The sequence below is a fragment of the Chitinophaga sp. genome (genome assembly GCF_019236475.1).
Classification (GTDB): Bacteria; Bacteroidota; Bacteroidia; order Chitinophagales; family Chitinophagaceae; genus Chitinophaga.
This window is the reverse complement of record NZ_JAFAIX010000003.1, coordinates 230,685-288,355: the sequence shown is the minus strand read 5'-3', so window position 1 is coordinate 288,355 and position 57,671 is coordinate 230,685. Positions and strand designations below refer to the sequence as shown.

Annotated in this window: 50 protein-coding genes and 1 riboswitch (2 of these 51 cut by a window edge); of the genes, 32 read left to right on the top strand and 18 right to left on the bottom strand. The window is 45.0% G+C overall.

The window, feature by feature from the left end:
• Nucleotides 1–465 carry the 5' portion of a DUF4199 domain-containing protein gene (locus JO154_RS03375; protein WP_291941824.1) on the bottom strand. Its footprint begins 27 nt before the window's first position, so only the first 465 of its 492 coding nucleotides appear in the window; it begins with the start codon at nt 463–465; its stop codon lies beyond the left edge, outside the window.
• Between the two features lie 43 nt (nt 466–508).
• Entirely contained in the window at nt 509–1,762 is a 1,254-nt protein-coding gene (locus JO154_RS03370) for a dihydroorotase (RefSeq protein ID WP_291941822.1), read from the bottom strand.
• A gap of 122 nt (nt 1,763–1,884) precedes the next feature.
• Here JO154_RS03370 and JO154_RS03365 point away from each other — a divergent pair, with 122 nt between their 5' ends.
• The gene (locus JO154_RS03365) at nt 1,885–2,880 is read left to right on the top strand and encodes a hypothetical protein (protein WP_291941821.1); all 996 of its coding nucleotides are present in this window, start codon (nt 1,885–1,887) and stop codon (nt 2,878–2,880) included.
• 57 nt (nt 2,881–2,937) lie between these two features.
• Entirely contained in the window at nt 2,938–5,100 is a 2,163-nt protein-coding gene (locus JO154_RS03360) for a DPP IV N-terminal domain-containing protein (RefSeq protein ID WP_291941820.1), read from the top strand.
• A gap of 155 nt (nt 5,101–5,255) precedes the next feature.
• On the opposite strand, the gene JO154_RS03355 is transcribed toward JO154_RS03360, so the two are convergent.
• The 3 genes from JO154_RS03355 to JO154_RS03345 all read right to left on the bottom strand — a co-directional run bounded on the left by JO154_RS03355 (nt 5,256) and on the right by JO154_RS03345 (nt 8,529).
• The gene (locus JO154_RS03355) at nt 5,256–5,927 is read right to left on the bottom strand and encodes a DUF1349 domain-containing protein (RefSeq protein WP_291941819.1); all 672 of its coding nucleotides are present in this window, start codon (nt 5,925–5,927) and stop codon (nt 5,256–5,258) included.
• 32 nt (nt 5,928–5,959) lie between these two features.
• The gene (locus tag JO154_RS03350) at nt 5,960–7,075 is read right to left on the bottom strand and encodes an SGNH/GDSL hydrolase family protein (protein WP_291941818.1); all 1,116 of its coding nucleotides are present in this window, start codon (nt 7,073–7,075) and stop codon (nt 5,960–5,962) included.
• Between the two features lie 431 nt (nt 7,076–7,506).
• The gene (locus JO154_RS03345; protein WP_291941817.1) at nt 7,507–8,529 is read right to left on the bottom strand and encodes a LacI family DNA-binding transcriptional regulator; all 1,023 of its coding nucleotides are present in this window, start codon (nt 8,527–8,529) and stop codon (nt 7,507–7,509) included.
• Between the two features lie 393 nt (nt 8,530–8,922).
• On the opposite strand from JO154_RS03345, the gene JO154_RS03340 reads away from it, so the two are divergent.
• Nucleotides 8,923–9,786: an OmpA family protein gene (locus JO154_RS03340; protein ID WP_291941816.1), complete on the top strand. Its 864-nt coding sequence runs from the start codon at nt 8,923–8,925 to the stop codon at nt 9,784–9,786.
• A gap of 37 nt (nt 9,787–9,823) precedes the next feature.
• Here JO154_RS03340 and JO154_RS03335 read toward each other — a convergent pair whose 3' ends face one another.
• A complete protein-coding gene (locus JO154_RS03335; protein WP_291941815.1) occupies nt 9,824–10,318 on the bottom strand; it encodes a DUF2867 domain-containing protein in 495 nt (164 codons plus the stop codon).
• A gap of 79 nt (nt 10,319–10,397) precedes the next feature.
• Here JO154_RS03335 and JO154_RS03330 point away from each other — a divergent pair, with 79 nt between their 5' ends.
• Both JO154_RS03330 and JO154_RS03325 read left to right on the top strand, forming a co-directional pair.
• Nucleotides 10,398–10,874, top strand: coding sequence for a DinB family protein (locus tag JO154_RS03330; protein ID WP_291941814.1), 477 nt, complete (start codon nt 10,398–10,400; stop codon nt 10,872–10,874).
• A gap of 27 nt (nt 10,875–10,901) precedes the next feature.
• Complete coding sequence (locus tag JO154_RS03325) at nt 10,902–11,420, top strand: hypothetical protein (RefSeq protein WP_291941812.1); 519 nt, start codon at nt 10,902–10,904, stop codon at nt 11,418–11,420.
• Here the strand turns inward: JO154_RS03325 and JO154_RS03320 are convergent.
• From JO154_RS03320 to JO154_RS03300, 5 genes are read right to left on the bottom strand one after another with little or no spacing between them, the layout of a single operon-like run.
• Entirely contained in the window at nt 11,415–12,413 is a 999-nt protein-coding gene (locus tag JO154_RS03320) for an L-histidine N(alpha)-methyltransferase (protein WP_291941810.1), read from the bottom strand. The two genes, JO154_RS03325 and JO154_RS03320, sit on opposite strands and share 6 nt — an antisense overlap.
• A gap of 28 nt (nt 12,414–12,441) precedes the next feature.
• Complete coding sequence (gene egtB, locus JO154_RS03315) at nt 12,442–13,593, bottom strand: ergothioneine biosynthesis protein EgtB (protein WP_291941809.1); 1,152 nt, start codon at nt 13,591–13,593, stop codon at nt 12,442–12,444.
• 8 nt (nt 13,594–13,601) lie between these two features.
• Entirely contained in the window at nt 13,602–15,167 is a 1,566-nt protein-coding gene (locus tag JO154_RS03310; RefSeq protein WP_291941808.1) for an ABC transporter permease/substrate-binding protein, read from the bottom strand.
• 3 nt (nt 15,168–15,170) lie between these two features.
• Nucleotides 15,171–16,115, bottom strand: a complete 945-nt coding sequence (locus JO154_RS03305; RefSeq protein WP_291941807.1) for an ATP-binding cassette domain-containing protein — start codon at nt 16,113–16,115, stop codon at nt 15,171–15,173.
• Nucleotides 16,116–16,158: 43 nt separating this feature from the next.
• Nucleotides 16,159–17,544 (bottom strand): mercuric reductase, encoded by a 1,386-nt coding sequence (locus JO154_RS03300; RefSeq protein WP_291941806.1) that lies wholly within the window; start codon nt 17,542–17,544, stop codon nt 16,159–16,161.
• 159 nt (nt 17,545–17,703) lie between these two features.
• Here JO154_RS03300 and dusB point away from each other — a divergent pair, with 159 nt between their 5' ends.
• The 4 genes from dusB (at nt 17,704) to JO154_RS03280 (ending at nt 22,720) form a co-directional block, all read left to right on the top strand.
• Nucleotides 17,704–18,741, top strand: a complete 1,038-nt coding sequence (gene dusB, locus JO154_RS03295) for a tRNA dihydrouridine synthase DusB (protein WP_291941804.1) — start codon at nt 17,704–17,706, stop codon at nt 18,739–18,741.
• Nucleotides 18,742–18,866: 125 nt separating this feature from the next.
• Complete coding sequence (locus JO154_RS03290) at nt 18,867–19,448, top strand: nuclear transport factor 2 family protein (protein WP_291941802.1); 582 nt, start codon at nt 18,867–18,869, stop codon at nt 19,446–19,448.
• A 113-nt stretch (nt 19,449–19,561) separates the two neighbouring features.
• Complete coding sequence (locus tag JO154_RS03285) at nt 19,562–20,395, top strand: aldo/keto reductase (RefSeq protein ID WP_291941801.1); 834 nt, start codon at nt 19,562–19,564, stop codon at nt 20,393–20,395.
• A 168-nt stretch (nt 20,396–20,563) separates the two neighbouring features.
• Complete coding sequence (locus tag JO154_RS03280) at nt 20,564–22,720, top strand: glycoside hydrolase family 3 N-terminal domain-containing protein (RefSeq protein WP_291941800.1); 2,157 nt, start codon at nt 20,564–20,566, stop codon at nt 22,718–22,720.
• Nucleotides 22,721–22,874: 154 nt separating this feature from the next.
• Here the strand turns inward: JO154_RS03280 and JO154_RS03275 are convergent, their stop codons facing one another.
• Nucleotides 22,875–24,716 (bottom strand): LuxR C-terminal-related transcriptional regulator, encoded by a 1,842-nt coding sequence (locus JO154_RS03275; protein ID WP_291941799.1) that lies wholly within the window; start codon nt 24,714–24,716, stop codon nt 22,875–22,877.
• Nucleotides 24,717–24,950: 234 nt separating this feature from the next.
• Here JO154_RS03275 and JO154_RS03270 point away from each other — a divergent pair, with 234 nt between their 5' ends.
• Nucleotides 24,951–25,274 (top strand): DUF4870 domain-containing protein, encoded by a 324-nt coding sequence (locus JO154_RS03270; RefSeq protein WP_291941798.1) that lies wholly within the window; start codon nt 24,951–24,953, stop codon nt 25,272–25,274.
• A 132-nt stretch (nt 25,275–25,406) separates the two neighbouring features.
• Here the strand turns inward: JO154_RS03270 and JO154_RS03265 are convergent, their stop codons facing one another.
• Both JO154_RS03265 and JO154_RS03260 read right to left on the bottom strand, forming a co-directional pair.
• Complete coding sequence (locus tag JO154_RS03265) at nt 25,407–27,773, bottom strand: ABC transporter permease (RefSeq protein ID WP_291941797.1); 2,367 nt, start codon at nt 27,771–27,773, stop codon at nt 25,407–25,409.
• A 138-nt stretch (nt 27,774–27,911) separates the two neighbouring features.
• A complete protein-coding gene (locus JO154_RS03260; RefSeq protein ID WP_366935558.1) occupies nt 27,912–29,150 on the bottom strand; it encodes a multidrug effflux MFS transporter in 1,239 nt (412 codons plus the stop codon).
• 297 nt (nt 29,151–29,447) lie between these two features.
• Between JO154_RS03260 and JO154_RS03255 the strand changes: the two genes are divergently transcribed.
• A complete protein-coding gene (locus JO154_RS03255) occupies nt 29,448–29,903 on the top strand; it encodes a GNAT family N-acetyltransferase (protein ID WP_291941795.1) in 456 nt (151 codons plus the stop codon).
• 145 nt (nt 29,904–30,048) lie between these two features.
• On the opposite strand, the gene JO154_RS03250 is transcribed toward JO154_RS03255, so the two are convergent.
• Nucleotides 30,049–31,557 (bottom strand): succinate CoA transferase, encoded by a 1,509-nt coding sequence (locus JO154_RS03250; RefSeq protein ID WP_291941793.1) that lies wholly within the window; start codon nt 31,555–31,557, stop codon nt 30,049–30,051.
• Nucleotides 31,558–31,735: 178 nt separating this feature from the next.
• On the opposite strand from JO154_RS03250, the gene JO154_RS03245 reads away from it, so the two are divergent.
• The 6 genes from JO154_RS03245 to JO154_RS03220 all read left to right on the top strand — a co-directional run bounded on the left by JO154_RS03245 (nt 31,736) and on the right by JO154_RS03220 (nt 37,849).
• Complete coding sequence (locus JO154_RS03245; protein WP_291941792.1) at nt 31,736–32,149, top strand: hypothetical protein; 414 nt, start codon at nt 31,736–31,738, stop codon at nt 32,147–32,149.
• A 108-nt stretch (nt 32,150–32,257) separates the two neighbouring features.
• The gene (locus JO154_RS03240) at nt 32,258–33,682 is read left to right on the top strand and encodes a DNA/RNA non-specific endonuclease (RefSeq protein ID WP_291941790.1); all 1,425 of its coding nucleotides are present in this window, start codon (nt 32,258–32,260) and stop codon (nt 33,680–33,682) included.
• A gap of 50 nt (nt 33,683–33,732) precedes the next feature.
• The gene (locus JO154_RS03235; protein WP_291941788.1) at nt 33,733–34,920 is read left to right on the top strand and encodes a M20 family metallopeptidase; all 1,188 of its coding nucleotides are present in this window, start codon (nt 33,733–33,735) and stop codon (nt 34,918–34,920) included.
• Between the two features lie 53 nt (nt 34,921–34,973).
• A complete protein-coding gene (locus JO154_RS03230; RefSeq protein WP_291941786.1) occupies nt 34,974–35,681 on the top strand; it encodes a hypothetical protein in 708 nt (235 codons plus the stop codon).
• A gap of 173 nt (nt 35,682–35,854) precedes the next feature.
• Nucleotides 35,855–36,391: a TetR/AcrR family transcriptional regulator gene (locus JO154_RS03225; RefSeq protein ID WP_291941784.1), complete on the top strand. Its 537-nt coding sequence runs from the start codon at nt 35,855–35,857 to the stop codon at nt 36,389–36,391.
• Nucleotides 36,392–36,589: 198 nt separating this feature from the next.
• Entirely contained in the window at nt 36,590–37,849 is a 1,260-nt protein-coding gene (locus JO154_RS03220) for an MFS transporter (RefSeq protein WP_291941783.1), read from the top strand.
• Here JO154_RS03220 and JO154_RS03215 read toward each other — a convergent pair.
• Entirely contained in the window at nt 37,830–38,765 is a 936-nt protein-coding gene (locus tag JO154_RS03215; RefSeq protein ID WP_291941781.1) for an alpha/beta hydrolase, read from the bottom strand. The two genes, JO154_RS03220 and JO154_RS03215, sit on opposite strands and share 20 nt — an antisense overlap.
• Before the next feature lie 71 nt (nt 38,766–38,836).
• On the opposite strand from JO154_RS03215, the gene JO154_RS03210 reads away from it, so the two are divergent.
• The 10 genes from JO154_RS03210 to JO154_RS03165 all read left to right on the top strand — a co-directional run bounded on the left by JO154_RS03210 (nt 38,837) and on the right by JO154_RS03165 (nt 52,664).
• Complete coding sequence (locus tag JO154_RS03210) at nt 38,837–39,433, top strand: RNA polymerase sigma factor (protein WP_291941779.1); 597 nt, start codon at nt 38,837–38,839, stop codon at nt 39,431–39,433.
• Nucleotides 39,434–39,543: 110 nt separating this feature from the next.
• Nucleotides 39,544–40,680 carry a FecR family protein gene (locus JO154_RS03205; protein WP_291941778.1) on the top strand — a complete coding sequence of 379 codons (1,137 nt, stop codon included), beginning with the start codon at nt 39,544–39,546 and terminating at the stop codon, nt 40,678–40,680.
• A gap of 186 nt (nt 40,681–40,866) precedes the next feature.
• Nucleotides 40,867–44,217, top strand: coding sequence for a SusC/RagA family TonB-linked outer membrane protein (locus JO154_RS03200; protein ID WP_291941777.1), 3,351 nt, complete (start codon nt 40,867–40,869; stop codon nt 44,215–44,217).
• A gap of 11 nt (nt 44,218–44,228) precedes the next feature.
• The gene (locus JO154_RS03195) at nt 44,229–45,584 is read left to right on the top strand and encodes a RagB/SusD family nutrient uptake outer membrane protein (RefSeq protein WP_291941776.1); all 1,356 of its coding nucleotides are present in this window, start codon (nt 44,229–44,231) and stop codon (nt 45,582–45,584) included.
• Between the two features lie 13 nt (nt 45,585–45,597).
• Entirely contained in the window at nt 45,598–46,473 is an 876-nt protein-coding gene (locus JO154_RS03190; protein WP_291941775.1) for a DUF4843 domain-containing protein, read from the top strand.
• A gap of 22 nt (nt 46,474–46,495) precedes the next feature.
• Nucleotides 46,496–48,085, top strand: a complete 1,590-nt coding sequence (locus JO154_RS03185) for a PKD-like family lipoprotein (protein ID WP_291941773.1) — start codon at nt 46,496–46,498, stop codon at nt 48,083–48,085.
• Nucleotides 48,086–48,299: 214 nt separating this feature from the next.
• A riboswitch (cobalamin riboswitch) is annotated at nt 48,300–48,492 on the top strand.
• 158 nt (nt 48,493–48,650) lie between these two features.
• The gene (gene metE / locus JO154_RS03180; protein WP_291941772.1) at nt 48,651–50,969 is read left to right on the top strand and encodes a 5-methyltetrahydropteroyltriglutamate--homocysteine S-methyltransferase; all 2,319 of its coding nucleotides are present in this window, start codon (nt 48,651–48,653) and stop codon (nt 50,967–50,969) included.
• A gap of 207 nt (nt 50,970–51,176) precedes the next feature.
• A complete protein-coding gene (locus JO154_RS03175) occupies nt 51,177–51,563 on the top strand; it encodes an acyl-CoA thioesterase (RefSeq protein ID WP_291941770.1) in 387 nt (128 codons plus the stop codon).
• 114 nt (nt 51,564–51,677) lie between these two features.
• A complete protein-coding gene (locus tag JO154_RS03170; RefSeq protein WP_291941769.1) occupies nt 51,678–51,977 on the top strand; it encodes a GNAT family N-acetyltransferase in 300 nt (99 codons plus the stop codon).
• Nucleotides 51,978–52,082: 105 nt separating this feature from the next.
• The gene (locus JO154_RS03165) at nt 52,083–52,664 is read left to right on the top strand and encodes an alkylphosphonate utilization protein (protein ID WP_291941768.1); all 582 of its coding nucleotides are present in this window, start codon (nt 52,083–52,085) and stop codon (nt 52,662–52,664) included.
• Between the two features lie 39 nt (nt 52,665–52,703).
• On the opposite strand, the gene JO154_RS03160 is transcribed toward JO154_RS03165, so the two are convergent.
• Entirely contained in the window at nt 52,704–54,095 is a 1,392-nt protein-coding gene (locus JO154_RS03160; protein WP_291941767.1) for an MFS transporter, read from the bottom strand.
• Nucleotides 54,096–54,188: 93 nt separating this feature from the next.
• On the opposite strand from JO154_RS03160, the gene JO154_RS03155 reads away from it, so the two are divergent.
• Both JO154_RS03155 and JO154_RS03150 read left to right on the top strand, forming a co-directional pair.
• A complete protein-coding gene (locus JO154_RS03155) occupies nt 54,189–54,557 on the top strand; it encodes a helix-turn-helix domain-containing protein (RefSeq protein WP_291941766.1) in 369 nt (122 codons plus the stop codon).
• Between the two features lie 52 nt (nt 54,558–54,609).
• The gene (locus tag JO154_RS03150; RefSeq protein ID WP_291941765.1) at nt 54,610–55,272 is read left to right on the top strand and encodes an NAD-dependent epimerase/dehydratase family protein; all 663 of its coding nucleotides are present in this window, start codon (nt 54,610–54,612) and stop codon (nt 55,270–55,272) included.
• Between the two features lie 94 nt (nt 55,273–55,366).
• Here the strand turns inward: JO154_RS03150 and budA are convergent, their stop codons facing one another.
• Nucleotides 55,367–56,149 carry an acetolactate decarboxylase gene (gene budA / locus JO154_RS03145; RefSeq protein WP_291941764.1) on the bottom strand — a complete coding sequence of 261 codons (783 nt, stop codon included), beginning with the start codon at nt 56,147–56,149 and terminating at the stop codon, nt 55,367–55,369.
• Between the two features lie 102 nt (nt 56,150–56,251).
• Here budA and JO154_RS03140 point away from each other — a divergent pair, with 102 nt between their 5' ends.
• From JO154_RS03140 to JO154_RS03130, 3 genes are all read left to right on the top strand, one after another.
• Nucleotides 56,252–56,743 (top strand): GNAT family N-acetyltransferase, encoded by a 492-nt coding sequence (locus JO154_RS03140; RefSeq protein ID WP_291941763.1) that lies wholly within the window; start codon nt 56,252–56,254, stop codon nt 56,741–56,743.
• 10 nt (nt 56,744–56,753) lie between these two features.
• Nucleotides 56,754–57,224 (top strand): MarR family transcriptional regulator, encoded by a 471-nt coding sequence (locus tag JO154_RS03135; protein ID WP_291941761.1) that lies wholly within the window; start codon nt 56,754–56,756, stop codon nt 57,222–57,224.
• Between the two features lie 226 nt (nt 57,225–57,450).
• A protein-coding gene (locus JO154_RS03130) for a hypothetical protein (protein ID WP_291941759.1) crosses the window boundary here: on the top strand, nt 57,451–57,671 show its 5' portion. 178 nt of this gene lie beyond the right edge of the window; only the first 221 of its 399 coding nucleotides appear in the window; its start codon is at nt 57,451–57,453; its stop codon lies off the right edge, out of view.

Sequence of the window (57,671 nt, the reverse complement as noted above, 5' to 3'; positions counted from 1 at the left end):
CGCTACCGCTGCTCCGATCAGGGAAGCGATTACACCTAGGATCATGTAGGTGAACAGTATTCCACCAATGGCAAACACAAAATACATTCTACTTGTCAGCTCCAGTGCTTTCTGAATGGCATCTTCTGGTGTCTTGTTTAATTCCATTTGCTTACGAGCTGCTTCCAATGTTTGCTCTTTCATGTCAGGGAAGATGATCAGCATGACAACTGTCAGCAGGATGGAAAGCACGGTGATCACAGCCGTTGTTTTAAAACCATTAGCGAAAATGGTTCCGAAAGTTTGTCCTGCATTTTTCTTTCCGAAATCAAGACAAGCAAGAATAACGCCTACGGCTAGCAGCAGCATGCCTACCCATCCGGTCCATCTCTCCATGTTCAATTTCATGAAGTACATGACGAGGTTATAAACAAAAAGGACGAGGGCAGTAACTATTCCGTAAGGAATGTGGTTTTTGTTTGACATAGCAACAAATTGTTTTATGGATGTAGGAATATAAGAACCAGGTTTATTTTGTTACTTGCCCATTATTCACTACAGCTACGGCTCTACCTTTTAGGGCTGCCCCAATATACGCTGAATTTCTGGACCTGGAAGCAATATCTGCCTCCGTGAAAATCCATTCTTCATCAGGGTTGAACACCGTAAGGTTGGCTACAGCACCTTCCTGGAGGGTAGGTTGTTGCAGACCGAATATTTTACGGGGTTTGTCTGTCAGCATGGAAATCAAATGTTCCAGTGGTACTTCCGGTAGGTGTTTGCGGATGACACCGAAGCTACTTTCCAAGCCGATCATACCATTTTTTGCATATTCGAACTCGACTACTTTAGCATCCCAGTCTTGTGGCAGATGATGGGTAGCAAAGCAATCGATAATACCGTTTTTCACTGCATCCTGTAAAGCTTTCACATCATCGGCGCCTCTGAGGGGAGGGTTTACTTTCAGGTTGGTATCGTAGTTCACCAGGCTGGCATCTGTCAGCGACAGGTGGTAAGGTGTTACAGAACAGGTTACCTTGATACCCTGCGCTTTGGCCGCAGCGATCATTTCCACTGATTTGCGAGTGGTGATACCGGTGATATGCAGGTGTGAGTCTGTATATTTTGCTAGTTCTATATCACGTTGAACGATCAGTTCTTCTGCCAGGGCAGGTTTGCCAGGCATACCCAGTTGTGTAGAGTAGATACCCTCATTCATGAGGCCGTGTGCAGAAACGCTATGGTCGTCTGGGAGCTGGATCAGGGTGCCGTCGAAAGCCTTGATGTATTGGAGGGCTTTCAGGAGCAGGCCGGGTGATTGCAATGGTTTCCAGCCATCGGAGAACGCTACGGCGCCGGCTTCTCTCATTTCATACATTTCAGCTAGTCCGGTACCTTCCAGATTTTTGGTGGCGGCGCCAATTGGCAGCACATTCACAGCGCTGTGGCGTGTTTTGCTGATGACATATTCTATCTGCGCTTTGGTATGAAGGGCGGGTTGGGTATTGGGAACTACCATTACGGTTGTATAACCACCTCTTGCCGCTGCCTTGACACCAGTGTAAAGGTCTTCCTTATATTCCTGGCCTGGGTCTGAAAAATGAGAGAAAATATCCATCCAACCTGCTGAAACATGCAGGTTTTCACCTGAAATGACAGTAGCGTGGTTATCCTCCAGGTGGTCTGCCACTTGGTGGATAATACCGTTCTGAATGGAAATGTCTTTTTGCTGCCCATGGAAAGGAGAGGAAGGCGCTAAAATTCTGACGTTTTTGAGTAACATGTGCATCTGTAAGTCTGTTCTAAAATATCGAAACCGATCCAAAAATACCGCAGCAAATGTAGTACAAAACTGTTAATGAAAGAGGGGAATCCCTACATTTAAGCAGCTTTATTCAGGTTGGTATGGTTCTTGGAAATGCAGGGGTAGCAGATCAAATAACAACAGCGATGGATTATATTCAAACCCTCATCAGCCGGATATGCGACCGATCAGATCAGCTCCAGGAAACTCAGACAATTAGCTGGCAGGCGCTCCGGGAGGCCGAACAACTAGCCAATCATGCCTACATTCCCGTTCTGTATCAATACATTGAACATGAAGAGAACAAGGAAAGGAGGAGAGCAGCTTTGTATATCATAGCGCAACTGTCTCGCAATACAAATGACCCTGAAGTAATTCGTTTTTTAATCGACCGACTCAAAATAGAACAGGATGCCGATATGATTACCGGCATTCAACAAGACTTGGAACGAGGCCTGCCCATTCCTTCTTATATCAATGTACAGCCCTTGCTGAATAATGCGTTGTCTACCAATACCAACGTACGTAGATCCGCCCTGCTGGCCCTGAAAGGGACTAAAAACCCAGCGGTGGAAGAGTGGGTATTGCAAATATTACAACGTACTGTTAATGAATATGATATATATTATATAGCAGTATTGTTGAATAGAATTGCTACCCGCAAAAGCTTGGGTGCATTGAAACGGTTATTGGAGCATCACCGTTCTGATGTTAGGAGTCTTGCTTTTGCCACCATAGCCGACATAGAGCGGGAGAAAGAAGTCTTGTTCTATGCTCGTTGCCTGATGCGTGGACAGTTGAAATTTGAGGCCATGCAGGCGATTTATAAATATGCCGACGAAAATGCCATACAGGCGGTGATTAATCGTATCACAGAGTTACTGTCACGTAAAAGAACTGGTGAAACCCATCATCTCAATGGCGATTCCCACAAAAACGGCTTCACAGACCTGATGCTGGGCATGGAATTTCTTTGGAAGTTCCGGGCAGCAAAAGCGGAAGTGAAGAAAACCTTTTCCTGGATTACAGAAAAACGCGCCGATTACTTGTTGCCGGAAGAAAGGGAATGGATACAGCGTAATGGTGCTGTAGGCTGATTTCCCGCGGTAAACAGGCTTCTTTTGGTTACATTCGCATCCTAAAAAGTTAAAAGGATGAAAAAAGCGTTCCTAGTGCTTTTGACTGGATCTGTGATGAGTGCCTGGCAATATACCTATGCCCAGCAGCGGATGTACACTATGTCGGAAGCTACCAACAGGCTTCGCATGGAGCTGGCCCCCGAAAAGCTGAAAATGTTTGAATGGATTCCCGGTGAAAACGCCTACACAAGAGCAATTACAGCCAATGGTTCCACGGCCTGGGTGAAATACAGCGTTCCTTCCATGAAAGCTGATACCCTGTTGACTACCGCCAACCTGAATGAACAACTTTTCTCTGGAAGCCCGCTTCGTGGCCTCCCTCCGCTCAAATGGATCAATGCTACCAATGCCTGGTTTACCATGGCAAACAAGGTATATACCGTGACCCTGAAAGATGGTAAATGGCAAGGCAATACCTTGTGTACCCTTCCCGAAGGAGCGGAAAATGTCTCCCTAAATCCTAAAAGCAACCAGATCGCCTGGACTGTCAACAACAACCTTTTCCTCCGCACGGCCGATGGTCGTACCCTTTCCGTTACCAATGATGCCGACGCAAACATTGTGAACGGAAAAAGCGTACACCGAGATGAATTTGGTATCAACGGCGGTATATTTTTCTCTCCAAATGGCGACCAACTGGCTTTCTACCGTATGGACCAGCGTATGGTAAAGGATTATCCGGTGGTAGACTGGTCTGTGGTACCAGCGAAAGCCAACCTGATAAAGTATCCTATGGCTGGCGGTACTTCTCACGAAGTAACCCTTGGCATTTACCAACCGAGCACACAAAAAACGATATTTCTGAAAACTGGTTTGCCTGCAGATCATTACCTCACAGGGGTAACCTGGGCGCCGGATCAGCAATCTGTCTATATTGCTATTCTCAATCGTGAGCAAAACCATTTGTGGTTGAACCAGTACAGCACTGCTACTGGCGACTTAGTAAAAACGCTCTTTGAAGAAACGGATAGCAAATATGTACATCCAGAACATGGGCTGACCTTCGTTCCTGGCAAGAATGACCAGTTCATTTGGTATTCCGATCGGGATGGTTATCGTCATCTCTATCTTTACAATACCAATGGGCAGTTGATTCGTCAGTTGACAAAAGGTAACTGGGTGGTGAATGAGATCCTGGGCTTTAATGCTGGAACCGGCGAAGTAGTGATCAATACTGCGAAAGAAAGTCCAATGGAGAAGCATCCGTATGCCGTATTGCTGAAAACTGCTGCTATGCGCCGCCTGGATAATGCAGCCGGATGGCATGAAGCACAGTTAAGTCAGGATGGTAATTACTTGTTGGATGTTTACAGTGCAGCGAATGTTCCTGCTGTATCGCAGGTTTTGGCCGTAAAAGGTAAATGGGTGCAAACCCTGATTGACAGTAAAGATCCGCTGAAGGAATTCAAGCGTCCTGAAATCAAAAACATTACCCTGAAAGCAGATGATGGCACCCCATTGTATGGTAAAATCATTCTGCCGGTGGATTTCGATTCTACCCGTAAGTATCCGGTGATTGTATACCTGTACAATGGCCCGAATGTACAACTGATCAAGAACACCTGGCCGGCCAGTGGCAATCTTTGGTATGAGTATATGGCCCAACATGGATATATTGTGTTTACCATGGATGGTCGTGGTAGTCTTAACCGAGGAATGGCCTTTGAACAGGCTACTTTCCGTCAGTTAGGTACTGTGGAGATGAATGACCAACTGCAAGGCGTTGCTTACTTGAAATCACTGCCTTATGTGAATGCCGACAAAATGGGCGTACACGGCTGGAGTTTTGGTGGATTTATGACTACTTCGTTGATGTTGCGTCATCCGGAAGTGTTCAAAGCCGCAGTAGCTGGTGGTCCGGTGATTGACTGGTCTATGTATGAAGTGATGTATACCGAACGTTATATGGATACCCCGCAGGAAAATCCGCAAGGCTATGCGGATAATAATCTGCTGACCAAAACAAAAAATCTGAAAGGTCATTTAATGCTGATTCATGGTACCAATGATGATGTGGTGGTATGGGAGCATTCTATCAAGTTCCTGAAATCCTGTGTGGATACGGGTACGCAGGTGGATTATTTTGTTTACCCTGGTCATTTGCATAATGTGTTGGGGAAAGATAGGGTTCATTTGATGCAGAAGATTACAGATTACTTTGATCTGTATCTCAAATAGATCAATACTTTATAAGTGTTTTGTTTTCATTCTTCGGTCGGAAAACAAAACTACTCTTGTAGTTCCGCGCTCAGCGCGGAACTACAAGAGATAAAGCGAAAATGGGCGACATCTTCGATGTCGCCCGTTTTCGCTTTGCGGATATCCGAAAGAAATTACTCGCCAGTGTTACCGTTGGTAAACCCTTTAGGCACATATTGAATATCAGAGAAAATACTTTCGCAGCTTGCTCCCAGCGGTGACTGAGAAGAGAAGCCCAGCTTGATTTTGCCGGTAGGTTGAAAATTTACTTGTCTGGCAGCTATCCAGGTTTTTCCATCCATGGAATAGAACATACCGTAGAAATTTCCTCTTTTACTGAGGCGCATCCATACTTCATTCGTAGGTGCGACCGCGTTATTCGCATCGTCTGTGTAAGTGTTGGTGACGCCGGAGCAAACAGACTTGGTGCCGTAATGGCTTTTTTCAAAAAGGAATTTTATATAGTGGGTGCTATCTGCATAAACGAAAATAGCACCGCCATCATAGGTATCTTTGAAGCCTACTTTTAATTTCGTTGTTACCGTGAAATCCGCGTCTGGATTGAATAGCAGGATAGGAGCCGTAGTCATTTTAAAGTCTCCGCCACCGTAGTGGAAGAAGTCGGTTCCTTTTCCTGCTACAATACTTACATTATTGTTTTTAGCTACTGCGTTGGCGGGTTTATTCAGCCAGTAACCAGCGGAGGGAAAGCCTTTGAGGCGAATAGAGTCTTCCCCAGCGGCAAAAGCACGCGTAGAAATGGCCATGCCGAGTAAGGCTAACAGGAAAGTATATACGCTTTTCATGGGTGTCGATTTTTGGGTTTTATATTGTGAGACTAGGGTCTGTCTTTCGTCAGTTTTTGTAACGTTGGAAGGATGTGGGCTGCAAAGCGTTCCATACCTACATCTGTAGGGTGCACGCCATCAACGGTGCCTTCATGATCTTCACCAATAAAGTCTTCAGCGGTAGTATAGAAGAGGTTTTTAACGCCCAGTTTTTGCAGATCAGCATAAGCTTTTTTCAGTTCTGCTTGTTTTTTAAGCGCTATCTCTTTTACAGAAGGGGTAAAGAAGCCGCTTTCGTACATATAATTTTCCACCAGCAGAATGGGCACTGTTGGTTTACAGGCGCGGAGTTGTTGTACCAATTTCACAGCTCTTTCATGAATGAGATCCGGTGTAGTATTGGGATTACAGTCGATTACAAAAAGTGCAGGATCTGTTTCGCAGAGGGCTTCGCCCACATTGGATTCGAACATCCCGTTGCCGCTGAAGCCGAAGTTGATGATAGGGCGTTGCAGTTTACGTACGAGGATATTCGTGTAAGCCATGCCTGGCCTGGAAGCGCAGCCGCCTTGTGCGATACTACTGCCGTAATAAACGATTGGTTTTTTATCTAGGAGCAGTTGATTGGCTGGTTGGGTAATTGTAGCATCGGTGTTAACACCGATAGATAAGGAGTCCACACCATCGTATAATGGCAGGAAGAGGAGGTATTCGCGGTCTACCGCCACTTCTCCGTTTAGGAGGGTGCGTTCCGACCTGCCGGAGTTATCGGGGATACCGCTGTTTACAAACTGCCATTTGTTGTTTACCAGGGCATAGAGGTCCAGCCCTTTGATCCCGGTGGCTGTCATGTGATTCATGCTGGCATTGTTCTTCACTTTCCATTTAGCAGAGATGGTAGATGCATTGGAGTGGAATCGGATGGCGATACCGGCGGAATTGAGGCTGAGGGCCCATACTTCCGGGCGTACCGTGGCTTTGAATTTTTCCGGTAGGCGGTTATAGTTATGTTCCTGATGATACTTATCTATTACCGGGAATTCCATGGCATCGTGATAGACCAGCTCTGTTTTAGGTTTGGCCGGGTTGGATTGCGCGTTTAGTATGGTTGTTAGCAGAAGGGCTGGCAGCAAGGGTTTCAGCCGGCGTAGCAGCATTTTTTTCATCTGATAGAATGATTTACTGATTGAATTGGGAGCCAAGCTAATAAAAAACAATGGATTTTGCCAATTACGCAAACGCTTGCGTGGTTAACGCAAGCGTTTGCGTAGCTGATATATAAAAACAAATGCTTAAAATAGTGGTGCGATTAATAAAGAATGTAAAACTTCTTTACGCAGGAAAAGCAGCTTATTTAGAACAGTGAACAGTTCGGCGCATACAGTGAACAATTATCGCGCCAACAGTGAGCAAAAGATCGCATTTATCCAGATGCGTGTTACAGTGAATAACGCACACGCCATGTTGTGCAACAGTGAACAATTTATCTATTAGACAGTGAACAGAGTCGTGACCTGCCATGGTACAATTGCTATGGCTAGGTTTGCGGCGGAGGTCCTAGCCTTGCTAAACATCAGTATCCAACCATTTTTATTTTTTAGGTATGTAATACCAATTGCGACTCCATGATGCGTTGCTGATAATCGTTGAGTGCCAATGTGCCATTCAGGATATCTAGCAGCATGTTGGTGGCTGCCTGTCCTTGTTCGTAGGGAAATTGTTCTACCGATGCTGCCGGTGGAAAAGCCGTATAGCTACTCACCGGGGTATTGGCGTAAGATACAAAAGTGATGTCTTTATTTATTTCCAGTTTTTGTTTCAGGGCGTATTGCACTGCATCCATGGCTACGTAGTCGTTGAAAGTGACTACTGCTGTGACTTTTCTTTTCAGTTTCAGGAGGTGTTGCATAGCAGCAGCCGTACCGGCGGCCGTAAGGTCTGCATTCACGATCAGTTCTGGATCATATTTCAGGCGATGTTTGCCGAGTGCGCGGATATACCCCGCCGCTCTTTCCTTGCTGGCTACCAGTTGTTCTGGGCCGTTGATCATACCAATGCAGCGATGTCCTTTTTTTAGGAGGAAATCTACTGCTTGTACGGTACCAGATTCCAGGTTGCAGGAAACAGCGTGGATATTGGGAAGATCCGGGATACGGTCGAAGAATACCACTGGTATTTTCGCCTGTCGGAGCATTTCGAAATGATCGTAGTTGCGGGTATTTTTTCCGATGGAAACGATACAGCCGTCTACGCGGTGTTGTTTAAAGCTTTGAATAATTTGTTTTTCGCGGGCTTCATCATCATGCGACTGGCCCAGGAGTACTGTATAATTATTGCTATAGGCGGTGTCTTCGATGCCGCTGATAGCGCTAGAGAAGAAGGCTTCAGAGAGTTCTGGTAGAAGAATACCGATAGTGAATGTTTTACCTTGCTGAAAGAAAATGGCGGTCTGGTTGCGTTCGTATCCTAGTTCTGCTGCCAATTGCTGCACTCTGGCCTTCGTTCTAAGGCCAATACTGTGATGATCATGCAGTGCTCTGGATACAGTAGATACAGAGATATTCAGCCTTTTTGCAATTTCCTTTATTGTTGGTTGACCCGAAGAAACCACCTTTCTCATACATTTCAGCAATTATTGGAAAAACAGATACAGTGAACAAGCTGGCGGGTAAGTTACTCAGATAATCCTAAACATCCCTGCTTTTTTGTTGCTTAAAGTTAGTGAACAGAACAGTAACGAAAATAATAATAGTTTATAAAAATCGACATGTGTCTCTTTGCGTTATGGCTACTGGGCCTTGCGTGTTGGCCGTATTATAAATTAAATATTTACAGATACATGATTGCAATTATATTTAAATATATGTAACTAATCAAATTTTAATTCAGATCTCAAGGTTTTGTTAATTCAAGCGTATTCGGCCTCATATTTGCTTATGAGGCTGTAACTTGCCGACGTCCTTTTGTTAATCACACAACGATTTTTTCTCAGATTATAAAAATGTAAACTATTATGAAGATAGACCGTTTTATCCTGCCTGTGCTTGCTGTTACCACCGTACTGGCATCTTGTTCCGCTCCTAGAAAGCTGCGAGAATCTGAAGCAAGAAATGCCCGTTTAGACAGCCTTTATCGGGCTACAGCGGAAAAGCTGAAGCAATGTGACGAGGATGCTGCAAGAGCTGCGGCAAACTATAAGGATCGTATTCAGAACATGACGGATAAGCAACAGGCGTTACAGACAAACAATACGCAAATGTTGGAACACCTGAAAGAACTGTCAGTAATTTCCAGTTCTCAGGCGGAAAGTATCAAGAAATCACTGGACAATATCGGTGCAAAGGATGCATACATTAAGGACCTGCAAGGCGCTATTGCCCGCAAGGACTCTCTCAATATGCAGTTGGTGCTGAATTTGAAAGGCGCCATCGGTAACCTGGATGACAAGGATATTAATATCAAGGTAGAGAAAGGTGTGGTGTATATCGATATATCTGATAAACTGTTGTTTAAGAGTGGTAGTTATGAGGTGACCGACAAAGCGAAGGATGTATTAGGTAAAGTGGCGAAAGTATTGTTGAATCAGCCTGATATTGAGTTCATGGTAGAAGGTCATACTGATAATGTGCCTTATCGTCCGAATGTGCTGTTGGATAACTGGGATCTCTCTGTTAAACGTGCTACCTCTGTGGTGCGCATTCTCCAGAACCAATATGGTATTCCTCCTGCAAGGATGACTGCTGCTGGTCGTTCTGAGTTTGTGCCTGTTTCCAGCAACGATACACCAGAAGGTAAAGCGGCTAACCGCAGAACAAGAATCGTGATTCTGCCTCAACTGGATCAGTTCTTCAAACTGCTGGAAAAACCTGCTAAATAATATTAACGGAAATCATCATAATGAAAGAAGCCGCCAATCATTGGCGGCTTTTTTCGTTTTTATAAGTTATGATTCCGCGAAGCATGCCAGGGAAAATAAACCCATGAAATGGCCAGACACTCCACCAGTAAAGCTCCCCAGCCACTCCATCAGGAACATAAATGGCTGTTTGGACCAGTGTCTCCCCCAACACTTCAAAATGCAACCAGGCCTCACCAGGCACTTTCATCTCCGCTTGCAACAATAATATACCCGCTTGGCGATCGGCTTCCAGTACCCGCCAGAAATCAGTGTAGTCGCCTGTTTGCAGGGTGATGTCATCCTTTCTACCTCTCTGCATTCCTGGACCGCCTACTAGCTCGTCCATCCAACCACGGAGCTTCCAAAGGGGATTGCCATAATACCAGCCTCGTTTTCCACCGATGGCGAAAAAATTGTCGATCACCTGTTGTTTGTCGGTATACTTGGCAACGCGAATGTCTTTGTAATACTTCCTTCCCGAAATATATTTATCCCAATATGCTGTATTCATACTTTCAAATGCGGTGCAAAATTAGGTGTTCCATTCATGAAAAATGCTTACATTCAATAACACCTCAAATGTATGTCATATGGATCAGCAAAAACAAATTGTAAAATCTCTGAAAGACTTACTCCTGCTGGGAAACGCCCATGTTACCCTTACAGATGCCGTAAAACATTTGCCTGCTGAAATGCGTGGCGTTGTGCCAGATAATATGCCTTACAGCATTTGGCAGTTGGTAGAACATATTCGTATTACGCAGTGGGATATACTGGAATTTAGTCGCAATGCGCATTACAAGGAAATGAACTGGCCGCATGATTACTGGCCCAAAGAAACTGCGCCTAAAGATGATGCGCACTGGAAAAAATCACTGGATAAAATTAAAGAGGAGTTACATGATTTTATTGCCCTGTTGGAAAAACCGGGTGTAGACTTATTTGAGCCCTTTGGGCATGGAGATGGACAGCATTTGTTTCGGGAAGCCGTGCTAATAGCGGATCATACGGCTTATCACACAGGGGAAATCGTTACCTTACGCAGAATGATGAAATGCTGGCCTTGAGTCGGCATACTTAAAATGATGCTACCTATGACCCAAGATCAGGTTTTCAAGGCCTATAGCGATATTGATATCGACAGGCATGTGATGAAAGATGCCATTTTCAGGTGTACTACATGGTACCGTGGAGAGCCCATACCTGTACCAATGCAGCCAGCAGTACTGGAACAAATTAGCCTGACAGATGGAGAGCTGCCAATCGTACTTACATTTATAAATAACGACAACTGGTCTTTATTGACAACCAGGCACGTATATACTTTTCAGGAGAAAATACTTCATCCTGTGTCCAATGCAGAGATAGCAGGTGTTTCCTATTCATTGAAATGCAAAGTTTCCAAAGAGTTATATAGTCTTGAAACAGTGAGAAGGACGGACGGCACATCCATTCCTGTTTTTATTGAAACTGGGAAACCAAGTATGGTGATGTTCTATGGAATCGAACGCTCCATTTTCCGGGTAAGATGGTTTGTCCGCAGAAAAGAAATGGGGTTGCCATTAGTTCCAGCGGATGGCATCAAGGGGAGGCGTGATAGCGAATCATTATAGCGCCTGCCACAAACAATCCACAAACCAGTTACGCCGATCATGGAACTGCGCGAGTGGTTTAAATCCTCCCAAAGCCGCCAGTTGATCTATTTCCGCGGGATCATATTTTTGAGAGATCTCCATGTATAAAGGTTCATTTTCTTTAAAATTGATGATAACGTCATCGCCTATACGTACCTGTTGATTGCATAAACTGATCAGGTAACTTTTACAAGCGCCCGTCATGGGATCGTAGGTGGGGTAGTGTTCGAATTTAGTGGTATCGAAGTTTGCATCGAGTTCCCGATTGATTCTACGCAGCAGGTTGAAGTTGAATTCCCTGGTGATGCCTGCACTGTCATCATAAGCGTGTAATATCAGTTGCGGGTGCTTTTTCAGGTCGAAGCCGGTCAGGAGCAAATCCCCTGGCTGTAAGTGACTACGCAACTGTTGGCAGAAACTGCGTGCAGCCGTAGGCGTGAAATTACCGATGTTGGCCCCCATGAATAGCAAGACCTTCCTGCGGGAAGAGCGCTGGTTGACCGCTTCTAGCATATCGAAATATTCTCCTTGTAAGCCGTGGAACTGTAGCCCAGATAGCTTTTGCGGGAGTGAGTTGTTGAGTAGTTGTATAACGTTGCCGGATATATCAATGGGGTAATACGTATAGTCGGTGCCGTTATTGAGTAATTGTTGTAGCAAATGAACAGATTTGGAAGCGTCGCCGGCGCCGAGTTCCACGATATCATAACTGCCGGCATGCTGATCGAAAGCCGCAGCGATATTGGCGGATTGCTGCACCATGATTTCCATTTCACATTCGGTGAGGTAATATTCCGGGCATTGCATGATTTGCTGGAAGAGGAGGTCGCCTTCCGCATCATAGAAATATTTGGGGTCCAGGTATTTCTGTTGGGCGCGGAGGCCTTGTACTACATCATTGTAGAAGGCGCTTTTAAGACGGAATGTCCTGCAAACTGTTGCTGGTATTGGAATTACAGTAGTATGAGCCATAATGCAGTATTGTAATGTCTGTAAAAAATTAACCTTTTGCCAGTCGGATACCGGTAAACTGCCATCGCAAGGGAGGATGGAAGAAATTGCGGTATGTTTTCCGGCTATGATCGGGAGGGGTAACTTCTGAAGCGCCCCGCAGTACCATTTGGTTTACCATAAACTTCCCATTATACTCTCCAATGGCTCCTGGCGCCTTTTTAAATCCGGGATAGGGGAGATAGGCACTTTCTGTCCATTCCCATCTTTGGCCCCAATGGAATTGATCTGCGGCCGCTTCCCATTCAAATTCTGTGGGTAGTCGCAATCCTTTCCAGGCGGCATATGCCGCTGCTTCATAGTAGCTGACATGGCATACTGGATCGTCCGGATTCAATGGCTGTAGGCCTTGCCAGCCGTATTGCTGCCATTCCCCATCTATGTTATACCAGTATAGCGGCGCTGTTATTTGCTTTGTTTTCACCCAATCCCAGCCTTCCGCGTGCCAGTTGTGAAAATCCGTATAGCCGCCAGCGTTAATGAACGCTAGGAAGTCGGCATTAGACACCGGTTCTGAACTGATAGCATACTGCCCCAGGGATACTTCGTGTCTCCCTAATTCATTATCAAAACAAAAATCATTTCCCTTGTAGCCGATTTCATAAATACCTGCTGGCATATCTATCCATTTTTGTGGATGGCCACTATTGGCTATGGCAGCCCGATTGCGGTCGTACGGGGGCATCAATGGATTATGTCCGAGGATATATTTTATATCGGTGTACAGGAGTTCCTGGTGTTGCTCTTCATGATTCAAACCGAGAATCAGCAAAGGTTCCAGCGCTGCGGGGAAAGGGTGAGCCAATAGCCTTTCCATGGCATAATCCACATAGCGGCGGTACTGCATGATTTCTTCTACAGACGGCCTACTGAGATTTCCTCTATCAGTTCGGATAACGCGGGCTCCTACAGATTCGTAGTAACTATTGAAAACGAAGTTATACTGGTGATCAAATTCCGTATATCCAGTAACGTTTGGTAGCAGGATGAATGTTTCGAAGAACCAGGTAGTGTGGCCGAGATGCCATTTCGGGGGACTCACGTCTACCACTGGTTGTACTACATAATCCTCCGTTTTTAACGGCGCGCAGATAGATTCAGAACGTGCTCTTACAGTTTTATATTTTTCCAGTAGTTCCATAGTACATTTTAATTTTCAAGGTAACGGGCCAGATCTGATATAGAACGGATATGTAATGCTGTAGCCTGGTTTCGGCGCATCATGAGCGCATAAGTATTGTTAAAACCTATAGGTGGCAGCCATTTGATGTGGTATCTACTATCAAATTCCCGGCTTACATAATCGTACACTTTGTTTTTATCTGCGATCATCGAGTCGGTAACGGACCGGGGAGCTTGGAGGATTGCCAGCAAACCAGTACCGCTATATTCGGGATACAAGTCAAGCTGATTATTGTTCAATGCATCGAAACAAATTTTTGTGCCTCCGAGGCCCAGTTTTGTGCTGACAGCCAGATCGGTATGGCCTTCAATCAGCATTTTGTACATATTTGCCAGGATATAGCCGTCGCCAAAAATTTTACAGCCTATCCGGATGGTTCCCTTGTTGCCGTTGCGGGCGGGTTGCAGGAGTCCCTGGTTATGGAGGAAATCTGCCGCCACTTTTTCCGGGCTAAATTTCAGATAGTCCACCTGATAATTGAGCGCTGTCATTATGCTATCATTAATTGTACCAGCCAGGAGGTTAAGGGTAGGTGCCAGCTCTGGGAACTGTGAAAGTGTTTCTTCCCTGACAATGGGGGCAGCATAATATGGTGGAAAAATATGTTTGTCATCTTCGAGTACTACCAGGTCATAAGCTTTCGCGCGGCCGTCTGTACTGCTGCCGGAGATGATATCCACAGTTTTTTGAGCGGCAGCCTTGTACATAATCATATCGCTGATGACGAGTGGCTGCAAACGTATGCCGTACACCGATTTGAGGCCGATATTCCCATCTCTGCGTCCCATGAATTCAGGCGTGAAGCCTGCCTTTAATTTGCTATGGCCTTCGAATGGGAGCAGATAAAAGGAAGATAGGATCAAGATGATAGCCGGAAATACGTATAGTCGCCAGCGTGAGCGACCCGATTTCATATGTTGCAGCAGCCCAATGAGCCAATCGAATAGTATCGCTAGAAGTGCCGCTGGGATGGCGCCTGCGAGGATCATATTTGTATTATTCAGGGCAATTCCCCCGAAGATAAATTCTCCCAATCCACCTGCCGCAATATAGGCCGCCAGTGTAGCTACGCCTACATTGATGACGGTGGCCGTTCGGATTCCTGCCAATATAACTGGCATGGCCAGCGGTAATTGTACTTTATATAACAATTGGCGGGTGCTCATGCCCATTCCTGTGGCCGCTTCCGTAATAGCGGAGTCTACCCCGAGAATGCCAGTATAAGTATTCCTGATGATAGGCAGTAATGCGTAGAGGAAAAGGGCTACTATAGCTGGTTTAGCGCCGATACCCAATAAAGGGATCATAAAGCCCAACAGCGCGATACTAGGGATGGTCTGTAATACACCTGCGATGCCGAGTACAATACCTGACAATCGCTGGCGTCTGGAGATCAGAATGCCTAAAGGTAAACCGATTGCAATAGCGAGCAGAACGGAAATAAAAGTAAGGCCAGTATGCGTAATAGTTTGTTGCAGTAGCTTGCCGGATTCTTGATGTATGAAACTGAAAAATCCTATCTGTGGTTCCATGGCTTACTGTTTTTTGAATGTGTGTAGTCCATTCATGATACCGTCTCCGGTAATGGCTTTCACCTCGTTGTCCCAAGAAGCGATGAGTGCTTGTTTGCTGAGTGCCGCTAGGGCATTCCAACAGCTTTCAGTTGCTGCTATTTCTTGGTATGCCTGCGGCAGACGCGTGTCTGGCAGGGTGGCCCAGATATCTTTAATCTTCAGCGTGGAGAGTTCCAGATGGAGGCGTTGTCCGTCGAAGAAATGGCGTACAAAATCATTTGCTGGTTGGAAGAGGAGATCAGCAGGAGCGCCCAATTGCTGAATGCGGCCTTCATTCATCAGGCAGATACGATCTCCAAGTTCTACCGCTTCTTCAATATCATGCGTGACCAGGACTACTGTTTTTGTATGCAATTCATCCAGCGATTTGAACTCTTTGCGTACAGTCGTCCGCGTTAACGGATCTAATGCGCCGAAGGGTTCATCCATCAGCAATACCGGTGGATCCGCTGCCAGTGCGCGTGCAAGGCCTACGCGTTGTTGCTGACCGCCGCTGAGTGCAGCGGGATATTCCGCAGCAAAAGTATCAGGTGGTAATTTTAGTTTTTCCATCAACTCCATGCAGCGGGCCTTGATTTTATCTTTGTTCCATCCTAGCAATTCCGGAACGGTACTGATATTTTCCATCACCGTATAGTGTGGGAAAAGGCCATGGAATTGCAATACATAACCGATCCCTTTACGCAGATCAGTGGCAGGAATGGCGTTAATATTTTTTCCATTAACGAAAATATCGCCGGCAGAGGGTTCGAGCAATCTGTTGATCATGCGGAGGGTAGTGGTTTTCCCGCAGCCGCTGGTACCTAATAAAACCATAATTTCACCATCGGCGATTTCCAGCGAGATATCTTCCACAGCGTTTTTTCCATTTCCAAAAGATTTACTGACGTGACTAAGTTGTATCATTCAAATGATGGTGTTGATGAGGAATTATATACACAGAATGCCCCTATTTATCCAGGGTCATAAATAGATTGTTGATAGATTCCGCATACAATGGGTGTGCAAAAATCATTTCTTTCAATTGGGTAGCGGTAAGATCGCCCAGCATCGCCATTTGTAGGATAGACATGATTTCACCGCCTTGTTCCCCTATGATAGCGGCGCCTAGGATTTTATCCGTGGCTGCGTGTACAAGGGCTTTCATAAACCCAGTAGTATGGCCAGTTTCGATAGCCCTGGCCACTTTGTCCATTCCAAGTACTGCCACTTTAAACGGATAGCCTTTCTGGTTAGCTTCTTTTTCGGAAAGGCCGATACGTCCTAATTGCGGATCGGTGAACATGCAGTAAGGAATTTGTCGGGTCAGGGTGGATATAGATTTTTTCTCTATTAAGTTATGATAAATAATGAGATGATCATTATAGGAGATATGTGTAAATGCCGGTCCTGGCTTTACATCGCCGATGGCGAAAATGCCGGGACAGGAAGTTTCCAGGTGGTCGTTGACTTGTATAAATCCAGCTTCATCGATGGTCACATTGGTTTTATTTAGCTGCAGGCTGGCTGTTTGTGGCCTGCGGCCTGTGGCTGCCAGGAGATGGGTACCTGTAATGGTTTTTCGGGAGGTGCCCGAAACAATATTCAAGGAGATGGTATTGCCATCTGTGGAGATATGAGCAGGCTCCCAGGAAGTGAAAATCTTCATGCCTTCTTCCTCCAGCATTTTCCTGACAACGGCCGCCACATCCTCATCTTCCCTGGATACCAGGTGCATACCTGGTTCTATCACAGTAACGTGACTGCCTAAACGCTGATAAAGCTGTCCCATTTCCAGGCCAATATAGCTGCCGCCCAGGACAATCAGTTCTTTCGGGATTTCCGTCATATCCAGGATCGTGTGACTGGTAAGGTATTTAACCTGGTGAATGCCTGGGATCTCTGGAACGGTGGTATCGGCGCCGGTATTGATAAAAATGTAGGTGCCTTCCAGTTCCAGCGGTGGTTTCTCCTGTTGGGTCACCGTGATTTTTTTCAGGCCAGAGAAAGATGCTTGCCCGTGAATGATGCGGATATTGGGTTCCGCTTCAAGGGAACGGAGGATATTATGGCGGAACCGTTGAATGATTTCGTTTTTGCGTTGTACGATAAAGGGGAGGTCGATGGTGATATCATCTTTGGTGTAGATGCCCCAGGCGCTGCTGTGTTTGATGGTATTGGCCACTTGTGCACAGGCGATCATGGATTTGGTAGGGGTACAGCCGTCATTGATGCAAGTGCCGCCGAGAAGGCGTTTTTCGATCAGGGCTGTTTTCATGCCTTTTTTAGCCAATTTTCGGGCTAATGGCGTTCCACCTTGTCCGGATCCAATAATGATAGCATCAAATTTTTCCATATTCAAGGGTTTGAGTAATAGGGTGGCCCAATAACTAAACGTTGGGTACCACACGTGGAGGTACTAAAATTAGGCATTTTTTCCCGCAACACCCAGATGAGTCAGGCTGGTCATTTCGTAGAAAATGCGTACCTTTGCCCGCTGAAAATTTCTTGAACATTGGTTAAAATTGACAACATAATACTGCCTGATTTTCCTTTGCTGCTGGCGCCCATGGAGGATGTAAGTGATCCGCCATTCCGCGTGGTATGTAAGGAGAACGGGGCCGACCTCATGTATACGGAATTCATATCCAGTGATGGGCTGATTCGGGATGCGATAAAATGCAAGCGTAAGCTGGAATTTTTCGAATTCGAGCGCCCGATAGGGATACAGATTTTTGGGGGAGACGAGGACTCTCTGGCCATGGCAGCAAAAATTGTGGATGTGACCAATCCGGATTTGCTAGATATCAATTTTGGCTGTCCGGTGAAGAAAGTGGCTGGTAGGGGCGCTGGCGCCGGTGTGCTGAAAGATGTAGACCTGATGGTCCGACTTACAGAAGCTTGTGTGAAGGCCACCAATCTGCCCGTTACCGTCAAAACCCGCCTGGGTTGGGATGATGATACCAAGAATATTGAGGAAGTAGCGGAAAGACTGCAAGATGTGGGTATTAAAGCACTGGCTATTCATGGCCGTACCCGTTGCCAGATGTACAAAGGCGAAGCTGATTGGACACTGATAGGGAAAGTGAAGAATAACCCACGTATCAAAATACCTATTATCGGGAATGGAGATATTAATACGCCGCAGAAAGCACTGGAATATAAGAATCGATATGGTGTAGATGGTATTATGATTGGTCGTGCTGCCATTAATTATCCGTGGATCTTCCGGGAGATCAAGCATTATGTGCAAACTGGCGAAATGCGTGCGGGGCCTACCCTGGAAGAGCGCATTGCTGTTAGTAAAAAGCACCTACATGAATCTGTGAAGTGGAAAGGGCCAATTGCCGGTATTAATGAAATGAGAGGTTGTTATGCGAATTATCTCAAGGGGCTACCAGATATCAAACAATTCAGAAGCAGATTAGTAACATTGAAAACAGAAGAGGAAGTGGTTGCAGTGTTGGATGAAATAGAAGCGTATTATAAAGGCATAGAGCTGGCGAATGAACCGATAGAATTGATCGATTATCATCAGAAATGTCCGCTGTAACATATTAGAAAAAGCCGCAACTGCGGCTTTTTTTATGCCCTTGATTTTGAAGGCTGCCAAATTTTAATGATATTCGTAAAGACGGTTGTTCATGTGGAATTGGCCTTATCATTAAATTCCCCTCTATGTTAAAACCAGCATTCACCGTAGTAATCCTTGCACTCTTGTTTTCTGCTTGCATTTCAAAATCGGACCATAATCCTCTGAAGGAAAGCAGCACTACCATTCCCGATACCACACAAAAATTCGATATCCGACACCGTGATCAGCAGCAGATAGAAAAAGTTATTTACAGTTTTGCTGAGAATTTTGATAATGTCCATTTAGATAAGTGCCTGGAATTAATGGACGATAGTATCCGTGGAGAAGTGGACGGCGTTAGGCTGCATGGCAAAAAAGATTTTGCTTCCCGTATTACCCAGTTGGCAGAGAGTGTGAAGAATGCCCATTACCAACAGCGGCATATGATCTCCAATATGCAGTTTGAAGGACTGCCCAATGATACCGTCAAAACCACGATGTATTCCGCAATGCTGTCCACAGACCTGAGAACAGGCGTGATACAACTGATGCAAGTGGGGTATTATAAAGGTAAACTGGTGAAGAAAGGCGACAAATGGTTGATCGCTGTATTGAATTCATTGCCGGATAGCAAGTTAGTAGAGGAGTTCTATAAAGAACCGCTAGATTCCATTAACAAACACTGAGATATCATTATTCTGATACCTGTTATTATGCAGATAATGCTGGTATTTGTATGAATGGAACTAATTTTGCGTATGCAATGCACATCTGATTTTAAGCATCAAAAGATTAAACAATGAACATTACAGACATTAAAGGAGCGGTAAAGCTTTCCAACGGCGTACAAATGCCATATTTTGGACTTGGTGTATGGAGAACAAACGAGGGGCAGGAAGTGATCGATGCCGTTAAATACGCATTGGATGCAGGTTATCGTCATATTGATACCGCAGCTATTTATGGTAACGAAGAAGGCGTAGGCACTGCTATCGCTGATCATGCAACCGACAGAAAGGATATATTCATCACAACAAAAGTATGGAATGCCGATCAGGGCTACGACAGTACGATCAAGGCTTTTGAAACATCTCTGCAAAAGTTGAAGACCGACTACCTGGATTTATACCTGATTCACTGGCCAGTGAAAGGGAAGTATAAAGAAACCTGGCGCGCCCTGGAAACATTGTATGCGGAAGGCAGAGTGAAGGCCATCGGCGTAAGCAATTTTCTGCAACATCACCTGGAAGACGTGATGCAATCCGCCAAGGTAATGCCAATGGTGGATCAGTTGGAATTCCATCCACGCCTAGTACAACCGAAACTGCTGGCGTTTGCACGTCAACATGGTATCCAATATGAGGCTTGGAGTCCGCTGATGCAAGGGCAGATTTTCGATATTCCGGAACTGAAAGAACTGGCGCAGAAATATGGTGTTTCTGTAGCGCAACTGGTACTCAGATGGGATCTGCAAAAAGGCGTAGTGACCATTCCAAAGAGTATTCAGCAGCATAGAATAGCAGACAATGCAAAGGTTTTCGGATTCAATATTGAAGCAGCAGATATGGCTGTTATAGATGGGCTGGATGCCGCTACCAGGGTAGGTCCTGATCCGGATAATTTTAATTTCTAGACAATCAAAAATACTTCTGCTGTTGTCCCTACCCTCCGGGCAGGGACAACAAAAAAATTAAAAAAGGGAAAGGCTGGCATTTGCCAGCCTTTCCCTTTTTTAATTTTAATTTCTAACTTACGTGCTCTAATAGATATTATTTAGCCATTTAGCAAGGTTTTTAGCACGATGATGAAACGTAAGTTATTCACTATTGCCCTCGGTATACTTACCGTACAGCAACTGTCTGCCCAAGAGCAGCCGGTGTTTCGCAGGGCCGATCAGCCAACAGAAGCGAGGGTGCAAGATTTACTGCACACCCTTACCTTACAAGAAAAAATTTCCCTGCTGGGGTATAACAGTCCAGCTATTGAGCGCCTGAAAATTCCTGCCTATAACTGGTGGAATGAGGCCTTACATGGTATTGCCAGGGGAGGAGAAGCCACTGTGTACCCGCAGGCAGTGGGACTTGCAGCTACTTTTGATCCCGTATTGGCCAAAACAGTGGCCAACAGTATTTCCACGGAAGCTCGTGCGAAATACAATCTCGCGATTGAGGCAGGGCGTCATGTACAGTACATGGGACTGAACTTCTGGACACCCAATATTAACATCTTCCGTGATCCTCGCTGGGGAAGGGGACAAGAAACGTACGGTGAGGATCCCTACCTCACAGCTACTATGGCGGGCGCCTTTGTAAAAGGGCTACAGGGCGATGATCCACAGCATTTAAAAACAGCGGCATGCGCCAAACATTTCGCGGTACATAGCGGACCAGAAAAGGATCGCCATGAATTCAATGCCATCGTGGATGAGAAAGATCTCCGCGAAACTTACCTGTATGCATTTAAGAAGCTGGTGGATGGTAAAGTGGAATCCATCATGTGCGCCTATAATCGGGTGAACAGTCAGCCTTGCTGTACCGGAAATACTTTGCTGCAAGATATCCTGCGCAAGGAATGGAAATTCGGCGGACAGGTAGTGACAGATTGTTGGGCATTGGATGATATCTGGAGAAGACATAAAGCTATCCCTACCCGTGAGGAAGTGGCCGCCGCAGCCATCAAAGCAGGTGTAAACCTGGACTGCGCCAATATTCTACAGGATGATGTGATGAAAGCCATCAACAAAGGTTGGCTGAAAGCAGCAGATGTAGACTCTGCGCTGGTAGCTTCTCTCCGTACACAAATGAAACTGGGACTGTATGACGATGCCACACAGCGCCGCTATGCTGATTATGGCGCCGACAGCGTGAATAATACTTGGCATGCGCAACTGGCATTACAGACAGCCAGAGAGAGTATGGTATTGCTCAAAAACAACGGTGTATTGCCTTTGCAGCGGGAGAAATATGCCTCCATGTTGGTAACTGGTTCCAACTCTGTTTCCCTGGAAGCGCTGATGGGTAACTATCATGGCGTTTCCGGTAATATGGTGACTTTCGCAGCGGGGCTTAGTAAAGCCGCCGGACCAGCAGTAGCCATGCAATATGACCAGGGGTGTGATTATACAGACACGTTGCACTTTGGCGGCATTTGGGCCTCTGAAAATTGTGATGTAACCGTTGCAGTAATTGGTCTGACGCCATTGCTGGAAGGTGAAGATGGGGATGCGTTTTTATCGCCAGCAGGTGGTGACAAAAATACGTTGAGCTTACCTCGTTCACAGGTTGTATTTATGCAGAAACTACGCGCTGCTCATAAGAAACCTATCATTGCTGTGGTAACCGCAGGTAGCGCGGTGGATCTCACCGCCATTGAGCCTTATGCAGATGCCATTATCTTGGCTTGGTATCCGGGAGAGCAAGGTGGTACCGCATTAGCGGATATCATCTATGGCAAATATTCTCCAGCAGGAAGATTACCATTAACCCTTTATAAATCCCTCAGCGATTTACCGGATTATAAGGATTATAGCATGAAAGGCCGTACCTATCGGTACTTTACAGGTAAGGCAGCATGGCCTTTTGGTTTCGGTATGAGTTACAGCACGTTCGACTATGGCTGGAAACAAGCACCAGCAGACCGTTATAAAGCAAACGATACCATTCGTATGACCGTTAACGTTACCAATACGGGCACATATGATGCAGATGAAGTAGTGCAAGCCTATATCAGTTATCCAGCGGTAGACAGAATGCCATTGAAAGAGCTGAAAGCCTTTGGTAGAGTGCATACCACTAAGGGAGGAAGCCAGGAGCTTGAATTACAGATACCCGTGAGTGAATTGCAGAAATGGGATTTACATCAGGGTAAGTGGAAACTCTACCCTGGAAATTATACTATTCATATTGGCGGTGATTCCGAACATTTTCGTTTATCCCGTACGTTTAGTGTGAAGGGGTAATAAATGATGGCGGGAATTGTTCTCTTACTGAAAGCAATTTCCGCCATGCCTTTCTATCCGTAAAACAATGGCTGTTGGCTTACTGCGCGGTATTGATGGGCAGTGGTGGTTGGGGTGGATCGTGTCTCCCTATAATCTCCTACGAAGTCATAATTTATATCACTTCTTTGATGAAATTCACTAGATCAGTATCCGCATCCAGTCCAAATTTCTGTTTCAAGCGGTATTTCGTCATGCGCACACTTTTGGGGGCCACTTGCAAGAGATGGGCAATTTGTTTGGTATCCATACCCAGATAGAGGTAGGCGCAATATTTCTGGTCCAGAGATGTCAACTTTTGCGGCGTTATTTCATTGAGGTTTTTGAAAAAATTGGGATGTACTTCCTGGATACGGAATTTAGCCTTTTCAAAATCATTGTCTGAAAGTGCTTCTGCCCTTAATATTTGATGAATGTTGACAGGTTCTTCACTTGACAGTTTTTCCTTCAGTTGGTGTAATACGTTGGTTTTATGTTGTAATTGCAGTTGGCTGGCCATTACTTCGTTCTGCAATTTCTGTTGTTGCAATGCCAGTAGTTCCTGTTCTGCTTTCAGTCGTGCTTGTTCCTCTTTTTCATATTTAATCTGCAGGGTAGCTTCGTGGCGCTCGGCTGTAAGCTGTTTCTCCCGGGCCAGGGAATACCTAAGGTTAAAATGGTAAGAGCGGAACATAAAAAATGCGCCCAGGATACCCAGGCAGATGACGCCTATCAACAGGTATTTTTGTATTTTCTGGCTTTCAGATTTTTCGTGCAAAGTTTTAATTTCTTGCTCTTTTTTACTGAGTTCAAACTGCGCTTCCAGTCTTTTCGTATTGGATGCGGCTTCTTCATTAAACAGAAGATTACTGTATTCCGCGATTTTCTGTTGGTATTCCAATGCTTTTTTGAAATCGTTTTTCTTCGTACTCAGCGTTACTAAGGAGTTCAGCACACTAATCAAGGTGTGGTAATAAGGCTTTTTCTTTTGCAGGATCAGCGTATATGCTTTCGTTAGATAATTTTCAGCGGTGGGTAGGTCGTTTTCCTGCATGCTTAATTCGCTCAACATGCCATATCCGCTGGCAATGGCTACATCATTGCTGCTGGGCGCTATGCGGAGGGCTTCCTGTACATTGTCCCTTATTTTTTGCTTTATCTGTGGGTCGGTGGTGTTATAATACTTCAAATAATAACTCGCCTTATTATTATGACAATGGGCATAGGTATTATTGACAACTTGACCAGGATACTTGTGAAAGAGACTGATGGCGTTGTCCAGGGGCTGCATGATACTATCCAGGTATTCCTTTTTATGTTGGGCTTCGTACTTGTAGGAAAATACTACTGCAATGGCAGCATATGCATTGGCCAGCATATTTTTATTCCCCGATTTTTCAGCATAGGTGACCGCCTGCTGGGCGTAGTACAAAGATTTCGATTCATCGTTCCATTCTGTGTATACGCCATACAGCAGGTAATAGATTCGTGCTGTAAGCAAGGCTTCCTTATTAGGGTCGGGGATTTTCGACAGGGCTGCATGGATCAGTTTTACGCATCTTTCGCTATCGAACAGGGTACTATACAACATGGCCGAGGCATAATGTGCATATGCCATGGCGATGGGACTGTGTTGGCCTTCGGCCGACTTATACGCTTTATCAATAAATAGTTTTGATTTTTCAAAATCTTCCAGGTTACAGTAAATATTGGAGAGAATCCAATAGGCTTTGGTCACTTCCAGATTATTTTCAGAGAGTTGCTGGCTGCGTTGTAAACTTTCCTCTGCCATTTTAATGGCTTCCGGATATTGTTCGTTAGAGCGATACCAGTCGGCCATTCGTTGTTGGATCATGATCATTTCTACTGGCGCTGCTGTGTGCTTTAAAAGGTTTTGCAGACTGTCGATATAGTTTTGTTGTGCCTGGGAGGGCATTAAAAAACCAAGCCAAAGGATTAATAACCATATTCTTTTCATGCAGCAAAGGTACAAAAGGCGTAGACGCTATACCTCATTTTATTCTGTTGTATTATATGATAATTATATATGTAATTTTTTATTGAGTAAATACTTATGAAAGTAGTAGTCGTTTTGTAGTCGCTTGATTTTTTTGAGGTAGTCGTTTTGTAGCCGGATGTTTTTAGGCACAGCGGAATGCGGTGGACATTTTTGTGCGGTGAAAATTTTTATTCATTCTTCATTCAAATCATCATGAACAACAAAACTTTATCTATCGTTTCTTACATTACCCTCATTGGATGGCTGGTAGCATTTTTCTCTGGCAAGGATAAAGCCGATGATTTGCTTAAATATCATCTGAGGCAATCATTGGGCCTTGTGATTGCTGGTTTCGTGGTAGGAATCGCCTTGAACATTATTGTTTGGATGGTACCCACGCTGTCCTTCCTTTCCTATATCAGCCTTGTCATCTTGGTATTGCTTATACTTGGGGCCATCAATGCCGCCAATGAAGTGAAAAAACCGTTGCCGGTTATCGGGAAAATGTTCGAAGACAAGTTTGCATTTATTGGATAGGAGACACTTGTCTCCCTTGTCAAATCAGTCTCTCCTTCAGTAGCGGCGCAGTCTCACAAAAGAGTTGCGCCAGCTATGAATAAGAAATATTGGTTCCACTTAGTGTATTACAGGGAAAGGTGTAACGGGAATTTATTCCGATTTGATACTCTTTACAGGATCCGCCATGGAAGCGCGTATCGACTGATAACTAATTGTTATTATCGTGATAACTATGGCTGCAACGCCAGCGAGGATAAATACCAGTGGACTAATATTCACCCTGTATTGATATTGCAATAGCCAGTGGTGCATCATCCAGTAGGCAAGGGGAAATGCGATCAGCATGGCCACGCCTACCAATTTGAGAAAATCTGCCGAAAGCAATGTGGCGATGCTACCGGTGGAAGCGCCTAATACTTTACGGATACCGATTTCCTTGGTGCGCCTTTCGGCGGTATAAGCGGAGAGGCCGAATAATCCGAGCGCGCTGATGAAAATGGCGATGGCAGCGAATATGCGGGACAGTTTCTGCATGAGCATTTCATTACGGAACATATCATCGAACTGCTGATCCGTGAAGGTATAAGAGAATGGATAGGCAGGGCTGTATTTATGCATCACGGCGCTGATTTTTTCCAGTGCTTTTTCCGGTGCTACTGTGGCATTGAGGCGGGCATATATACTGTTGGTACCGGATGGGATACCCAGGAACATAACGGGATCAGGTTTGCCGAACATATCGCCATATACATAATCTTTCACGACACCGGCTATACGAAAAGTCATGACATCATTTCCTTTTTTACCGTAAAGTAGTTTGCCAACCGGACTTCCGGCGCCTAATTGTCGGGCCATGGCCTCATTGACCATTACATTGGAGCTATCGTCAGCATCCCTTGTAAAGTCTTTTCCCTCGAGGAGTTTCATGCCGGTTGTTTCCAGGAAGCCAGGTCCGATAAAACGCATAGAAGTAATGGTTTTTACGTTGGCAGCTTTACCATCCCAATATATTTCGTCTGTGCTATTACCATCATATAGTGGGTTGTGATCCGCCACAGCAGCATTTTCTATCACAGCGGTGTTGAGTAATTCCTGGCGTACAGCAGGAAAGTTATGGATCACATTGTCTTGTGCATCAATAGAAATCAGGTGGGCTACATTAAAACCCAGGTCTCTGGATTTAACATGTTGAATTTGTTGGTAGATGATCACCGTAGCGATAATCAGCACGATAGAAATGCTGAATTGGGAGATGACCAGCGCCCGACGTACGAAGGCTGCACCGCCAGTTTTAATCCTGGCTCCTTTGAGAATGGCTACAGGATTGAAGTTGCTGAGATATAAGGCAGGGTAGCTACCGGCCAGCAGGCCACAGAAAAGAACCAGTAGGGCCATCACCGCCAGGTGTATGGGATTGAATAATTGTAAGGTCATCGTTTTGCCTACCAGCGCATTGAATGCAGGTAGTAAAATGGCTAGTAGCAAGACAGCCAGTAGGGCTGATAGGAACGCCTGCAAAATAGCCTCGCCTATAAATTGTTTGATAAGGGTAGAACGGCCTGCTCCCAACGCCTTGCGTACGCCTATTTCGCGGGAACGCTGTTCACTGCGGGCAGTAGCCAGATTCATGAAATTGATACATGCAATCAGCAGAATGATGCCTGCAATGAGCAGGAAGAGGCGTACATATACAATACGTCCGCCGGATTGCACGCCATTTTTAAATTCATTACGTAAGCGCCAATCTTTCATATTCAGTAGTGCTGCGGAATTGTTGGCGCTTTCTGGGTGGGATGTAATTATTTTATCCAGTTGTACTTTCAATTGTGCAAGGTTAGTACCTGGTGTTGTTTGTATATAAGTTTCCAGATTGAAATGATCCCATTTAGAGAGGTTGTCCATTGTCGAATAGTTCGATAGTGGCGCCAGCCAATCGTAGCGGATGGTAGTATTTTCGGGAACATTTGCTATCAATCCGGTAATCGTATAGGCGTCCTTGTTATTCACCATGATGGTTTTGCCTATCACATTCCTGGAGGAATGAAAGAGTTTTTCAGCCGTTCTTTCTGTAATTACCAGGGAGTTAGGATTGTTGAAAGCCGTAGCAGGATTGCCTTCCAGAAACTTGCAGTCGAACAGTTGGAAGAAAGACGCATCTGTATAACGTCCGGCGCTGTAGACTGGGTTGTTCTGGAAATTGAATAAGGCTGTATTTAGGCCTTCGGAGCTGCGGCAATATGTTTTAATGCTAGGGATAGAAGCGGCAGCACTGGGACCCAAGGGGCCAGGGGTAGAGGTGTAGGTACGGATTTGATTGTCGAGTGTCCAGTTGAAGGAAATACGTTGGATATTATCTTTCTGGCTGTAGAAGCCATTATAGTTGATTTCGTCTTCCACCCAAAGGAGAATCAGACCAGCGCAAACGAAGCCTATGGCCAGTCCGAAAATATTCAGGAAGCTATAGGTTTTGTTTTTCTTCAGATTGCGTAGCGCTGTTTTCAGATAGTTAGTGATCATAAGTCAAATGCCTTTGCGTGGGTAGTGCCAAGACGGTGCCACCTTACGAAGGTATTGAAAACAGGCTGTTTGCAGGTTTCCTTGTAGGGAGATTTGTCCACTTTCGGCACATAGAATGTCCGAAAGCGGACAGGAAAATTAATGTAATATCGGCTGGGCAGCAGTTTGGGTGGCTTCGGTGCGGATAAATTTGCGTCCGATGACTAGGATGGCCCAAGCGGAGAGTCCGCATAGGGCGAGGGTAGCCGCCATTGGACCAGCGCCATTGTCATCAAAAGCGCTGACTGCGGCTGAAGCAACTGCCCCGATACCGAGTTGTAAAGCGCCCATTACCGCAGAAGCGCTACCGGCATTTTTGGAGAATGGCGCCAGGCAAAGAGCGGCCGTATTGGGATTGACAAATCCCAGGCAGCAGAGGTATCCGAAAAGGAGGACAATCAATAGTGGGAGCGTCAGCACCTCCATGTAGGCCGAAAGGTATATCAAGATGCCGAACAGGGATTGGAAAGACAAAGCCCATGGAATGATCTGTTTACTTTCAAAGCGGCGCAGTAGGCGACTATTGATCTGGCTACACCCGATAAATCCAACGGATAATCCGGCGAATATCCAGCCATAGGTACTTTCGCTTACCTGGTAGATTTGCATGAATACCCGTGGGGAGCCAGACACATAGGTGAATATGCCCGCGAAGCTGAAAGCGCCAGCCAGTGCATAAGTAGTGAACTGTGCATTCGACAATACCGCTACAAAATTTTTAATAATAGGTTTCGGTTTGAGCGACAGCGTGGTATCTGGCTGGTAGCTTTCCGGCAGCCATAGGAAACAGGAAATGAGCATCGCGCCGCATAAAATGGTAAGGATCAGAAAAACCATGTGCCAACCGAATATGCTGGTAACATAGCCGCCTACAGCAGGGGCTACCATTGGGGAAGCGCCTACTACCAGCATCAGTAATGCAAAAACTCTGGCATTATCTTGCACCGGAAAAATATCTCGGACCATGGCTACAGCGGCTACAGAAGCGGCACAGCTACCTATGGCTTGAAAAAATCTAAGCGTGATAAGACTTTCGATAGAATGACAGTACATGCAGCCAATAGAAGCGGCAATGTAAAGTATCAATCCAGCGTATAGTGGTTTTTTACGGCCAAATCGGTCCAGCAGTGGACCGTAGAGTAGCTGTCCTGCTGATATTCCAATGAAGAAGCTGGTGAGCGAAAATCCGATGGTGGCCACATCTGTTTTCAAATCTTTTGCAATGGCGGGAAACCCAGGGAGGTACATGTCAATTGAAAAAGGCCCTAAAGCGGTCAGTGATCCTAAAATTATAATTAAAAAAAAGAACCGGGAAGGTGCTATCGTTGTTGTTGTCAAGGAATACTTATTTATGGTTTCGTTTAACGAGGGCCAAAGTTACCATGGATTTTCCAGGAACCAAACGATAGAGATATTGAAAATAACTATGCTGTGATTTTGATACGTTATAACTATCATTAAATTATTATTTTTTGTGTTATTATTGTGCGGATGGGCTTGTCAATCTAATCTTAATAACGTTGATGTATATACGAATAATTTTTTGTCCCCGAAAGCGTGCGATTTTTTTGTAGAAATGTTTTTTTGGTTATATCATTGGGGTGTGAATACGCAGCCCACAAAAACAGAAATGCAATGAATACGATAACCTTTATCCGAACCAACAATGAGCAGCAGGATTTTGAAGCGTTGATTAGCGCGCTGGATGAGGACCTGCGCGATCGTTATCATGAATTACAAGATATCTATGATGAGCATAATGTGATAGAAGCCATCAATACGGTTGTAATTGCGTATATCGAAACTGAACCAGTAGGGTGTGCATGTTTCCGTGAGTTTAATGATCATACCATAGAAATAAAACGCATGTTTGTGCGTCCGGAAGCGCGTGGGAAAGGGATTGCATTTGGCATCATGCATGAATTAGAGAATTGGGCGAGAGAGCTGAATTACAGTTATGCCATCTTGGAAACGGGCAAGCGTCAGCCGGAGGCTATCAGTTTATATCAGAAGAGTGGGTTCACCATTATGGATAATTACGGTCCCTATATCGGAATGGACAACAGCATCTGTATGCGCAAGCGCTTATAGGAGCTGTGAAGAAAGATATTTGTAATAAAAAAACGTCGCACCTACCTGGTGCGACGTTTTTTATTGCATCGTCATAATTAAAAGAGGCCGCTACCTTTCAGTAACGACCCCTTGCCTTTCACACCTTGTTCCTCATAAGCATGGCTTATATATCTTCCAATACGGTCTCTCTTTTCATGGAGCCTTGTTGTTCCATGCGCTGGTGCCAACTAAGGGCTTCCTGCAATAGGTGAGGGGTGTGGCCTCCTTTTTTGCAAGCTGCCAGGAAATAATCTTTCAGTTCTTCTTTATATGCGGGATCAGCGCAATTGCTGATAATCACTTTTGCTCGTTCGCGTGGTGCGAGTCCGCGCAGATCTGCGAGTCCGAAATCTGTTACGACAATATCTACATCATGCTCGCTGTTATCAATATGTGATGCCATTGGCACTACATGAGAGATGGCGCCAGCCTTGGAAGAGGCTTGTGTCACAAATATGCTGAGGTAGGCATTGCGTGCAAAATCGTTGGAGCCTCCGATGCCATTCATCATGCGGGTACCAGCAATATGGGTAGAGTTTACATTTCCATATATATCAAATTCGATCGCGGTGTTGATACTGATTACTCCCAGTCGGCGTATTACTTCAGCGGCATTGCTGATATCCTGTGGTCGTAGTACGATATTGGGTTTGTATTTTTCCAGGTTGTTCATCAGTCGCTGATAACAATCTTGGGAAACGGTAATACTAGAAGCAGATGCGAAGTCCATTTTACCTGAATCGATCAGGTTGAAGGTACTGTCTTGCAGTACTTCAGAATACATGGTCAGGTTATGGAAGTTACCGTCAATAAAGCCTTCCAGTACGGCGTTGGCCACTTTCCCGATGCCCGACTGTAATGGGCGTAACTGATGTGTGAGTCGGCCTCTTTTCACTTCGTGTTCAAAGAACTGGAGGAGGTGTCCGGCGATGGCGCGGGTTTTGTCGTCCCGTTCGTTGATGGCAGCAGGACTGTCCGTTGTTTCCGTGATCACGATGGCAATAATTTTTTCCGGATCTATGGGGATGGAAGTACGGCCAATTCTGGTACCGGCGCTGGTGATAGGAATGATTTGTCGATTGGGCCAAATGCCTGCGGAAAATATATCATGTACGCCGTGTAATGCCAGTGGTACAGAGATATTTATTTCCACAATAATTTTTTCGGCAGCAGTGGCAAATGCCACGGTGTTGCCCACAGAAGTGGTAGGAACGATACTGCCATCTTCTTCGATCATCAATGCTTCGATGATAGCGATGTCCGGTTTGATAATATTTTCATGTATCAGCTCTGCGCTTTCTCCGAGGTGCTGATCATTGAACAGTACCTCTCCATTATTAATACTGTTTCGGAGAATGGGATCTACCTGGAAAGGTGATCTTTTATGCAGGGCATGGGCGGAAGCCAGCATGCCGTCTGTGCCGTGGCCCAAGGAGGCGCCGGTAATCAATGTGATTTTCCGGGGACTTTCTAGTGCCAGGGCTGCGAAAGCTTTCAGCACCGCTTTGCTGTCGCCTGCTTTAGTGAAACCGCTGCTGGCTACAATCATGCCATCCCGCAAATGGGAGGCCGCATCAGTTGCACTGGTAATCCTGCTCTGCAGGCCCAATCTCTTGATTCTCTCTTCGTACATCTTGTATGGTTTGTGGAATGGCCTAAAATTACAAAGGAGGGGGATGGCCCAAACATGATAATGGGTCAAAATGTTGTTTAAACCGGCCAAAGTGAAATTTTGATGCTACCAAACTATTTTTAAGGGTTTTTGTTATGGGATATCCTGCAATCATCTGCATAAATAAACTAATTGCATTATGAAAAAAGTATGTTTTCTCTTAGCGGGTATCTGTTTACTTTCTATGAGTTCCTTAAAAGCGCAGGACGTATTAGGCGCGGCCAAGAAGGCAGCGGCTATTTCCAACACATTGGGAAATCCTGGCGGTATTGCCAATAATATCATGGGATCGCTGACCCCTACTTTAGGTTTGAATAATACCCAGCAGCCAAAAGTGCTGGACATGGTAAGCGGATTTTTGAAAAAGAAATCTGAAATTATGCCGTTACAGCAGACTAACCCCACCGCCTATACGAGCAAATTCAGCGGATTGCAGGGAGGATTATTTTCCAAACTGAAAGGGATATTGACAGCAGCGCAGTATGCGAAGTTCCTTGGCCTGAAACCTAAGGCCAGTGATGCCACCAACGTATTATCGCAGTTATTTTTCTAGCAGGTAAATACTGTTTTTGAAAGCCCGCAAAATGCGGGCTTTTTTTATGTCTATCGAAGATGAACGCACTGGAAATTGTTATATCTTCGCGCGCTCGTAACCTGCACTATGCCAAAGAGACAAACTAAGAGTAACAGTAATTCCCTCGTTATTATCCTGGCTATAATTGCGTTTGTAGTAACCTATTGCACCCGCAAATTCGCTTCAGATAAGGGAAAGGACATTCCCGTAAAAACAGCGCATAAGAAGAAAACTTCCACAGCGAAGAAGAATAAAACTGAAATTTTCCATGAAAATTTTGAGACCGCTTCTCCTGTAAAAACAAATTATAACAGTGAAGAAATTACGTTAAGCACTGGTCCTTGGATGTTGAAAGACGCTGTGATAGGCACCAAGGATGAGGATGTGAAGTTGGGTAATCAATCACTTCGTTTACGCGGCGGTGGTAGTGCTACCATGGATTTTGATATCAATGTAACAGGAACGGTAACGGTTACACTGAAACATGCCGCGTATGGCACCGATGATGGCGGTACTTGGGAACTTTGGTATTCCGTCAATAAAGGGCAACGCTTCCTGCAAGCGGGCGATGCCGTCACTACGACAGAGCATACGCTGCGTACCTCCACCTTCACTATTTCTACAGAAAAAACATTAAGGCTTCGCATTCGGAGTGCAGATAAGGATAACGGTCGTTTGAACTTTGATGCCGTATCGGTAGTACTCAGTTCATCCGCTACCAGTGGCAATACACCTGCTGGTTCAGAGAAAAATGTAACGGGAGATGATGACAACCTGTTGCTGGGTAATCCAACAGGCGCAGTGGCTGCGATTGTATCTGCGAATAATTTCCTAATGGACAAAGGCTATTACAAATTGTCGTATAACCGCGACCGTGGTACGCCCAACTGGGTGAGCTGGCATGTGTCTTCCAAGGATTTGGGGCCTATGTCTAGGGCAAATGATTTCAGACCAGATGCCGATTTACCGGAGAGCTTCTACCAGGTAAGCCAGACCAGCTATATTGGGAGTGGATTTGACAGGGGGCATAACTGTCCTTCTGGGGATCGTACTTTCAGTAGGGATGCGAATGAGGCCACTTTCCTTATGACCAACATGATACCGCAGGCGCCTAATCACAATCAGCATTTATGGGCGAATCTGGAGAACTATACCCGTAGTTTGGTGAATGATGGCAATGAAGTATATGTGATTATGGGTAGTTATGGTATTGGTGGATATGGTGCGAAAGGATTGAAAAAGAAAATTGATCGGGATAATATCACCGTGCCGGATCATATTTGGAAAGTGATCGTAGTGATACCAGAAGGAAATAATGATCTGAAACGTATCACCAAGGATACCCGCATTATTGCCGTAAATACGCCGAATAAAAACGATGTTAGCACCAAATGGAGTGCGTATTTGACCACTATTGAAGAGATTGAGGAAGCGTCTAATGTGAAGTTGTTAACCAATGTACCTGCAGCAGTACGGCAGGAGCTGGTAAAAAAAATCGATAATGGAAACTGATAGTTCGTCCGGGATATGTTATTTTCGGTGTCTTCAACCAAAGTAATGATATGCTGAAGGATAAAATCAGGCAATTAGCCCGGGAATTGCAGGGGACTGCAGTTTCCCATAGACGTCATCTCCACACCCATCCGGAATTGTCTTACAAAGAATTCCGGACGGCCACTTTCATCGAAGAGCAGTTGACCGCTATCGGACTGCCTTTTGAGCGGATGGCCAATACGGGGGTAGTTGCATTGCTGAAAGGGACCAAGTCGCCTTCCACCTCCGTGGTGGCGTTGCGTGCTGATATTGATGCCTTGCCTATACAGGAGTTGAATGAAGTGGATTATCGTTCCATCAACCCTGGCGTAATGCACGCTTGCGGGCATGATGTACACACGTCTTCCCTGTTATCTACAGCGGCTATACTTTCTCAAATGCAGTCTGATTTTTCAGGCACCGTTAAATTTATTTTTCAGCCAGCGGAAGAACTGATTCCTGGCGGGGCTAGTATGATGATCAAGGAGGGCGTATTGCAAAATCCGAAACCGGATTTTGTATTAGGTCAGCATACCATGCCGGAGCTGGAAGCAGGCAAGGTAGGCTTTCGGGGAGGTCGTTATATGGCTAGCAATGACGAGATATTCATTACCGTTAAAGGTCAGGGGAGTCATGGTGCGATGCCTTATTTGGGCATAGATCCGGTGGTTATTGCCTGCCATATTATCACAGGATTGCAGCAGATTGTAAGTAGGAGAGCAAATCCCATGTTACCATCGGTTTTATCGTTTGGGAAGATGACCGCCAATGGCGCCACCAATGTTATTCCGGATGAAGTGCGAATTGAGGGGACTTTTCGGTCTATGGATGAAACTTGGAGGAAATCGGCGCTTGATAAGATTCGTAAGATGGCCGTTTCCATTGCGGAAGGAATGGAGGCCAATTGTATAGTGGATATTCGGCAGGGATACCCTGTACTGATTAATGATGACGTGCTGACTGCAGTGGCCAAAGCGCATGCCATTGATTTTCTTGGTGAGGAAAATGTGGTAGACCTGGATATATGGATGGCTGCAGAGGATTTCGCCTATTATAGCCATGCTGCAGAAGCTTGCTTTTATCGGTTGGGGGTACGCAATGAAAACAAGGGAATTGTATCTGGATTGCATACCGCCACCTTTGATGCAGATGAAAAATGCCTAGAAACTGGTCCTGCATTGATGACTTATTTAGCCCTGAAAGCGTTGGGGAATTAAGTCTTTCGATAGATTAAAAAAATTTATATCTATCTTTACAGCAAATTTTACCTATGAAATTGCTATCCATCAAAACTGTTTGTCTGGCCGCTGTAGCTGTGTTTTTATTTTCCTGTAATAAAGAAGTGATTGTAGAACCTAATATTAACGGGCCTGCGCCGCAAAATCCCGGTGGTACGCCTGATCCTGGAACAGGAAATGGCAATGGCAATGGTTCTGGGTCTGGAAGTAATATTGCGGGTACTTATCGTATCGTGTATATGACACAGGATGGGGTGAGTTCAACTGTTGCTGGAACGGGCACCGACCGTACAGAAGTGAAATATATTTACACTACTTCCTTCGATAATTTTACTGGTACTTATGTGATTGATAGTAAAAACTTCAATCTGAAAGGAGTGGGGTATTCCTTTAATATGCAAGGAATGATGGTGGTAAAGGGGGGTGGATTTAACGATAGCATTCCGTATGGAGGTCCTGCTACGATGACTTTCCCTGATGTCAGCAACCCTTATCAATTGAAAGGAGCGGACTCCATTATTACCAAGTCGCAAATAGGAGGATCTGTGAATGGTATGCCTTCGAGTTCCAATACCAGTGGCATTGCGGACACACAAACCTCTTATTATACCTTTGTTGGTGATACGCTGATTATGAAATCGCATATCGTTATTATCAACCGAGTGATGGTGCAGGATGGACAAACGGCTGTGGCGAATGGTACTACGAATGGGATCATGAAATTGGTACGAGTGAAATAATTACCGGCTATATAAATTTTTGCGTAAAAAGACACTGAACTTCAGTGTCTTTTTATTTTTTTGGAAAGAATTGCAAAGAATTATTTTAAAATGAGCGAACGCTTACTTATTTTTGTGTCATGAGATACAGGGATGAGAACAAAGTTCAGAGTATAAAGCAAAAGGCTATTGAGATGATAGCCTCGGAGGGATTGGAGAATTTTGGGATTAACCGCTTAGCCAAAGCAGCGGGCGTATCTCCAGCTACCATTTATATATATTATAAGGATAAGGACGATCTTATTCATTCCATTGTAAAGGAGGAAACAGAAAAATGGGTGGCTGTATTATTTAAAAATTTCGACCCGGAAATGTCATTCGAAGAAGGTTTATGGGTGCAGTGGAAGAACCGTGCGGATCATGCCCTTAAGCATAGGGATATCAACCTGTTTATGGAAAAGATCCGTAATACTTCATTCGGGAGGGAACAGCAGCTTCGGATTTCCCAGTATATGCAAAATTATATGGGAGATTTTGTGAAAAATGCAATTGCCAGGGACGAAATTAGTTTTACTTCAATAGAGGTTTACTGGGTGGTTGCATTCGCCCCTTTATACACCTTGGTGAAATTTCACCAGGAAGGTAGAAGTATTGCTGGCAAATCATTTAAACTATCCGATAAAATCATGAAGGAAACATTTGCACATGTCATTAAAGCGTTGAAGAAATAATAATACAGATACATATTTGACACCATTTTAGTAAGAAAACAACTCGATTAAATCACCATTCATCACCCTTTCAATTACAACTACATTGAAAAACTAACGTCTGTCATCTTCTGAGAAGATGCAATGCCCTAATTCCATCCTGTTAGTACGCTAACAGTTATTATTTAGCTCTTATTAATAAATGAACGCTTGCTTATTATGAAAACAACACCCTCATTCAGTACACAACAAAAGCTGGTAATATTAATGCTTGCATTAACCCAGTTTACCGTTATACTGGATTTCATGGTGATGTCGCCCCTTGGCGATATGCTGATGAAATCCATGAAAATCACACCCGATCACTTTGGTATTGTCGTAGCTGCTTATGCCTTTAGTGCTGGTATTTCCGGATTACTCACTGCAGGATTTGCGGATAGGTATGACCGTAAGAAACTATTGATATTTTTCTATGCTGGTTTTATTCTCGGTACGCTGTCTTGCGGATTGGCCACTACTTATCCGATGCTCGTAGCGGCACGTATTTTCACCGGTTTATTCGGCGGTGTGATAGGATCTGTGTCTATGGCCATTATCACGGATATTTTTCCATTGGAAATGCGTGGCCGCGTGATGGGATTTATGCAGATGGGATTTGGCGCCAGTCAGGTGTTGGGTATTCCTATCAGTTTGTATATCGCTAACCATTGGGGTTGGGAATCTCCTTTCTTCATGGTGGTGATCCTGGCGGCAGCTATCATGACGCTGATTATTTTCCGCCTGCCTTCCGTTACAGCGCACCTGGCATTACAACAGGATAAAGGTATCGTGGAGCATCTGTTGCATACGGTCAAAAAGAAAAACTACCGGATCGCTTTCTTGGCGACAGCTTTATTGTCTGTCGGTGGTTTTATGATGATGCCTTTTGGTAGCGCATTTGCCATCAACAACCTGCATGTAACTACAGGGCAACTGCCATTGCTCTTTACCTTCTCCGGCGTGATGTCGCTTGTAGCGATGCCTTTGATAGGTAAGATTGCAGACAAGGTGGATAAATTTGCCCTGTATAGTGTTGCTTCGTTGTACTTGATGATCATGGTGGTGATCTATACGAATCTGACACCACAGCCGTTTTGGATCATAGTAGCATTGAATGTGTTGATGCTGGCTGGTATTCTCACCAGGATGGTTCCAGCTACCGCGTTGGTATCCGCAGTGCCTGACATGCAAGATAGAGGCGCATTTATGAGTATAAACGCTTCTCTGCAGCAGATTGCAGGCGGATTGGCAGCCGTGTTGGCTGGCCAGATTGTTACACAGAAGGATAATTTCAGTCCGCTCCAGCATTATGATACTGTCGGCTGGGTAGTAGTAGCCTTCAGTATGGTAAGTATATTATTGCTGGGTCGTGTAAGTAAAATGATTAAAGCTAAGACTGCTGCGGCAAAGGAAGCGGCGCTTAGTGCACAAACTTCCTGATAGCCTGGACTAGTTCCGAGCGTATAGGCAGCTCCGGTTGTTGATAGGTGGCAAAATTAACCATCATCGCAGCCGGGGCTGTTTTTAGTATATGGTTCATCCCATCAATTTTGACCAATTCTGCTTGTGGGCAGGCAGCTTTCAGCCAATCGGCATTTTCTGGTTTCACCTGTAAATCGGTGCTTCCCTGAAGGATCAGGACCGGACAATGCAGCTTGGCTATTTCTTTTTGTGGATGGATTTTGACCACGGAGATCATATATGGCTGAATGGATTGTCTGAAGAGCGTAGACAGTACCGGTGTGTCTGGGGGCGTCACTTTATGGCCTGTTTCCAGGGTATCCATCAGTTTATTAAAGATCTGTGCAATGGCAGGGGCTTGTACTGCTATTTGTTTACGGAGTGTTTCGCCGAGTGGCTCACCTACGCCTGCAATGGAAATATAACCAGCTACCGGAATCTGATTAGCCGCCATCATTCCCAGGAGGGAACCTTCGCTATGTCCGGCGATGTATACTTTTGAGAAGCGTTTATCTTCCTTCAAGGTTTTTACAAATAAAACGGCATCGTTGATATAATCTGTGAAAGTCATATCTGCTTCCGATTTAAAAGCAGCATGGCTGGCGCCAATTCCTCTTTTATCATAACGGAGCATGGCAATATTACTTTTCAATAAGGAGTCTGCCAGTTGCTTATAGGTGTTGGTTTCCAGGTGGAGTTTAGGACTATTCCCATCTCTATCTGTAGGGCCGGAGCCTGCAATGAGTAATACAACAGGTACTGGTTGCTTGGTTTCTGGAATGGTGAGGGTACCAAATAGATCTCCAGTAGGGGTGTGTAAGGTGAATGGCGTTTCCTGTGCTGTAGCGAAGAAGGCAGACAGGGTAAAAAAGCCAATAAGTATAACTTTTTTCATGTGCTTGAGGTTATCCTTCAAATATCTGCCTTTTTTTTCTATTTTTAGCCCAGATCGAGGACTTAAAAGACTTGGAGGATACATCATTAAATAATACGCAGGACCTGCTGCTGAGAGTCGCAGCCGGTGATGAGCATGCTTTTCGTGTATTCTTTCACGAGTATAGCAACAATATATATTCGGTAGCGTTCATGCTTACCAAATCGGCTGTGGTAGCGGAGGACATGGTACAGGAGATTTTCCTAAAACTATGGCTTAACAGAACTGCATTGCCGGAAGTAACCAATATCCGTAGTTATATTTTTATCCATGCCAGGAACCATATATTCAATGAATTAAGAAAGAAATCCTCCGACCCTCGCTTTATGGAAGAACTGACGGATTATCTCGGAGAAGTACGGGATACCCCAGAACAGCAGTTATTGCAGAAAGAAGGTAGGGCGCTTTTACAAGCCGCTGTACAGCATTTACCATCGCAACAACAATTAGTTTACCAACTTAGTCGGGATGAAAATTTAACCCAGGAAGAAATTGCCAACCGTCTGGGGATCAGCAAACATACTGTTAGGAATCACATGGCGCAGGCGCTGCAAAATATTAGGCAGTACCTGGAATCCAATGCCAGTGAGGTTTTATTGCTTATTTGCGCCATCGAAATGTTGGCTTGAGAAAAAATTTGAATTTTTTTTTAGGCAGACTAGTATTCCCTGATCAGAATTGTGTCTTTATGCAGGTAGGAGGTTCAGCGAGCTGAATTTCCTGGAAGTAAATGAGTAGCATGAATCGAAAGAAAGAATTACTGGAAGGGTTGGTGAACAATACACTCACCACATCAGATTTGCACGAATTACTGGCGTATATCCGTCAGGGTGACCAAGGCATGCAAGCACTGATCTATGAGTGGATGGATAATCCGGCGCATACAGGATTGTTGACGCCTGAAAGGGAGCAGCATATATTCGATCGTGTTATGCAGCAGGCAAAGGAAGTAGAAGTGCCAGTAGGGAATGTTAGGAAGATGCGGATCTGGCGAAATGCAGCCGCTGCTGCGATGTTGGCGTTGACGGTTGGAGCGACTTTCGTCTACCTAAAACAAAAACAGCAAACGCATCAACTGGCTGATATGGCTCATCGCAAGCCAGCCGCCAACAAAGCTATATTGACACTCGCCGGTGGTAAACAAGTGGAATTGGACAGTGCCGGTCATCAAATATTACAACAAGGTAATGCCACTATTCAGCAACGCAATGGTGAGCTAGCCTACGCGAATAATACTCCGAACGGAGAAATTACCTATAATGAACTGACAACCCCAAGGGGAGGGCAATTTGTGCTAGTATTGCCCGATGGTTCCAGGGTATGGCTCAATGCCGCATCCTCCATCCGTTTCCCCACTTCCTTTACGAAGGATAGAACCGTACATGTAACAGGGGAAGCGTATTTCGATATTAAACCAGATGCCTCCAAGCCATTCATTGTACAGACAACACGTTCCGTGGTGCAGGTACTGGGTACGGCCTTTAATATCATGGATTATGCAGATGAGCAACAGCAGACCACCCTCGTCAATGGGGCAGTAAAAGTATTGGTAGGAGGAGAGGCTGTCTTGCTACAACCTGGTACCATGGCCAGATTACAGTCGGGTAAACTGACTGTCACTAATGCAGATGTGACGATGAATACCGCTTGGAGAAATGGGCAGCTATATTTTGCTGGTCAGGATGCTTATGCCGTACTACGACAAATATCGAGATGGTATGATGTAGACATAAAACTGAAAGGTCGACTGCCCGAAACGCGTTTGGGTGGCCTGATGGACAAGAATGTACCATTGTCTGCCATACTGGAGTTTTTGCAAGAGAATGGAATAACAGCTAAACTTGATGGATCAACCATAATAGTAACAGGAGATTAATACACCCGTTGTAATAGACAACAGTGAACTATTTCTCGTATTCGCTTCATTCATTTTAATCCCCCGACCATTAAAAATCAAGGCAGCCTTAGTAATAAGGCTCGGCGAAGCCTTGCCTATATACCAACGAAAGATCAAAAACCAACCATTTATTTTATGCCATTATCAACCAAATTGCTGTTAATAATGAGAATAACTGCAGTGTTATTACTGGCGGCCACTTTGCAAATTAGCGCTAAAACCTTTGCACAACGGGTTAACCTCCGTGTCAAGAATGCGCCAGTACAGGAGGTGATTACTCAGCTCCGACAGCAAACGGGTTTTGCATTTTTCTGGAACCAGGAACAGGTAGACAGGATGCATCCCGTATCAGCCGATATTCGCAACGCTTCTTTGAAAGAAGCCATGGAGCTGTGTCTGAAAGGTTCAGATATGACTTTCACTATCAATGAAAACAATAGATCTGTTTTCCTGAAAGAGAAAGTAAGTGGTGGTTCCAAAAACATACTGGAAGCATTACAACAGGAGGTGGTGACCATTTCCGGCAGGATCACGAACGAAAAAGGAGAGCCTTTGCCTGGCGCGGTAGTGGTGGTACACCAAACCGCCAAAGGCGCCGCTGCTGATGCAGATGGTAAATTTTTCCTGCCCAACGTACCTGCAGAAGCTGTGCTGGTAATACGTTTGGTAGGTTATGAGCCTATCACTATGCCATTGAAAGGTAGGAAAGACCTGCAAAATTTAGTGGTGAAATTGAAGATCGCTTCCCAGCAAATCAATGAAGTGACCGTTTCCACTGGTATTTTCACCAGGAAGAAAGAAAGCTTCACCGGATCTTATGCCGTGTATACCGGTCAGCAATTGAAAACAGTAGGGAATCAGAACATTATTCAGAGCTTGCGAACGCTCGATCCCTCTATGCTCGTGCTAGAGAATAACCTGGCAGGCTCCAATCCCAATGCCATGCCTAACTTGGCGATACAGGGTAAAACCAGTATGATTGGTCAGACAGACGCGTTGAAAAATGATCCTAACCAGCCCCTCTTTATCCTGGATGGATTTGAATCAGATCTGCAAACCATCGTAGGACTGGACATTAACCGCGTAGCCAGTATTACGATTTTGAAAGATGCCGCCTCTACTGCCATCTATGGTTCCAAAGGAGCCAATGGCGTGATCGTAGTAGAAACAAAACTCCCTAATCCTGGCGCCATGAACTTACAGGTGACCAGTGATAATTCCATCCAGATGCCTGACCTGCGGGATTATAATATGATGAATGCAGGGCAGTTACTGGAATATCAGCGTTTGGCAGGGATGTATACTAATACAGACCCGAACATTCAAGCCTCCCTGGATGAAATTTACAACAAACGCCTGACGGATGTACAACGTGGCGTCAACACATACTGGATGGGCAAACCCTTGAAGAAAGCCGCCTGGAGCCAGAACTATTCTGTTTATGCGGAAGGGGGAGATGCTAAATTCCGTTATGGACTGGGGTTGAAATATGGGAATGTGGATGGTGTCATGAAAGGCTCCGGCCGACAAACAGGTAACGGAAGTATTGATGTAGTATATAAAACAGGTAAACTCTCCTTCACTAATAAGATGTTGCTGACCAGTATTAAGGGAACGGAGTCTCCCTATGGCAGCTTCACACAATATGTAAAAGGCATTCCATTTTACCAGGAATCGGACGGGAGATACCTGGATTCCACTAAAGATAATTTATACAAGAACTGGCAGCGTGTTCCTAATCCGCTCTATCAGGCGCAACTGCCGAATAGGGATGAAAGTCGAAGTATGCAGATTACAGACCGCTTCTCAGCCTTTTACCAGTTGAATAAGAACATTCGCTTTGATGCGCGAGTAGGTCTTACACAAAATAATGACGAATCAGAATACCTGCGTTCACCTATGAACACAGAGTTTGATAACGTTGATATTACCCAGAAAGGAAAGTATGTACATGGACGTACCAGGACCTTTAGTTATGAAGGATATCTGCAAGGTAGTTATGGTGCTGTATTCCATGATAAACACGAACTGAATTTTGTTCCTGGTTTTACCGTGAATAGTAATACCAGTACCACTGATAGCTATACAGCCGTAGGGTTTCCGGCTTCTTCCTTTCTGACGCCCGCATTTGGAACAGGCTATCCGCAGGGAGGGTATCCTTCTTATGGCAAAGCAGTAAAAAGAAGTACCAGCTTCTTTGCCAACGCCCACTATGGTTATGACAGGAGATATATGGTAGACTTCACCTATCGCAATGATGGATCTTCCGTATTCGGTATTAATAGGAGATTTACGAGCACCTGGACCTTTGGTGCTGCGTGGAATGTACATAATGAAGCATTCTTCAAAAAGTCATCTTATATCAACTACCTGCAAATCCGTGCCAGCGTAGGTAATCCGGGTAATCAAAATTTCGGGTCTTATAATTCCTTTAGCACCCTTTCCTTTATCGGAGGAGCATTAAATGACTACGGCGCAGGTTTGATGGTATCTACTTGGGGTAATTCCAACCTGGCATGGCAGAAAACGTTGAATAAAACAGTCGGTTTTGATGCGAGGTTATTAAACAGCAGATTGAATCTGACCTTGAATGTGTATGATAAATTCACTGACCCACTGGTAGTGTCCCTGAATGCCGCACCATCTGTAGGAATGAGCTACCAGGTACTGAATATGGGTAATTCCCATACCCGTGGTATGGACTTCACTGTTAATGCAACGGTACTCAGTAAACCGGATCAGCGTATGTACTGGCGAGTAAATGCAAGTGGCTCTCATTTCAAATCCGTGTTTGGCGGCCTTGGGAATAAGCTGTCGCAGTACAATTCCGCTAGCGAAGGCGCTGGTACGAATGATAGTTTGATTCATACTACTACGGGTGGTAATCTTGCCTTACAGCGCTACTATGATGGCGCAAGTCCGGATGACTTTTGGGCCGTACGTTCTTTGGGTATAGATCCCGCCACTGGTAGAGAAGTGTTTCTTACCAAAAATGGGGAGCGCACGTATGATTATCGTGCAGCCGATGCCGTTAGAGTAGGTAATTCTCAGCCATCAATGCAAGGAGTGATTGGTACTAGTTTCCAGTTGAAAGGTTTTTCACTGGGTATCAACATGCGTTACCTGTTGAACTCTTGGCAGTTGAATACTGCCGTTTACAACAAAGTAGAGAATGCAAGCATATGGCAGGCGATGACAGAGAACCTAGATGCGAGAGCATTGGAAGGCCGCTGGCGTCAGCCGGGAGATCAGGCACAGTATAAGGGTATTGCTATTACTGGTACTACGCCTATTTCTGGCAGGTTTATACAGAAAGAAAATGCATTGAGTGGAGAGTCTTTCTCCATCGGATATGATTTTATGGGAGCGCCATGGCTGAAACGCGCTGGTATGAATAGTTTACGACTGACAGGATATATGAATGATATCTTCCGTTTGTCTACGATTACCCGTGAACGTGGTATTGATTATCCTTATGCAAGGTCAGTATCCTTTACCCTGAGTGCAACATTTTAACTACTGAATTTATGAAAAGATATCTAAATAACTTTTTGGCGGCAGCGGTCTTGCTTACTGCTGTTTCCTGTAACAAATACCTGGATGTGAAGCCAGAAACCTCCGTAGGGATGGATGAGGCTTACCAGACACCAGAAGGTTTCAAACAGCATCTGAACGGCGTATACCTGCAATTGGCAGCTAAGCCTGCTTACGGCGGTACTATCAATATGGTGGCAGCAGAGCTGCTTGGGCAGCGTTATCAGCAGGCAGACAATAGTGGTTCCATATATAATTACGTGGATGTAGCTAGTTATAATTACGGTAGCACCATTTCAAAAGGTATGTTTGGATTTATCTGGAGTGGCTTATACACGCAGATCGCCAACCTGAATACCATTTTGCAAAATATCGATGCAAAGCGGAACATTTTTGATGAAACGACTTTCAAAAAGGTGAAAGGAGAAGCGCTGGCACTGCGCACCTTCTGTTATTTTGACCTGCTGCGTTTTTATGGTCCGGTTTACTTGGTTGATTCTACTGCGCCGTCTATTCCTTACTACACCCGCACTTCCGCCGATCCTGGTCCTTATTTGCCAGCCAAACAAATCATGGATTCCCTGTTGCGTGATGGGGTACAAGCGTACCAATTGCTGGATTCTTCGTATGTGCAGGATTACGGGCGTATGACCCATTCAGGTGCAGCAGCATTGTTGGCCAGGATGTACCTCTATCGTGGCGACAAGCAAAACGCATTTTCTAAAGCGATGGAAGTAATGAGTGCCAAGGATATCCGGTATACGTTTACAAAATATACCAATGTAGCCCAAGATCCAGCACTGATGGGGGATGTAATGTTCTCCTTGCAGAACACCAAGTTGGTGGATGCCTTTAATGCTTGGTTTTCACCAGCCATCCAAACAGTTCCCAAAATGTTGTATCCGAGTCCGAATGTGTTGAGTGCTACTTATGAGGGAAAGACAGATGATCCCCGTATGTCCACTGCTGTATGGAATGTTCCTGCGGGGTCTACGATCACTTTTAAATGCTTTTATAAGTTCCAGGTGGTGCAGCGGGTACCTATTCTCAGAGCCTCCGAGTGCTTCCTGATTGCTGCTGAAACAGCCGCTGATCCGGCGGATGGCTGGAAATACCTGAATGTGGTACGTGGCGCAAGAAATACAACCATGAATACAGTAGGCTTATTGTCTGACGCTATTGCAAAAGAATACAGAAAAGAATTCTGGGGAGAAGGACAACTGTTTTTCTATTACAAGCGCAATTTTACCGCCGCTATTCCTTCCGGTAATGTGGATGGGCAGACGGTACCTATGACAACAAAAACCTACCAGGTACCGGTACCTGATGCAGAAACCAATGTTCACTAAAATTACAATGAAGATGATGTACAGAAAATTAAGCGCTGTAGCTATATTATTCCTGCTCTTCGTTGTAGCAGGTTGCCGTAAAGAGCAGTTGGCGCGGTTTACCGCCCAAGATGCAGTTTATTTCAGTCAATCTAGTCGCGATAGTGTGGCGGTATATTATCCGTTAGCAGATGGTACCTATGATACCCACTGGACATTATATAACGCCGATACCACTCGTAGATTAGACACCATTGTAAATGTGATTGGGGGTGCGCCGGAAGCAACTAAGGAAGTGGTGTTGTCTGTGCGCGTATTGTTGCAAGGGAATGTTGCCAATCGCGATAGAAAATTCAAATTGGTGATTGACCAGCAAACCTCCACTATTCCTATGGATGCGGTGACCATGAAGGAAGAAGATTGTGTGTTAAAAGCGGGTCGTTCAGTGGCATTCGTGCCTGTAAAAATTAAAAGACTGCCGGTGATGGCTAGCAAGCCATTGTATCTAACAGTGAAGTTGGAATCGGCGGGAGATAATTTGTCTGTCGATTATGGCAGCAGAATGGTAAGTAGAAATAAAAAAGACATCCTGGTACGCACTTTTGGTATATACGATAATGTGCCTAAACCAATGTGGTGGACGGGATTAGGAGATTCTTATCTCGGTAAATTCTCCCGTACCAAGTACAAATTTATCCAGGATTATTTTGGCGTTACCAGCGATTACTTGCAGGCGCAACCTTCCAGTCCGTATATGATCATTGCCTGGGGACAGCGACTTTATTGTGTATTCAACGCATTGTCTGCCGCCGGAAAAACAGTGATGGATTATGATGATGTTACCGGCGCCGCGTCTCCTATGACCTCCGGTAATTCTTCCAAGAACAGTTGTATAGAGGATTTGCCATAGTGAATAATCAAAACTATTAAACATGTTATCAACCAGGAATATAAATATAAAAACCACTGCCCTTGGATTATTGGCTGGAGCTATGTTTGCCGGCTGCTATCGGGATTTGGGCAATTATGATTATAAAGATGTCAACCAGATTAAGGTAGACAGTCTACAAGGAGTTAAAGATGTTTATCAGTATGATACCTTGCACGTAACGCCTTATTTCAGCGCTACGCAGGATACTACTGTATTGCAGCAGCAGTACCGGTATACCTGCGAATGGTATGCTGCTACGCCATCGTCCACCGTTTTCCGTTTGGATACTACCAGGGTTCTTAATACAAGGATTAACTTGGCAGTAGGTACCTATAAACTGATATTCCGTATGAAGGATAAGGTGAGTGGGAATATTTATACTTTCAGTCAAGGAGGATTGAACGTAGTATCCGGTACTTATGAAGGGTGGCTGGTATTCAGTGATGTGAATGGCGCTGCCAGACTGGATATGGTCAATTTCCTGACCAACAACCCCCCAGCGGTGACGAAAGATATCCTTGCGGCCTCTCCTGATCTGCCGAAAAAATTGACAGGTCCGAAAGATGTAGCCTACATGTATTCTTCTACCAATGGTAATACCGTTCCGCCGCCAGGACACGGTACTACCACTGCGGCCGATAAAGAATGGATTTACATCTGTACAGATCAAGGTGCCTGGAAGCTTCGTAATGACGACATGACCACGAAATGGCAATGGAATACCGCACATGAATTTGTTACCAAGGACTCTGCTTCCTTCCATCCTGATTTTGTAGGATCTGGAGGCTCCGGCATTCACCCATCCTACATTTATCTATATGATGGACAGGGCAACGTTTATGAACGTTTAAACTACATGTACTATGGTAATCCGGTGAATATTGTTAGTGGGGAGAGCAAGCGATTCAAAGCAGCGCCTTTTATAGGTCGACAATTCAAGATGACTGTCAATGGAGCATTGGTGCTTTTTGATACAGAGAAACGCAGATTTCTCCGTTATTCGCCCAATGCAGGCCAGTGTGTGGCGCCAGCTACAGATCCGGTTTATATGCCTTATTTCAATTACAATAATGTAAACATGGATTTGGTATGGATGCGTTCAACACCATTTAACACCCTGACATATGCGGTACTGAAAGCAGCGGATAATTCCAGATGGCTGGCCGTCTTCGATATCAGTACTACCAATGTGCAGGATAAATTTGTCAAACTTACCGGAACAGATATTGACAAGGCCACTCATTTTGCAATTGATAAAAACAGTGGTACGCTGTTCTATGCAGTTGGTAGTCGGGTCTACGCTACCAGTAAGGATTACCCGGATCAAACTTATATGGTACTGGATGCAGGACAGGAGGAAGTAACGCTGTTAGAACAACATGTATTCTGGGCATCTAAATACATGGATGTATCGCCTACAAACAGGGGTAATTACCTGATGGTAGGTACTTATAGTGCGGCAAATGGTAACGGCACACTGACGGGTTACTATCCGGCAGATTTTGTGAACAGCCATGCTACCTTAACTAAGACAGAGCGCTTTACAGGATTCGGAAAGATCAAAGCTATTTCATATCGGGAGCGATTTTAAAACCAACGTTTCGATTTTCAAAACCAACCATTCATACTTAAGAGCGCAACGGCCCTGCCTTTTGGCGGGGCTTTCTTTTTAGAATAATATACTATATATGGCCTGTATTTGTGAATATTTTCCTTTTGAATGATGAATTTTAACTAATTGTTCTTTTTATTTGTTTATTTGGAGATGAATATTCTATATTTGTGTCATAATCTTCTTTGATTTACTTTTTGAAAATAGCGATGGTTGCTGCCGTATGATGGCAGCATTAAAAGGGAACGGTGTGAAAATCGCCGGCTGTCCCGCAACTGTAAGCAGTTACCTGAATTTCATCCCATAGAGGTTCATTGTCTGAAAGGACGAGAAGGACGGATGGAATACTGCAAGCCAGGAGACCTGCCATAGCTGAATGTTGACAATTACTTTCGTGGACTGAAGTGGGTCAGCTTTCTGGTATAGTTACAAATACTGACGTACGCAGTGTGTCTGTAATTATCCATTCCCGCCAGGCTACGGAGGTGTTGGAGTAAATGAAAGATGAGCAATCATCTTAATTGACTTTAAAACCGGAAGTACCATGATTACACACAACCTGGGCTACCCGCGGATCGGCGCCCATCGTGAATTGAAAAAAGCCAATGAATCCTACTGGGCAGGTAAAATTTCCGCGCAGGAATTGGAACAAACGGCTAAGAACATTCGTCTGAACAACTGGTACCTGCAAAAGGATGCTGGCATCGATATCATCCCCTGTAACGATTTTACTTTTTACGATCATGTGTTGGATACCTGCCTGATGACAGGCACTATTCCTGCGCGTTATCATGAGTTGTTAGTAGATAAACAGTTGTCACAACTGGATCTACAGTTCGCCATGGCCCGTGGTTACCAAAAAGAGGGCTTGGATGTTACCGCGATGGAAATGACCAAATGGTTTGATACCAACTACCATTACATTGTACCAGAATTCTCTGCCAATCAGCAATTTTCCCTCTTCTCAGAGAAAGTGATTTCTCAGTATCATGAAGCTAAAAGGGCCGGCTTTGAAGCCAAACCTGTGTTACTGGGACCTGTGTCCTTCCTGTTGCTCGGTAAGGAGAAGGAGAAAGGATTCCATCGCTTGCAATTACTCCCTAAATTATTGCCAGTTTACTTGGAAGTATTACGTAAACTGGATGAGCTGAATGCGCATCATATCCAGTTGGATGAGCCGTGTCTTTCGCTTAACCTGAGCGAGTTGGATAGACACGCGATTACTACCGCATATACCACTTTCCAGAAAGCGTTCCCACATCTGCATTTTATCCTGGCATCTTATTTTGAATGCTATGGAGAAAACCTGCAAACCGTATTGCAATTACCCATACAAACGTTACACTTAGATCTGGTGCGTTGCCCGGCTCAATTGGATGATATCTTGGAAACAAATATCCGTCATACAAAACTGCGTTTATCCCTTGGCGTTGTAGACGGTCGGAATATCTGGAAAAACGATTATGATCAATCCCTTGCCCTGATTCATAAGGCCCAGGAAGCCATTGGCAGCGAACGTTTGCTGATAGCGCCTTCTTGCTCTCTGTTGCATGTGCCTTGTGATCTGGATCTGGAAACAGATGAAAAAAATCTGCCGACTGCTATCAAGTCATGGATGGCTTTTGCAAAGCAGAAATTGGATGAGGTGAAGACGCTGGCCGAACTGGCAGGCAATGACCCTTCTGTGAATGCCTTACAGGCATTGAAAGACAACCAGGTTGCTATGGCGGATCGCCGTACCTCTTCGCTGATTCATCGGCCGGCAGTGGCTGCGCGTACAGCGGCTGTTACAGATGAAGATGCACAACGAACGAGTGCCTTCCTGCAAAGAAAGCAATTGCAGCAGGAGGTGTTACACTTACCATTATTCCCTACAACTACCATTGGCTCTTTCCCACAAACGGCTACAGTTCGTTCTTGGCGTACCAAATGGAAGAAAGGAGAACTCACTGCTGCGGAATACGATGCGCTGATTAAAGAGGAAACAGCGGCCTCCATTCGGTGGCAGGAATCCATTGGTATGGATGTGTTGGTACATGGCGAGTTTGAGCGGAACGACATGGTAGAATATTTCGGCGAGCAACTGGAAGGGTTTGTATTCACCCAATATGGCTGGGTGCAGAGTTATGGGAGCCGCTGTGTGAAACCGCCGATCATTGTTGGCGACGTAGCCCGTAAAGCGCCGATGACGGTATATTATACTCAGTATGCCCAATCCCTCACAGATAAGCCAGTAAAAGGGATGTTAACAGGTCCTGTAACGATTCTCCAATGGAGCTTTGTGCGCAATGACCAGCCAAGGGCTACTACTTGTTTGCAAATTGCACTCGCCATTCGTGATGAAGTGCGCGATTTGGAAGATGCGGGTATCCGTGTCATTCAGATTGATGAGCCTGCGTTGCGAGAAGGATTGCCATTGCGCCATGAGAACTGGGACAACTACTTGCAGAGTGCGGTCAAAGCCTTTAGGGTAGCCTCTTCTGGCGTAGAAGATAAAACTCAGATTCATACGCACATGTGTTATGCAGAGTTTAATGATATCTTCGAAAGCATTGCAGCATTGGATGCGGATGTGATCACGATAGAAACGAGTCGCTCTCAATCTGAGTTGCTGGAAGGTTTCGCCAACTTCAAATACCCGAATGATATTGGACCAGGTGTCTATGATATTCACTCCCCGCGTATTCCTTCGGAGGAAGAAATGGTGCGCCTCATGGAACAGGCCATGGCAGTGATTCCTGCAGAGCAGCTTTGGGTGAATCCGGACTGCGGACTGAAAACAAGAGATTGGCCAGAAACCAAAGCGGCTGTAGCTGCGATGGTGGCTGCTGCTAAAACCTTACGGAGTAAGATTCCTGCTTGATATATGCGGATGATAACTCAACACCTTCGGTGTTGAGTTGTTTTTTTTGTTTAAGTTCCGCCCATTCGGGCGGAACTTAAACATTCGGTAGAAGTGGTCCTCTCTGGAAGTTTTCCTGTTCGGGCGGAACTTAAACATTCGGTAGAAGTAGCCCGAGACGCCTGACGGGCAGAACTTAAACATTTCACAGCTATAAAAACATAATGAATGATGACGATAGAAGAACGCATACAGGCCTCGGAGACACATATCTTCAAAGCAATATTTCCTGACAGTACTAATCACTATGATACGATGTTTGGTGGCACGGCCATGTATCTCATGGATGAAGTAGCCTTCATTACTGCTACGCGATTTACCCGTAAGAAAGTAGTGACCGTGTCTTCCGACAGAATTGATTTTACTAAACCTATTCCTGCTGGAACCATTGTAGAGTTAATAGGGAAAGTATCGAAAGTAGGCAACACTAGTATGAAAGTAAGTGTGGAAATTTATATCGAAGAGATGTATTCCGACTACAGAGCATTGGCTATTTCCGGTACGTTTACATTTGTAGCGATTGATGATAACAAGCGTCCTGTTAACGTACTATAGCAATTCAGTAGAAATGATATTGATCCCGGCGCCCTGGCGTCGGGATTTATCTTTTTCTTAACAACAACCATTCGCGCCTGTGTGTTATTTTTATAGGGAACAAATAACACCATTATGGAAAGTGAAGAATATAAGGTGTTCAATAATACGAAATTGCAGCAGTTGGAGGTACAGGGTAGCGAAGAGAAAGCGACCCTGAGTTATCGCTTTTATAAGAATAACATCGCCTTCATGCATACTACTGTTCCCGCTTCCATGAATGGCCAGGGTGTAGGGACTATGTTGGCGCGCGCGGCGTTTGACTATGCCAAATCCTTGCACAAGCCTGTTATGGTGTATTGTCCTTTTGTAGCCAGCTTCCTCCAAAAGCATCCGGAGTTCAGATCTCAACTGGATAAAACTTATCATGCCTGATGGATGTCATCTCTCGAAATTAACTTCCTAATCCACTACTGTTGTGGCAAATCCATGCATGCCATAAAAAAAGCTTATCTTTGCGGCCATTTTATTTGAATCAATATGAAACTGGAAGCAATTTTACAGCAACGCAGCAATAATACCTGCGAACTTTGTGCTGCGGATGCAGGGCTGAAAATCTATGAAGTACTGCCGGAAACGGGCGCTACAGAGGAGTACAGCATTCTCATTTGTGATACCTGTCGCAGTCAGATTGAGAAAAAAGCAGAACTGAATGCTGCACACTGGAATTGTTTGACTACTTCTATGTGGAGTGAAGTACCGGGCGTACAGGTGGTTTCCTGGCGTATGCTCAACCGCCTGCGTGATCAAAGCTGGGCTGCTGAACAACTGGAAATGATGTACCTGGATGATGAAAGACTCGCATGGGCGAAAGCCTCCGGCGATCATGAAAATGATGCCAGCGTAGATCTGCACCGCGATTGTAACGGACAAGTACTGCAACACGGAGATACGGTAGTGCTCACCAAATCACTAGATGTAAAAGGCTCTACCCTCAACGCCAAACTGGGTACTGTGGTGAAAAATATCCGCCTGGTAGAAGATAATACAGAACAAATCGAAGGAAAGATTGAAGGTCAGACCATCGTCATTCTCACAAAATATCTGCGCAAGCAAAACTAATAGGAGAGCGGTTATCTACTTTAGATAACCGCTTTTTTTTTATTCTTCTGGGAGCCAATATAGCAGCACAGACACCATCAGCAGAAAGATAATATTCACCCAAGTAGCCGTCTGATATGCGCTCAAATAGGCCATGGTGGTATGTTGTTCATGTAGTGACCAGAAAAATATTCCTCCTGTGATCCCAACTCCCAAGGCCACCGCTGTTTGTTGAAAGGTAGAATAAGTACCGGAAGCAGCGCCCGCATAGGCTGCTGGAATACTCTTCAGGGATAGCGTTAGCAGACCAGGCAATACAGACCCACATCCCATTCCATACACAAATAGTAGCAGATACAGGGAAACCCCAGGTTGCATGTCTGCATTAAAAAGCAGGCGATGGCCTATCAATCCGAAGGTCATTATCAATGCCCCCACTTGTAATACCTTTTTACCGAAACGCTTGACCAGCTTGATAGATAGGAGAGACGCCACTACATAACCCACTCCCTGGTACACAAATAGCATCCCGGTGAGTCCTGAGCTATAGCCTAAACCAGTTTGCAGCATTACCGTATTTACCAGGAAATAGGAATCCTGCACCATGAAATAAAAAATCACGACACCCAAGGCAATATTGAAATCCCGGAATTTAAATAGCTGTAAGTTGATCAGTGGTTGCTGTTGTCTTAATCCTTTTTTATACTGATCGTAAATAAATATTCCCAGTAGCAGGAAAGCTGTCAGCAACATGGTAATTGCCCAAAGTGGCCAGCCCAGCTCTCGGCCGCGGATGAGTGGGTACACCAGGCAGACTAATGTAGCCGTCAGTAATAACACGCCGGAAGTATCAAAACGGGATTGTTGTTGGCGATTAGTATCGGTGAGACACCGTACCGCGAGTATTGCTGCTGGTACACCTATCGGCAGATTGATGAGAAAAATCCATCTCCAGCCATCCATCAAAAAGTGGAGCTCAGGGATCATACCGCCGAGGAATTGTCCAACAACGGAGGCGCTGCCCGCAATGGTACCATAGATACCCAATGCCTTGATACGTTCCTCATGGATAGGGAAGAGCACATGGATATAAGCAATACTCTGGGGAATCATCACCGCCGCGCTGATACCCTGAAAGAAGCGGGCAATATTCAATTGTTGGGCCGATTGTGCCATGCCACACAAACAGGAAGTCAATGTAAATGCCAGTATACCGCCAACGAATACACGTTTTTTACCGAAGTAGTCGCCCATTCTGCCGGCGGTAATCAGAAATGCCGCATAGCCCAGTAAATAAGTGGCAATCACCAGTTGTATATCTCCTTCAGTGCTGTGTAGTCCCGCCTGGATAGAGGGGAGCGCCACATTCACAATAAAAAGATCAATGACAGAGAGGAATACCGCAGTAGAAACAATTAGTAATGCAAACCATTTGGAAGAAATCCTGACCATAAATCATCGTTTAAATCTATTCGTTAACTTTAGGAGGTCAAAGGTGATGGCCATCGGTCATACTATCAAGTAGTTTACTGCATAATACTGAGTATGGAAAAAGATACTATTGATGAGCAACAAGGGTTTAGCGAAGCAGCCGAATTGCAGTTGCTGGAAGAAAATAACATTGCATTGACAAAAGCCATGCGTATTATTGGCGGGAAATGGAAGTTGCTGTTGTTGAACAGTATTCGGAGAGATTGCCCCGCGCGTTTCGGAGAGTTGCGCAAGAAGATGCAGGATATTACACATGCCACCCTTACCGCACAGTTGAAAGAGTTGGAAAGGGATGGTATCATTGAGCGCAAGGCATATGCAGAAGTGCCGCCCCGCGTGGAATATAAACTTACCCCATTGGGCATTACGTTGGTACCAGTGATAACGGCCCTCTGTGCATGGGGAGAAGCGTATCCCGATTAAGGGCTGGCTGTCTCCCTACAATAAAACCCCGGATCAATCGTCATCTTGTCTTATGAAAATAAAAGTTATCATAACAGGCGCCACCGGTATGGTGGGAGAGGGCGTAATGCTCACCTGCCTGGAACACCCTATGGTAGAGCAGGTACTGATCGTTAATCGCAGGCATTACGACTTGCAACATCCCAAATTGAAGCAGGTAATCGTTCCTGATTTCTTTCACCTGGAAAGCATTGCATCGGACCTGCAAGGATATGATGCTTGTTTTTTCTGTGCAGGCATTAGTTCTGTAGGGATGAATGAAGCCAATTATACGCATGCCACCTACGATACTACCTTAGCTTTTGCAGATCAGTTGGCATATATTAATCCGAATATGACTTTTGTATATGTTTCCGGGGCGCAAACCGATGCTACGGGCAAAAGTAGGATGATGTGGGCCCGTGTCAAAGGACGAACCGAAAATGCCCTTTTGGAAAGGCCTTTTAAAAGGGTCTATAACTTTAGACCGGGATTTATGAAAGCTGTTCCGGGGCAAAAGAATATCAAAAGTTATTATTCCTTGATTGGGTGGATGTATCCCTTTATGAAAAGATTTACGCCAGGAATGGTGTCTACCTTGCAACAGGTGGGTACTGCGATGATTAACAGTGTGCTGTTAGGCTATCCGAAAACTACGTTGGAAGTAAAGGATATTAATCAATTAGCGGAAGGATAAAATAAGTAGCCCCGCGCCTAGGCGCGGGGCTACAATGTTTTACCAGCCAAGTTTCAGCATATAAGTACCGTCTAGGTAGGTAGTGAAATTTTTATCAATGTTTACTTCCTTTCTCTACCGCTTTGATATCTTCCGCACGATTTTGATGGAAGTCAAACTGCTGGAATGCAGGAGTATCAGGTACTACCACCGTATAGGATTGCAAGGTTTGCCAGGAGATGGTGACTTCCGCGATGGAGAGATCTACAATATGTCCTCCCTTTTGTTGATCGGTAGAGAGGAAGTGGAAATGATAACCTGCGATATTGGTGTTGTCCATATAGGTGGGAAGCCGGTAGCCTATTAGATCGCCGGTAATATCTTCCATTTGAAAGAAGTGCTGTAATGGCAGCATACTGGCTAGCGTGGGATAAGGGTGGTTTTCTACAGGAGGGAAAGCCCTTGTTTTAATCTGACGGAATTTACCACTTATATGAATGGCGTAGAGATTGTTTTGCTGGGGGAGAAGGCTGTCCAGCAGTTGGAATAGTTCCGCTTTGGAGAGGGTACGATTGATTTTTACGGAAGACACGGGCCGGAAGAAATTGACCATGGCAAATGAAGCCTGGTGGCTATCCGGTAACCGCACCGTTTTCCCGGAGGCGGTGGTCTGGTAGGCCTTTCCTTTGAAAACTAATAGTTCTCCATCTATTTTGTCTGGGGCACCCAGACCGAAATCTCCTTTTTTGAGTAACTGGCCCACTGGATAAAAACCATCAAAAAGGCCGCCCATCAGGCCGGAAGCGACGCCTGCAGTGAAAAGCTGGTTCGGCTCCTTTTGCTGAGCAGGGGCGTTGAGGTAGATAAAGATAAAAAGCAATAGTAGCCTGATTTTCATGGGGAGATTTATTTTGGACAGCAAAGATAAAATTCCTGCTGAGAAATTTATTTTTGTATTTATGTAGTTAACTACGTAGTTTTATACATAAATTGTTTAGTTATGATACCTGAAATAAAAATTGCGCCGGTACATGATGACGCGTCCCCTGCGGTCATCAACCTGATAATACCTATTCAAACCATAGAATTCAATGTGAATGTGACCTTGGAAGATCAGCCAGACCTAGTAGCGATCAATAGTAACTATCATGCTGGTGGGGGCGGATTCTGGGGCGTATTTGCAGATGAGGAGCTGGTAGGAACAATTGCCCTGATCAACACAGGGCATAAGGCGGGGGCTATCCGTAAGATGTTCGTAAAGAAGGAGTTCAGAGGAGGGGAGTTACGGCTGGCACAGCGACTGCTCGATCACCTGATTGGCTATTGTCGGGAGATAGGCATTGAAGATTTGTACCTCGGAACAGTGGAACAGTTGAAGGCGGCCCATCGATTTTATGAGCGCAATGGCTTTCAAAAGATGGAAATGTCCGATCTTCCGCCATATTTTCCCAGAATGAATGCAGATAGTATTTTCTATCATCTGCATATTTAAAGGATAAATTATGAGTAATGTAATAGATGCTTCGGGTATCTTGGCAATTTCTACTCGGCTGCAACGCTTGGCGGATCAGTTGCGGAAGGATGGTCAGTTGATATATAAGGCGCATGGGATTGAATTTGAGCCGAAGTGGTTCCCGGTGATCTATACCCTCCAACAGAAAGGGCAGCTCAGTGTAATGGAGATAGCGGTGGAGATAGGCTATACCCATCCGTCTACCATCAGTTTATTGAAGGAGCTGGAAAAAGAAAAGCTTATCCGCTCTAAAAAAGATAAGCAGGATGAGCGGAAACGATTGCTATCGCTGACAGAGAAGGGAGAGGAGCTGATACAGCAAATGAAGCCGGTATGGAAAAGAATGCAACAAGCCCTTACTTCCTTGTTACATACAGAGAATAACTTGATGGCGGCCATCCATGAAGTAGAGCAGCAAATGGAGCAAAAAGGATTTTTTGAGCGGGAAAGGGGCCTGTAGGCTGTACAGAAAGTAAACAGAATTACTCATGATATTTGATCAGCGAATAACAACCTGTTTCATAGGCAAATAAGAGACGATTCATAAAGGTTGTTATACAGATGATATAAAAACTCCTCGGTGTTCTCACTGGGGAGTTTTTCGTATAGGTCTTCCCGATAAAAATGTAAATCTTTCCCAAAATTATGTAACATTTTTTCTGAGGGTCGCGCTTACTTTTGCCCCAATGAAGAAAATTTTCGCACTGATACTAGCGGTTCTCTGCCTGGGAACATCCACTGGCGCTACTGTTCGCATACATTACTGCGGCGGTAAACTGGCGGATGTACAATTATGGCCGAGCGAAACCAATAAGTGCGGAAAATGTACACCAGCCATACAGAAAAGCTGCAAGAAGAAATGCTGTCGCGATGAACATAAAACCGTAAAGCTAGAAAAGGATCAGCA

What these genes read in the sequence shown, in the direction of transcription:
- JO154_RS03370 (WP_291941822.1), bottom strand. Translation starts at nt 1,762, where the DNA reads ATGTTACTCAAAAACGTCAGAATTTTAGCGCCTTCCTCTCCTTTCCAT.
- JO154_RS03365 (WP_291941821.1), top strand. Translation starts at nt 1,885, where the DNA reads ATGGTTCTTGGAAATGCAGGGGTAGCAGATCAAATAACAACAGCGATG.
- JO154_RS03360 (WP_291941820.1), top strand. Translation starts at nt 2,938, where the DNA reads ATGAAAAAAGCGTTCCTAGTGCTTTTGACTGGATCTGTGATGAGTGCC.
- JO154_RS03355 (WP_291941819.1), bottom strand. Translation starts at nt 5,927, where the DNA reads ATGAAAAGCGTATATACTTTCCTGTTAGCCTTACTCGGCATGGCCATT.
- JO154_RS03350 (WP_291941818.1), bottom strand. Translation starts at nt 7,075, where the DNA reads ATGAAAAAAATGCTGCTACGCCGGCTGAAACCCTTGCTGCCAGCCCTT.
- JO154_RS03345 (WP_291941817.1), bottom strand. Translation starts at nt 8,529, where the DNA reads ATGAGAAAGGTGGTTTCTTCGGGTCAACCAACAATAAAGGAAATTGCA.
- JO154_RS03340 (WP_291941816.1), top strand. Translation starts at nt 8,923, where the DNA reads ATGAAGATAGACCGTTTTATCCTGCCTGTGCTTGCTGTTACCACCGTA.
- JO154_RS03335 (WP_291941815.1), bottom strand. Translation starts at nt 10,318, where the DNA reads ATGAATACAGCATATTGGGATAAATATATTTCGGGAAGGAAGTATTAC.
- JO154_RS03330 (WP_291941814.1), top strand. Translation starts at nt 10,398, where the DNA reads ATGGATCAGCAAAAACAAATTGTAAAATCTCTGAAAGACTTACTCCTG.
- JO154_RS03325 (WP_291941812.1), top strand. Translation starts at nt 10,902, where the DNA reads ATGACCCAAGATCAGGTTTTCAAGGCCTATAGCGATATTGATATCGAC.
- JO154_RS03320 (WP_291941810.1), bottom strand. Translation starts at nt 12,413, where the DNA reads ATGGCTCATACTACTGTAATTCCAATACCAGCAACAGTTTGCAGGACA.
- egtB (WP_291941809.1), bottom strand. Translation starts at nt 13,593, where the DNA reads ATGGAACTACTGGAAAAATATAAAACTGTAAGAGCACGTTCTGAATCT.
- JO154_RS03310 (WP_291941808.1), bottom strand. Translation starts at nt 15,167, where the DNA reads ATGGAACCACAGATAGGATTTTTCAGTTTCATACATCAAGAATCCGGC.
- JO154_RS03305 (WP_291941807.1), bottom strand. Translation starts at nt 16,115, where the DNA reads ATGATACAACTTAGTCACGTCAGTAAATCTTTTGGAAATGGAAAAAAC.
- JO154_RS03300 (WP_291941806.1), bottom strand. Translation starts at nt 17,544, where the DNA reads ATGGAAAAATTTGATGCTATCATTATTGGATCCGGACAAGGTGGAACG.
- JO154_RS03290 (WP_291941802.1), top strand. Translation starts at nt 18,867, where the DNA reads ATGTTAAAACCAGCATTCACCGTAGTAATCCTTGCACTCTTGTTTTCT.
- JO154_RS03285 (WP_291941801.1), top strand. Translation starts at nt 19,562, where the DNA reads ATGAACATTACAGACATTAAAGGAGCGGTAAAGCTTTCCAACGGCGTA.
- JO154_RS03280 (WP_291941800.1), top strand. Translation starts at nt 20,564, where the DNA reads ATGATGAAACGTAAGTTATTCACTATTGCCCTCGGTATACTTACCGTA.
- JO154_RS03275 (WP_291941799.1), bottom strand. Translation starts at nt 24,716, where the DNA reads ATGAAAAGAATATGGTTATTAATCCTTTGGCTTGGTTTTTTAATGCCC.
- JO154_RS03270 (WP_291941798.1), top strand. Translation starts at nt 24,951, where the DNA reads ATGAACAACAAAACTTTATCTATCGTTTCTTACATTACCCTCATTGGA.
- JO154_RS03265 (WP_291941797.1), bottom strand. Translation starts at nt 27,773, where the DNA reads ATGATCACTAACTATCTGAAAACAGCGCTACGCAATCTGAAGAAAAAC.
- JO154_RS03255 (WP_291941795.1), top strand. Translation starts at nt 29,448, where the DNA reads ATGAATACGATAACCTTTATCCGAACCAACAATGAGCAGCAGGATTTT.
- JO154_RS03250 (WP_291941793.1), bottom strand. Translation starts at nt 31,557, where the DNA reads ATGTACGAAGAGAGAATCAAGAGATTGGGCCTGCAGAGCAGGATTACC.
- JO154_RS03245 (WP_291941792.1), top strand. Translation starts at nt 31,736, where the DNA reads ATGAAAAAAGTATGTTTTCTCTTAGCGGGTATCTGTTTACTTTCTATG.
- JO154_RS03240 (WP_291941790.1), top strand. Translation starts at nt 32,258, where the DNA reads ATGCCAAAGAGACAAACTAAGAGTAACAGTAATTCCCTCGTTATTATC.
- JO154_RS03235 (WP_291941788.1), top strand. Translation starts at nt 33,733, where the DNA reads ATGCTGAAGGATAAAATCAGGCAATTAGCCCGGGAATTGCAGGGGACT.
- JO154_RS03230 (WP_291941786.1), top strand. Translation starts at nt 34,974, where the DNA reads ATGAAATTGCTATCCATCAAAACTGTTTGTCTGGCCGCTGTAGCTGTG.
- JO154_RS03225 (WP_291941784.1), top strand. Translation starts at nt 35,855, where the DNA reads ATGATAGCCTCGGAGGGATTGGAGAATTTTGGGATTAACCGCTTAGCC.
- JO154_RS03220 (WP_291941783.1), top strand. Translation starts at nt 36,590, where the DNA reads ATGAAAACAACACCCTCATTCAGTACACAACAAAAGCTGGTAATATTA.
- JO154_RS03215 (WP_291941781.1), bottom strand. Translation starts at nt 38,765, where the DNA reads ATGAAAAAAGTTATACTTATTGGCTTTTTTACCCTGTCTGCCTTCTTC.
- JO154_RS03205 (WP_291941778.1), top strand. Translation starts at nt 39,544, where the DNA reads ATGAATCGAAAGAAAGAATTACTGGAAGGGTTGGTGAACAATACACTC.
- JO154_RS03200 (WP_291941777.1), top strand. Translation starts at nt 40,867, where the DNA reads ATGAGAATAACTGCAGTGTTATTACTGGCGGCCACTTTGCAAATTAGC.
- JO154_RS03195 (WP_291941776.1), top strand. Translation starts at nt 44,229, where the DNA reads ATGAAAAGATATCTAAATAACTTTTTGGCGGCAGCGGTCTTGCTTACT.
- JO154_RS03190 (WP_291941775.1), top strand. Translation starts at nt 45,598, where the DNA reads ATGATGTACAGAAAATTAAGCGCTGTAGCTATATTATTCCTGCTCTTC.
- JO154_RS03185 (WP_291941773.1), top strand. Translation starts at nt 46,496, where the DNA reads ATGTTATCAACCAGGAATATAAATATAAAAACCACTGCCCTTGGATTA.
- metE (WP_291941772.1), top strand. Translation starts at nt 48,651, where the DNA reads ATGATTACACACAACCTGGGCTACCCGCGGATCGGCGCCCATCGTGAA.
- JO154_RS03175 (WP_291941770.1), top strand. Translation starts at nt 51,177, where the DNA reads ATGATGACGATAGAAGAACGCATACAGGCCTCGGAGACACATATCTTC.
- JO154_RS03170 (WP_291941769.1), top strand. Translation starts at nt 51,678, where the DNA reads ATGGAAAGTGAAGAATATAAGGTGTTCAATAATACGAAATTGCAGCAG.
- JO154_RS03165 (WP_291941768.1), top strand. Translation starts at nt 52,083, where the DNA reads ATGAAACTGGAAGCAATTTTACAGCAACGCAGCAATAATACCTGCGAA.
- JO154_RS03160 (WP_291941767.1), bottom strand. Translation starts at nt 54,095, where the DNA reads ATGGTCAGGATTTCTTCCAAATGGTTTGCATTACTAATTGTTTCTACT.
- JO154_RS03155 (WP_291941766.1), top strand. Translation starts at nt 54,189, where the DNA reads ATGGAAAAAGATACTATTGATGAGCAACAAGGGTTTAGCGAAGCAGCC.
- JO154_RS03150 (WP_291941765.1), top strand. Translation starts at nt 54,610, where the DNA reads ATGAAAATAAAAGTTATCATAACAGGCGCCACCGGTATGGTGGGAGAG.
- budA (WP_291941764.1), bottom strand. Translation starts at nt 56,149, where the DNA reads ATGAAAATCAGGCTACTATTGCTTTTTATCTTTATCTACCTCAACGCC.
- JO154_RS03140 (WP_291941763.1), top strand. Translation starts at nt 56,252, where the DNA reads ATGATACCTGAAATAAAAATTGCGCCGGTACATGATGACGCGTCCCCT.
- JO154_RS03135 (WP_291941761.1), top strand. Translation starts at nt 56,754, where the DNA reads ATGAGTAATGTAATAGATGCTTCGGGTATCTTGGCAATTTCTACTCGG.